The sequence below is a fragment of the Flavihumibacter profundi genome (assembly GCF_020076305.1).
GTDB classification, from domain to species: Bacteria; Bacteroidota; Bacteroidia; order Chitinophagales; family Chitinophagaceae; genus Flavihumibacter; species Flavihumibacter profundi.
The window spans coordinates 690,992-748,662 of the sequence record NZ_JAIQXE010000001.1; the positions used below are offsets into that span (position 1 = coordinate 690,992).

48 protein-coding genes (2 of these 48 running past the window's edge) are annotated in these 57,671 nt (G+C 43.5%); 26 read left to right on the forward strand and 22 right to left on the reverse strand.

Translation table 11 applies throughout. The features are described 5' to 3' along the window. Both LAQ65_RS02890 and LAQ65_RS02895 read left to right on the forward strand, forming a co-directional pair. A protein-coding gene (locus tag LAQ65_RS02890) for a TonB-dependent receptor (RefSeq protein WP_224115430.1) crosses the window boundary here: on the forward strand, positions 1-903 show its 3' portion. The gene continues 1,851 nt to the left of window position 1, outside the view; the window shows 903 of its 2,754 coding nt (coding positions 1,852-2,754); its start codon lies beyond the left edge, outside the window; the stop codon is at positions 901-903. Positions 904-926: 23 nt separating this feature from the next. Next, positions 927-2,036: a fasciclin domain-containing protein gene (locus tag LAQ65_RS02895; RefSeq protein WP_224115431.1), complete on the forward strand. Its 1,110-nt coding sequence runs from the start codon at positions 927-929 to the stop codon at positions 2,034-2,036. A gap of 109 nt (positions 2,037-2,145) precedes the next feature. On the opposite strand, the gene ychF is transcribed toward LAQ65_RS02895, so the two are convergent. Continuing rightward, positions 2,146-3,246, reverse strand: coding sequence for a redox-regulated ATPase YchF (gene ychF, locus LAQ65_RS02900; RefSeq protein ID WP_224115432.1), 1,101 nt, complete (start codon positions 3,244-3,246; stop codon positions 2,146-2,148). A gap of 172 nt (positions 3,247-3,418) precedes the next feature. Between ychF and LAQ65_RS02905 the strand changes: the two genes are divergently transcribed. After that, a complete protein-coding gene (locus LAQ65_RS02905) occupies positions 3,419-4,657 on the forward strand; it encodes a nucleoside recognition domain-containing protein (RefSeq protein ID WP_224115433.1) in 1,239 nt (412 codons plus the stop codon). 10 nt (positions 4,658-4,667) lie between these two features. Here LAQ65_RS02905 and nhaA read toward each other — a convergent pair whose 3' ends face one another. From nhaA to LAQ65_RS02925, 4 genes are read right to left on the reverse strand one after another with little or no spacing between them, the layout of a single operon-like run. Continuing rightward, complete coding sequence (nhaA, locus tag LAQ65_RS02910; protein ID WP_224115434.1) at positions 4,668-5,855, reverse strand: Na+/H+ antiporter NhaA; 1,188 nt, start codon at positions 5,853-5,855, stop codon at positions 4,668-4,670. 6 nt (positions 5,856-5,861) lie between these two features. Next, positions 5,862-7,541: an OstA-like protein gene (locus LAQ65_RS02915; protein ID WP_224115435.1), complete on the reverse strand. Its 1,680-nt coding sequence runs from the start codon at positions 7,539-7,541 to the stop codon at positions 5,862-5,864. Positions 7,542-7,544: 3 nt separating this feature from the next. After that, complete coding sequence (locus LAQ65_RS02920; RefSeq protein WP_224115436.1) at positions 7,545-8,543, reverse strand: MlaD family protein; 999 nt, start codon at positions 8,541-8,543, stop codon at positions 7,545-7,547. A gap of 53 nt (positions 8,544-8,596) precedes the next feature. Continuing rightward, positions 8,597-9,571, reverse strand: coding sequence for an N-acetylmuramoyl-L-alanine amidase family protein (locus LAQ65_RS02925; protein WP_224115437.1), 975 nt, complete (start codon positions 9,569-9,571; stop codon positions 8,597-8,599). A 338-nt stretch (positions 9,572-9,909) separates the two neighbouring features. On the opposite strand from LAQ65_RS02925, the gene LAQ65_RS02930 reads away from it, so the two are divergent. Both LAQ65_RS02930 and LAQ65_RS02935 read left to right on the forward strand, forming a co-directional pair. Then, complete coding sequence (locus LAQ65_RS02930; RefSeq protein WP_224115438.1) at positions 9,910-12,363, forward strand: putative LPS assembly protein LptD; 2,454 nt, start codon at positions 9,910-9,912, stop codon at positions 12,361-12,363. Positions 12,364-12,459: 96 nt separating this feature from the next. Continuing rightward, positions 12,460-12,834 (forward strand): four helix bundle protein, encoded by a 375-nt coding sequence (locus tag LAQ65_RS02935; RefSeq protein ID WP_224115439.1) that lies wholly within the window; start codon positions 12,460-12,462, stop codon positions 12,832-12,834. Positions 12,835-12,873: 39 nt separating this feature from the next. Here LAQ65_RS02935 and LAQ65_RS02940 read toward each other — a convergent pair whose 3' ends face one another. Next, on the reverse strand, positions 12,874-13,620 hold the full coding sequence (locus LAQ65_RS02940) for a lysophospholipid acyltransferase family protein (RefSeq protein WP_224115440.1): 747 nt from the start codon (positions 13,618-13,620) through the stop codon (positions 12,874-12,876). Between the two features lie 14 nt (positions 13,621-13,634). Beyond that, positions 13,635-14,306 (reverse strand): uracil-DNA glycosylase, encoded by a 672-nt coding sequence (gene ung / locus LAQ65_RS02945; RefSeq protein WP_224115441.1) that lies wholly within the window; start codon positions 14,304-14,306, stop codon positions 13,635-13,637. A gap of 134 nt (positions 14,307-14,440) precedes the next feature. Here ung and LAQ65_RS02950 point away from each other — a divergent pair, with 134 nt between their 5' ends. The 3 genes from LAQ65_RS02950 to LAQ65_RS02960 all read left to right on the forward strand — a co-directional run bounded on the left by LAQ65_RS02950 (position 14,441) and on the right by LAQ65_RS02960 (position 17,643). Next, positions 14,441-15,013 (forward strand): hypothetical protein, encoded by a 573-nt coding sequence (locus tag LAQ65_RS02950; protein WP_224115442.1) that lies wholly within the window; start codon positions 14,441-14,443, stop codon positions 15,011-15,013. A gap of 235 nt (positions 15,014-15,248) precedes the next feature. Beyond that, positions 15,249-16,604 (forward strand): Gfo/Idh/MocA family protein, encoded by a 1,356-nt coding sequence (locus LAQ65_RS02955; RefSeq protein ID WP_224115443.1) that lies wholly within the window; start codon positions 15,249-15,251, stop codon positions 16,602-16,604. 10 nt (positions 16,605-16,614) lie between these two features. After that, positions 16,615-17,643 (forward strand): DUF6807 domain-containing protein, encoded by a 1,029-nt coding sequence (locus LAQ65_RS02960; protein ID WP_224115444.1) that lies wholly within the window; start codon positions 16,615-16,617, stop codon positions 17,641-17,643. On the opposite strand, the gene LAQ65_RS02965 is transcribed toward LAQ65_RS02960, so the two are convergent. Continuing rightward, on the reverse strand, positions 17,636-18,676 hold the full coding sequence (locus tag LAQ65_RS02965) for a DUF481 domain-containing protein (protein WP_224115445.1): 1,041 nt from the start codon (positions 18,674-18,676) through the stop codon (positions 17,636-17,638). The two genes, LAQ65_RS02960 and LAQ65_RS02965, sit on opposite strands and share 8 nt — an antisense overlap. Before the next feature lie 91 nt (positions 18,677-18,767). Between LAQ65_RS02965 and LAQ65_RS02970 the strand changes: the two genes are divergently transcribed. The 11 genes from LAQ65_RS02970 (at position 18,768) to LAQ65_RS03020 (ending at position 34,130) form a co-directional block, all read left to right on the forward strand. Next, a complete protein-coding gene (locus tag LAQ65_RS02970; RefSeq protein WP_224115446.1) occupies positions 18,768-21,104 on the forward strand; it encodes a metallophosphoesterase family protein in 2,337 nt (778 codons plus the stop codon). Positions 21,105-21,136: 32 nt separating this feature from the next. Then, complete coding sequence (locus LAQ65_RS02975; RefSeq protein ID WP_224115447.1) at positions 21,137-21,712, forward strand: DUF502 domain-containing protein; 576 nt, start codon at positions 21,137-21,139, stop codon at positions 21,710-21,712. A gap of 171 nt (positions 21,713-21,883) precedes the next feature. After that, positions 21,884-22,486, forward strand: a complete 603-nt coding sequence (locus LAQ65_RS02980; protein ID WP_224115448.1) for a hypothetical protein — start codon at positions 21,884-21,886, stop codon at positions 22,484-22,486. Further along, positions 22,486-25,218, forward strand: a complete 2,733-nt coding sequence (locus LAQ65_RS02985) for a glucosidase family protein (protein WP_224115449.1) — start codon at positions 22,486-22,488, stop codon at positions 25,216-25,218. Before LAQ65_RS02980 ends, LAQ65_RS02985 begins: the two co-directional genes overlap by 1 nt. 39 nt (positions 25,219-25,257) lie before the next feature. Continuing rightward, on the forward strand, positions 25,258-26,742 hold the full coding sequence (locus tag LAQ65_RS02990; RefSeq protein WP_224115450.1) for an alpha-amylase family glycosyl hydrolase: 1,485 nt from the start codon (positions 25,258-25,260) through the stop codon (positions 26,740-26,742). Between the two features lie 27 nt (positions 26,743-26,769). Continuing rightward, the gene (locus tag LAQ65_RS02995; RefSeq protein ID WP_224115451.1) at positions 26,770-27,819 is read left to right on the forward strand and encodes a glucose 1-dehydrogenase; all 1,050 of its coding nucleotides are present in this window, start codon (positions 26,770-26,772) and stop codon (positions 27,817-27,819) included. Continuing rightward, entirely contained in the window at positions 27,816-28,625 is an 810-nt protein-coding gene (locus LAQ65_RS03000; protein WP_224115452.1) for an MIP/aquaporin family protein, read from the forward strand. Before LAQ65_RS02995 ends, LAQ65_RS03000 begins: the two co-directional genes overlap by 4 nt. A gap of 127 nt (positions 28,626-28,752) precedes the next feature. Further along, complete coding sequence (locus tag LAQ65_RS03005) at positions 28,753-29,532, forward strand: OmpA family protein (RefSeq protein ID WP_224115453.1); 780 nt, start codon at positions 28,753-28,755, stop codon at positions 29,530-29,532. Positions 29,533-29,685: 153 nt separating this feature from the next. Continuing rightward, positions 29,686-31,398 (forward strand): FAD-dependent oxidoreductase, encoded by a 1,713-nt coding sequence (locus tag LAQ65_RS03010; protein WP_224115454.1) that lies wholly within the window; start codon positions 29,686-29,688, stop codon positions 31,396-31,398. Positions 31,399-31,606: 208 nt separating this feature from the next. After that, positions 31,607-32,962, forward strand: a complete 1,356-nt coding sequence (locus tag LAQ65_RS03015) for an anaerobic C4-dicarboxylate transporter family protein (RefSeq protein WP_224115455.1) — start codon at positions 31,607-31,609, stop codon at positions 32,960-32,962. A 37-nt stretch (positions 32,963-32,999) separates the two neighbouring features. Then, positions 33,000-34,130, forward strand: coding sequence for an alpha/beta hydrolase (locus LAQ65_RS03020; protein WP_224115456.1), 1,131 nt, complete (start codon positions 33,000-33,002; stop codon positions 34,128-34,130). Positions 34,131-34,197: 67 nt separating this feature from the next. On the opposite strand, the gene LAQ65_RS03025 is transcribed toward LAQ65_RS03020, so the two are convergent. The 5 genes from LAQ65_RS03025 to LAQ65_RS03045 all read right to left on the reverse strand — a co-directional run bounded on the left by LAQ65_RS03025 (position 34,198) and on the right by LAQ65_RS03045 (position 38,013). Next, positions 34,198-34,938, reverse strand: a complete 741-nt coding sequence (locus LAQ65_RS03025; RefSeq protein ID WP_224115457.1) for a hypothetical protein — start codon at positions 34,936-34,938, stop codon at positions 34,198-34,200. 124 nt (positions 34,939-35,062) lie between these two features. Next, a complete protein-coding gene (locus LAQ65_RS03030; RefSeq protein WP_224115458.1) occupies positions 35,063-35,674 on the reverse strand; it encodes a MarC family protein in 612 nt (203 codons plus the stop codon). A gap of 46 nt (positions 35,675-35,720) precedes the next feature. Further along, positions 35,721-36,152 (reverse strand): YidH family protein, encoded by a 432-nt coding sequence (locus tag LAQ65_RS03035; protein WP_224115459.1) that lies wholly within the window; start codon positions 36,150-36,152, stop codon positions 35,721-35,723. A 29-nt stretch (positions 36,153-36,181) separates the two neighbouring features. Next, positions 36,182-36,700 (reverse strand): rhodanese-like domain-containing protein, encoded by a 519-nt coding sequence (locus tag LAQ65_RS03040; RefSeq protein WP_224115460.1) that lies wholly within the window; start codon positions 36,698-36,700, stop codon positions 36,182-36,184. Positions 36,701-36,822: 122 nt separating this feature from the next. Then, the gene (locus LAQ65_RS03045) at positions 36,823-38,013 is read right to left on the reverse strand and encodes an ABC transporter substrate-binding protein (protein WP_224115461.1); all 1,191 of its coding nucleotides are present in this window, start codon (positions 38,011-38,013) and stop codon (positions 36,823-36,825) included. Between the two features lie 234 nt (positions 38,014-38,247). On the opposite strand from LAQ65_RS03045, the gene LAQ65_RS03050 reads away from it, so the two are divergent. The 4 genes from LAQ65_RS03050 (at position 38,248) to LAQ65_RS03065 (ending at position 42,960) form a co-directional block, all read left to right on the forward strand. Continuing rightward, positions 38,248-39,042 carry a bestrophin-like domain gene (locus LAQ65_RS03050; RefSeq protein ID WP_224115462.1) on the forward strand — a complete coding sequence of 265 codons (795 nt, stop codon included), beginning with the start codon at positions 38,248-38,250 and terminating at the stop codon, positions 39,040-39,042. Positions 39,043-39,131: 89 nt separating this feature from the next. Next, entirely contained in the window at positions 39,132-39,746 is a 615-nt protein-coding gene (locus LAQ65_RS03055; protein ID WP_224115463.1) for a hypothetical protein, read from the forward strand. A gap of 158 nt (positions 39,747-39,904) precedes the next feature. Further along, positions 39,905-40,699: a hypothetical protein gene (locus tag LAQ65_RS03060; protein ID WP_224115464.1), complete on the forward strand. Its 795-nt coding sequence runs from the start codon at positions 39,905-39,907 to the stop codon at positions 40,697-40,699. A gap of 23 nt (positions 40,700-40,722) precedes the next feature. Further along, positions 40,723-42,960 (forward strand): multiheme c-type cytochrome, encoded by a 2,238-nt coding sequence (locus tag LAQ65_RS03065; RefSeq protein ID WP_224115465.1) that lies wholly within the window; start codon positions 40,723-40,725, stop codon positions 42,958-42,960. A gap of 30 nt (positions 42,961-42,990) precedes the next feature. Here the strand turns inward: LAQ65_RS03065 and LAQ65_RS03070 are convergent, their stop codons facing one another. Further along, entirely contained in the window at positions 42,991-43,461 is a 471-nt protein-coding gene (locus LAQ65_RS03070; protein ID WP_224115466.1) for a YqhA family protein, read from the reverse strand. 232 nt (positions 43,462-43,693) lie between these two features. Between LAQ65_RS03070 and LAQ65_RS03075 the strand changes: the two genes are divergently transcribed. From LAQ65_RS03075 to LAQ65_RS03085, 3 genes are all read left to right on the forward strand, one after another. After that, complete coding sequence (locus LAQ65_RS03075; RefSeq protein ID WP_224115467.1) at positions 43,694-44,191, forward strand: hypothetical protein; 498 nt, start codon at positions 43,694-43,696, stop codon at positions 44,189-44,191. Positions 44,192-44,261: 70 nt separating this feature from the next. Beyond that, a complete protein-coding gene (locus LAQ65_RS03080; RefSeq protein WP_224115468.1) occupies positions 44,262-45,599 on the forward strand; it encodes a BamA/TamA family outer membrane protein in 1,338 nt (445 codons plus the stop codon). 29 nt (positions 45,600-45,628) lie between these two features. Further along, positions 45,629-46,339, forward strand: a complete 711-nt coding sequence (locus tag LAQ65_RS03085; protein ID WP_224115469.1) for a hypothetical protein — start codon at positions 45,629-45,631, stop codon at positions 46,337-46,339. Between the two features lie 88 nt (positions 46,340-46,427). Here LAQ65_RS03085 and LAQ65_RS03090 read toward each other — a convergent pair whose 3' ends face one another. The 8 genes from LAQ65_RS03090 to LAQ65_RS03125 all read right to left on the reverse strand — a co-directional run. Next, positions 46,428-47,342, reverse strand: a complete 915-nt coding sequence (locus LAQ65_RS03090) for a sterol desaturase family protein (protein WP_224115470.1) — start codon at positions 47,340-47,342, stop codon at positions 46,428-46,430. 10 nt (positions 47,343-47,352) lie between these two features. Beyond that, positions 47,353-47,514, reverse strand: coding sequence for a hypothetical protein (locus LAQ65_RS03095; RefSeq protein WP_224115471.1), 162 nt, complete (start codon positions 47,512-47,514; stop codon positions 47,353-47,355). 140 nt (positions 47,515-47,654) lie between these two features. Further along, positions 47,655-49,490 carry an arylsulfatase gene (locus tag LAQ65_RS03100; protein ID WP_224115472.1) on the reverse strand — a complete coding sequence of 612 codons (1,836 nt, stop codon included), beginning with the start codon at positions 49,488-49,490 and terminating at the stop codon, positions 47,655-47,657. 4 nt (positions 49,491-49,494) lie between these two features. After that, a complete protein-coding gene (locus LAQ65_RS03105; RefSeq protein ID WP_224115473.1) occupies positions 49,495-50,928 on the reverse strand; it encodes an arylsulfatase in 1,434 nt (477 codons plus the stop codon). A 6-nt stretch (positions 50,929-50,934) separates the two neighbouring features. Next, positions 50,935-51,822: a hypothetical protein gene (locus tag LAQ65_RS03110; RefSeq protein WP_224115474.1), complete on the reverse strand. Its 888-nt coding sequence runs from the start codon at positions 51,820-51,822 to the stop codon at positions 50,935-50,937. Positions 51,823-51,844: 22 nt separating this feature from the next. After that, positions 51,845-53,287 (reverse strand): RagB/SusD family nutrient uptake outer membrane protein, encoded by a 1,443-nt coding sequence (locus LAQ65_RS03115; protein WP_224115475.1) that lies wholly within the window; start codon positions 53,285-53,287, stop codon positions 51,845-51,847. Between the two features lie 77 nt (positions 53,288-53,364). Continuing rightward, positions 53,365-56,481, reverse strand: coding sequence for a SusC/RagA family TonB-linked outer membrane protein (locus LAQ65_RS03120; protein ID WP_224115476.1), 3,117 nt, complete (start codon positions 56,479-56,481; stop codon positions 53,365-53,367). Between the two features lie 511 nt (positions 56,482-56,992). Further along, positions 56,993-57,671: the 3' portion of a hypothetical protein gene (locus LAQ65_RS03125; protein WP_224115477.1), read on the reverse strand. It continues 26 nt past the right edge of the window; the window shows 679 of its 705 coding nt (coding positions 27-705); its start codon lies beyond the right edge, outside the window; the stop codon is at positions 56,993-56,995.

Genomic DNA, 57,671 nt, shown 5'->3' on the forward strand with positions numbered 1-57,671 from the left:
TCCGGCCGCTATGATAAGAACCAGAATTTTGAAGGCCGTTTTACGCCAAGGGCAACTGCGGTTGTCAGTGTAGCCAAGAACAGCAATATCCGGTTCTCTTACCAGACAGCCTATCGCTTCCCATCCACACAGCAACAATGGATTGACCTTACGATTGGAGGCGGTGTGCAGCTGATTGGCGGCGATAAGAGCTTCCAGACTTATTATGGTTTTGACAAGAATGCACCATATACCCTCAATGCGGATGGAAGTGCCGGTGCGACATACAAGTTCAACACCTTCAAGCCTGAATCAGTTTCGTCGTATGAACTTGGTTATAAGGGCCTGCATGCAAAAGGCCGGTTGCTGGTAGACGTTTATGGCTATTACGGAACCTATAATGATTTCCTGGCCCGGACAACTGTATTCCAGAAAAGAGGGGCAGAGCCAAATCCGGCTACGGACAAGGCATTTTCAATTCCCCTGAATATATCTGATAAAGTAACGACCTATGGTTATGGCCTCGGGCTGGATTACAGGATATACAAAGCATTTACAATAGGCGCGAACTTTTCTTCTGATATCCTGCAGGATGTTCCTGCCAATTATGTGGCCTTCTTTAACTCGCCGAAATACCGTTTCAATGCCAGTATTTCCAACAATGCACTGGGAAAAAGCAAGCGCTTTGGCGCCAGTGTAAGTTACCGCTGGCAGGATGCTTTCTACTATGAGGGCGACTTTGCAAATGGCAGTGTTAATTCCATAAATACACTTGATGCACAGGTTAGCTACCGGTTACCGAAAATCAAATCGGTGGTTAAAATCGGAGGGAACAATATCCTGAACCAATACTATTTCAATGCTGTTGGTAACAGCTTCGTAGGTGGATTGTATTATGTTTCTTTCGGGTATAATATTTTCTAACAGAAACCATCAAATCAAGTAACATGTTTACAACAATAAAAAAATATTCCCGGGGTGCAGTGCTGGTTATGGCTGTATTCAGCCTGATCACCGCCTGTAATAAGATCCAGGAGGTGGAGGATATCGATACAACACCGCCATCCGGTCCAACCCTTGCGGACCTCATTACCACTGATGCAAATTATTCACTGTTAAAACTGGCTGCATCGAAAGCCGGGTTAATGCCCCTGCTATCCAATCCGACTTCCAAATTAACCTTGTTTGCGCCGGACAACAATGGATTGGCCTATGCCGGGATCAGTGAGGCAGTGATTAATGCCTTGCCTGCGGAACAACTGGCAGCGGTACTGAGTTATCATGTGATTGCCCAGACATTGCCTGCAGCTTCAATTCCTGAAACTTTTCCCAATGTGGAGATGCCAACGCTATTGCAATTGCCAGGTGCGCCGGCCATTGTAAAAATGAATACATTTCCTTCACGCAGGGGGAATTCGTCATATGTTAACAACATACCTGTCAACCTGGTTCTTCCGGGTGTTGCGGCGCCGGATGTTGTAGCCTCTAACGGGGTTCTCCGTCCGGTGTTTACAGTAGTTATGCCGCCAGCCAAGGTTTTATTTGAGGCATTAGCCAGCGATACCAGCCTTTCTTATATGATGGCAGCCATCACCCGTGCCGACCTTGGTATGCCAGATGGATCAAAGTTTTCGCAATTGCTGTCCAACCCGGTCACCAATTTCACGGTATTTGCGCCGGATAATAATGCCTTCCGGAATGCCCTTTTAATGCTTGGGTTTCCTACTTCGGATATTTCCTGGATACAGTATATCCCTATTCCAAAACTGATTGGTATACTGGCCTATCATATACATGTCCTGGATGCGCTTCCGCCTTCAAATATTACGTTTTCAAGGGCATTTTCAGTAAACCTGCCAGCTACACCTACACCCATTAATACTTTCCTGAAACTGGTAAATTATCCTAACCCCACACCGCCGATAGTAGTAGATATTACGCAGGGTGTGAAGGGATATGTTAACCCAACTTTTTCGAAAATTATTTCTGCAGATAATAATGCGGTTAATGGTGTGTACCATAAGATTGACCAGATTATGCTGCCGTTTGTACCGTAGGGGTGAGCAGTGAACCGTAAGCCGTAAGCGGTGAACCGTGATACTCAAATAAAAAAGCTACAGGATTTTCCTGTAGCTTTTTTTTACCGTTTACCGTTTACCGCTCACCCTAAACATTAAACCTAAAATGCATCACATCACCATCCTTCACCACATATTCCTTTCCTTCGATGCGCAACCTGCCGGCATCGCGGCAGGCGGATTCTGAGCCATATTGTACAAAATCGGCGAAGCTGATCACTTCTGCCTTGATGAATCCTTTTTCAAAATCAGTATGGATCACACTGGCTGCCTGTGGGGCTTTCCAACCCTCGTGAATGGTCCAGGCCCGCACTTCCTGCACACCTGCAGTAAAATAGGTTTGCAGTTGCAGAAGTTCGTAAACCGCCCTGATGAGTTTATTCAGTGCAGGTTCTTTCATGTGGTATTCTTCCATGAACAGTGCACGGTCATCCGGGTCTTCCAGTTCTGCAATCTGTTGCTCAATGCTGTTGTTCATAATAATCACTTCCGCATGTTCAGCTTCAGCAGCAACCTTAAGTGCATCAGAGAATTTATTCCCGGTATGCATCGATGGCTCATCAACATTGGCTACATATAAAACAGGTTTCTCAGTAAGCAGGAAAAGGTCTGCAATGGCAGTACGGTCTTCCTTGCTAAGGTTCAGTTCCCTGATATTCTTCCCGGCTTCCAGTTGAGCATAGCATTGTTTCAACACTTCATATTCTGCCTTAACTTTTGCATCACCGGTTCGGGCCAGTTTTTCGGTACGCTGTAATTTCTTCTCAACACTATCAAGGTCTTTGAGTTGCAGTTCGGTATCAATGATCCCCTTGTCGTTTACGGGGTTAATCGGACCCTCATCACGCAGGATATTCTCGTCTTCAAAACAGCGGATCACATGTACGATTGCATCCACTTCCCGGATATTCGCCAGGAATTTATTACCCAGTCCTTCTCCTTTGCTGGCACCTTTCACCAGTCCGGCTATATCCACAATCTCAATCTGCGTGGGGACAGTGCGGTTGGGTTTAACCAGCTCGGCCAGTTTATCAATACGCGGGTCCGGAACATCCACCAAACCAACATTGGGTTCAATGGTGCAGAACCGGTAATTGCTGGCCTGCGCCTTTGCGCTGATGCTTACTGCATTAAAAAGGGTCGATTTGCCCACATTCGGTAATCCAACTATCCCTGCTTGTAATCCCATGAATATAAATTATTAATAATGTCTAATTCCTGTTTCGGGCCGCAAAGATAGGGAAATGTGGGGTAAACGGTAAGCGGTAAGCGGTAAGCGGGGAATGGGGAAAAGAAGTATCTTCCGGTCTTATCTATTCACTATTTACCATTCACTATTCACCATTCACTAAAATTCTCCCATGGCCCTGAATATCGTCTGGATCGCATTTTTTGTTATTGCTTTCATTGTTGCCCTTATCAAGCTGGTTTTTTTCGGGGATATTGAAATTTTCAGGCGCCTGGCGGATGGCATTTTTGATTCAGCGAAATCGTCTGTCCTTGATGTTGCATTTCCACTTACCGGAACCATGGTTTTTTTCCTGGGCTTGTTGAATATTGCTGAAAAGGCCGGCGCAGTAAGGTTCCTGGCCCGCTTTGTGAATCCATTGATGAAAAGGATATTTCCAGGTGTGCCGGAAGGCCATCCTGCCATGGGCGAAATGGTGATGAATTTTTCGGCAAACCTGCTGGGGCTTGACAATGCTGCAACCCCGTTTGGGTTAAAAGCCATGGAAAGCCTGCAGAGCCTGAACCCTGAAAAGGAAAAAGCCACCAACGCACAAATAATGTTCCTGGTGCTGCATACATCCGGACTTACGATCATTCCCTTAACCATTATTGCTTACCGAATATCTGCAGGCAGCACGCAACCTGCGGCAATTTTTATTCCCTGTGTACTGGGTACACTGGTTACCACGCTGGCCAGTGTTGCCGTAGTAAGTATCTGGCAGAAAATCAAATGGGACACCGTTTTATTTGTATGGGTGATTTCGGCCTTGTCTGCAGTTACCCTGCTATTGTTTTATATCAACCACCTGTCCCCCCAGCAAAAAGAAACCTTCACCACAGTTGTAGGAAACCTTTTGCTGCTGGTAATTGTCCTGAGCTTTATTGTTGGGGGAGCCTGGAAAAGGATCAATGTGTTTGATGCCTTTATAGAAGGCGCAAAAACCGGCTTTGATGTGGTGTTGAAAATCATTCCTTACCTGGTGGGCATGTTGGTGGCCATCAGGGTTTTCCGCGATTCCGGTGCCCTGGAATATGTGATCAGCGGTTTGGCCTGGTGTATACAGGCTTTGGGGTTTGATACTGCCTTCGTTCCTGCATTACCGGTAGCGATCATGAAACCATTCAGCGGAAGTGGCGCAAGGGGAATGATGCTGGATATATTCAAGAATCCATCACTTGGGCCTGATTCCTTTCCCGGGCTGGCTGCAAGTATATTCCAGGGATCGGCCGATACCACATTTTATATCATCGCGCTGTACTTCGGCAGTGTGGGTATACGAAAAGTCAGGTATGCCATCTGGGCAGGCATGATTGCGGATTTTATAGGTGTGATTGCCGCGATTATTATCGCCTATATTTTCTTCACCTGAAATCTTATCATTATTCCACCTTCACCCCGCGGGTGCTGACCTGGAGAAGTAACAGTCCGGCAATAATGGAAATAACAGCGCCAAGCAGGATAGCCAGCTTGGAAATATTTTGTTGTTCGGCATCTGAGAAGGCCAGCATTGTAATGAAGATTGACATGGTGAAACCGATACCTGCCAGGGCACCAATGCCCAGCAACTGGAAGAGTGTTGTTCCCGCAGGTTGTTCACCCCAGCCCATTTTGATAGTTGCCCAGGAAAAGAGAGTTATGCCCAATGGTTTTCCGATGACCAGGCCGGCCAGCACTCCCCAGCTTAATGTTGAGGTCAGGGACTCCAGCAGGTTGCCTGGTATGATAATGGCCGTGTTGGCCAGGGCAAAAAGTGGCAGGATAATAAAGTTTACGGGATCATGAAATTTATGTTCATAATTGCTCAGCCGGTCAAGGGGCACCAGGAAAGCGGTAACTACACCTGCAATGGTAGCATGGATACCAGAATTATAAATACAATACCAAAGAACTAATCCACCTATCATTGTAACCCACCACCGGTTCAGGTTGAATTTATTCAGGGCGGCAAGTATGGCAACAATAATCGCCCCTGCTAACAGGTAAAACCAGCTTACTGAACCACCATAAAATAAAGCAATAACTAAAATGGCTCCCAGGTCATCGATTATAGCCAATGCCATCAGGAATATCTTTAAGGATACCGGGATCCTTGACCCGAGCAAGGATGCAACACCTAATGAAAACGCTATATCGGTGGCCATGGGAATTCCCCATCCGGAATGAAAGGGAGTCCCCTTATTAAAAGCGGTAAAAATCAGAGCAGGGACAATCATCCCGCCCAATGCAGCAGCAACCGGCAAACTGGCTTTTTTAATAGAAGACAATTCGCCAATCACCAGTTCCCTTTTTATTTCCATACCAACCAGGAAAAAGAAGAATGCCATTAATCCATCATTGATCCAGTGCAGGAGGGTATGCGGAAGATGTAATAATCCATCCCCAATATGAATTTCGCGTTCTACCAGTTGGAGATATGCTTCCGACCAATGGGTATTAGTAAGTATAATAGAAAGCAGGGTACAGGCCAGTAATATAATCCCTACCGCGCGGCTGTCTTTGATGAATTCCTGGATCGGACTAAGGAATTGGTTCCGGAGGATGTGCCTGATTCGCGGTATTGCTGCCATATTGCGCTATTCGGTTTGGGAGGGTTCTTCGAATAATTCAAACTTAGTCTTAGGTCGCCGGATTTCTAACCATTGAAATGCCCTGACCCTCATTTCCTGGTGGTTCACCTGCCGGAAGGGATACAGGGTACCGTTCACATCGCTCCTGAATACCACACGGCTTAACTCCTTATTGCGGAAGTAAATATCAATAATATCTGCCGTTGAACGATTTACGCCAGAATAGGCACTGTCTTCATCCTGTATATAATAAATACTTTCAGCTGATCCTTTTGCACGCATGTAATCAATATTACCATCAATAAAATACCCGTTGATGGTATTGCCCTTTAACTGGTTGAAATAGCTTTCGGCAGTTTTATTAATCACCATGCCATTTTCAAAAACACGGATGCGCTGTGGTTTTTTATTCATGGTAAACAGGTACATCGTATCGCCGGTAACCTGGGTGCCATTGGCCCAGGTAACAGGGTTCTGGAAAAGCCGGAACACAGAATCCACCCCGGAATAAAACATGCTATCACAAACTGCCTGAAGTGAATCAGTGAAAATGCGCACCCTGTGGAAGGCCTGGATATAACGGTTACGGTTGCTCGTATCCTTTGCATTAAGGACGACGGGTTTGTAAAGGCTGTCACGTTGCAGGCTATCACGTTGCAGGCTATCATTAGTAATGCCCTCAGGAGTTAAGAATGTTTTTTCAAATCCTGCCATATCTGTCAGTCGCCCTGAATAAAGGGTATCCGCAGTCATGTAAATAGAGTCTTTGTCCTGCTGGATGATCATCAGCGGATGCTGCGTGGCCATCAGGGTGTTGTTCTTTTTATTTGACTTCAGGTCATTGGCCAGTAAAGAAAAGCCCTGGGCGGTGTCCCGGAAAACAGCATTCCCCCTTGCGTAACTTTCACCCGTTACATCATCAAAGCCCACTTCTTCGCCGGTAACCAGTGTACTGCCGTCTTTAATAACAGGTCTTTGCCCGAATTTCGCATTCTTCTTTTTCAGGTCATAATACCCTTCAGAAGTTACAACATCCCTTCTTCCGGAGTCTGCCTTGATATGGGTTTTTGTAATGAAAGTGGCGATTTGTGAATCGGTATTGTATAAAAGTGAATCGGTATCCAGATCGTATTGCGGATCGCGCATCTTCACATTCTTTTTGAAGTACACGTCTTTCATATCGCCGTAATAAGTGGCTTCCTGGCTGGTCAGCACAGTCTTTTCGCTGACTACTTTACCCCCGTTGGTGTAGATGCCGATCTTGGTATCTGTGTCGTATTCAAGGTCGTTTGTTGTTAAAACAGATTTGCCGTCGGTAAGCTTTACATTTTTTTTCAGGAAGGCTTTCCGTGTGTCTGAATAATAAATAAGGTAATTTGAATAGGTATGGATGCTGTCTGCGTCATTAATGTGCACTTTCCCAAAAGCCTCAACCACGCCGGTGTTCCTGTTTATCACTGCGCTGTCGCAATAAAATTTGGTGCTTCCCTGCTCTAGATAAACATTACCCGAAAGCATTTGCAGTTCTGTAGCGGAATCTTTTTTCTCATATCGCAGCCTGTCGGCGTGTTTAATCAATACTACCTGTGTGGTATCGCCGGGTGTGGTTGCAGTAACCTGTGCGAACAGGGAATGCTGCGCCAGTATTGCCGCCAAAAAAAATAACACAAAACCGGGGATCCTCATTAATTATTTCTTAGGGGCGTTTAAAGAAGAATCGGGTGGAAGCGGCGCTGAAAGGGGAGTGCTTTTATCTTTCTTTCCAAAGACAGAAACGTTTACATAGCGTTTGGGGTGCACCCTTAAATCATCCAGCAAAATATTAAGGCTACGGGATGTGCTTTCGAGGTTATTGTACAATTGTTTGTCGTTCAGTAAAAGCCCGATTGAACCATCCTTGCTGTTGGCTTTGGCCAGAACACCGTTTAGTCCGGTTACTGCACTGTTCAGTGAATTAAGCGTTTCGTCCAGTTTCAGGCTGGCAAAATGGTCGGTGGTTTTCTCCAGGTTAGACAGGGTATTGGTGATGGTTCCGTTATTGCTGTCGAGATTGCCTGTAATACTGTTAACGTGTGCCAGGGTCTTGTTCAGGTTGCTGTTCTGGGAAGTGATCAGCGTATTGAGTGAAGCCGAGGCAGCACTTAGGTTGGCAAAAATTTTATGAAAGTTGTTTTTCGTGTTAGGATCAAAATAGGTACCAGCCACCTGTATGAGAGAATCAAGTGATAGCAGTGTGCCGTCGAGGGAACGCAGCGCCGGGTTGATACTGCCACTAACATCATCCAGTAAACCCATTTTAATACGGCTGGCCAGGGTATCTCCGTTTTGCAGGAATTCAGCAGCGTTACCCGGTTCAATAATGATAGAGGCACCGCCCAGCAGTTCTGTATTAATTACGGCTACAGAGTTTTTGGGGATATTGATATCGCGGGCCAGGTTAATAGTCACCAATATGCCATCGGAGAGGTTTTTGCTGCGTTCTTCTATTTTATACACCATTCCAACCTGCAATCCATTAATCAGTACCGGGTTTGAACCTTCGAGTCCGGGCACTTTCTGAAAAATAGCATAGATCTTATCATTTTTCTCGAAAAGGTTTTTGCCTTTAAGGAAATTGAAGCCAAGAATCAGGATGGCAATTGCGACAACAGCCAGGACACCGATTTTGGTTTCATTAGAAATTTTCATCCGTATGAGTTTAATGGTTGATAAGGCCAGCGGACCTGCCCAAATGTATTAAATTATTTGCCGGCAGCGGCATGGGTGTTATGCTTTGACGCTTCCAGTTCCTGCTTGTAGCGCCTGAATGCCCCGGAAATATTTTCAACAATTTCCTGCTGTCCTTTTTCACTGTTCAGGTATTCCTCTTCTTCCTTATTGGTAATGAAACCGGTTTCTACCAGTATACTTGGCATTCCTGTTGCCTGAAGGACCCAGATCCCTTTATTATTCCTTTGTTTTACGCCGAAGCTTGAACGGCCCGATTTTGAAAATTCATCTTCCACCATGGAAGCCAGCAGTGCTGAATTACGGAAGAAATACTTTGTATACAATTGCGCCCTGATTTTAGCCTCCGGTGAATTAAGGTCAAGTATATTATTGGGGTCATCAACCGGTTCGTCTTCACCACCTTCTTCGCCGCCCAATACTACATTTTCACTTTTCTCGTCACTCCGGTCTGCGGCCCAGATATAGGTTTCTGTGCCAACGCGGGTGTTTTTTACATAATATGATTCATATATGGGTTCCTGGATATGTTTCTTCCTCCTGCGCTTACCCGAGCCTGTGTATACCACTTTAGGCTTGTAACCCACAATTTTTTTTGCATACCATCCGCCTGCTTTCTGGCCGGTGGCGTTCAGGTGTATGGCTATAAATAGATCACCTTTAAGGTCATTAGCCATATTGGCCCGGTTAACAAGTCCCTGCCTTACATTGGTAGCGCCGCCGGGCAGTACATCGGTAGTGCGCGTATAAACGAACTTAATATTGGGGAACTCTTTTTCGAGGGCCGCACCCAATTTCAGGCTGATGGAAAGCGCAACTTCTGCTTCAGTAGAAAACAAGCCCCTTGCACCCGGATCGATACCGCCATGACCCGGATCAATTATTACAGTACGGATAACATTCTTCTGTGCCAGAACGGATTGTGATAACATTAGCAAACACCCGGCAGCAAAAGATATAGCTAAACAGGTCTTGATCTTTTTCATCATAAGATATCCTTTGATTAATGGGTTTTAAGTTTCTTCATAGCGGATTAAAGTCTGAATCACTATTTTTGCCCCCATTCAATAATATGAATAACGGCGGCAAATTTAGTTTAAAATATACTTCAATTGGGCTTTTTACGCTGCTACTTTGCACTTTAACGCTCTTATCTTCAGCGAATTATTACGTTTCGCCAATATTTTACATCCAATTAACACAAGCAGGTAACGATACAGTGCCAGTGAGGCCCCAAACTGTGCCTGCAAGGCCCGATACAGTGCCAGTTAAGCAGGGAGATACCGGAATACAGACCTTTCAAAAGGTAGACACTCTAAATGTTAAATTGTCAAAAGATTCACTTGACGGTCCTGTTACTTACACTGCCACCGATTCCATGGTACTGGATGTGCCGACAAAAAAGATATCACTTTACTCAAACGCAACCACCAAATACAAAGACCTTGACCTTTCTGCAGCCAAAATAGAACTGGATCAGCCAACCCAGATAGTGTTGGCTACATTTACCAGGGATTCGGCAGGCAAAATGGTGGGTAAACCACATTTTGTGCAAGGAGAAAGTAATATGGACGCCGATTCGATTACCTATAATTTCAAATCACAGAAGGGATTAACCAAGACCACTTTTACCCAGCAGGGAGAAATGTATGTGTGGGGTGAACGCATCAAAAAAATTAACCTCACTGATTTCTACGCAATTTCAGGCCGATTTACTACCTGTAACCTCGACACGCCGCACTTTGCCTTTCGCACCAAGAAATTGAAACTGGTGAACAAGAAGCTTGCAATAAGTGGCCCGATCCATCCGGAATTTGAAGGCGTACCGATACCTATTTATATACCTTTTGGTTTCTTCCCGCTTTCCCAGGGAAGGCATTCCGGGATACTACCACCACAGTTTACGACCAATGCCCAATACGGAGTCGGACTGGAAGGACTGGGTTACTATAAAGTGCTGAATGATATGTTTGATGCCATGTTCAGGGGAGACCTTTATTCCTATGGGGGGTGGCGGGCAACACTAACACCATCCTACCGGGTAAGGTACCGCTACCAGGGGCGGTTAAACCTTGCGATCCAGCATACCCGGATATTAAGTAATGATCCCAAAAAAGAGTATGATGTTAACCAGAGTTTCAATATCCAGTGGAGCCATTCTGCTGATTCCAAAGCCCGGCCGGGTACCAGTTTCTCGGCCAGTGTGAATGCTGGTTCAACGCAATACAATAAACTTGTCGGCAGTAACCCATCCATAAATTTCCAGAACCAGTTATACTCATCCATCACTTATACCAAAAACTGGAACAACAAGTTTAACCTGTCGCTTAGTGCCGGTCATGACCAGAACAGCAATACCCGGCAGGTAAATATCCGCCTGCCAGACGGATCCTTTACAGTGAACAATTTTTATCCGTTCCAGAAAAAAGAATTCGTAGGGGAAGCCAAATGGTATGAAAAGCTGGGTATCGGATTAAACTCGCAGTTCAGGAACCAGGCTTCCTTTTATGACAGCCTTTTTACATTTGGGACATTCATAGATACTATGCAATGGGGTGCGCAGCATAGTATACCCATTACCCTGGCACTGCCATCCCTTGGTCCATTGCAGGTATCGCCTGGATTTTCATATACCGAAAGATGGTATGCCCAGCAGTTTTTCCGCACCTGGAATCCTACCACTAATAAGGTTGATTCTTCCATCAGTAAAGGATTCTACACTGCAAGGGATATTTCGTTCAGTGTTGGTTTGAACACCGCCATATTTGGTATGTTCAATAATTTCGGAAAGAATAGCCGGGTAAGGGCCATAAGGCACGTGGTACGTCCATCCGTCAGTGCCAGTTACCATCCCGACCTTAACGGGAAGGATTATTATTATGTGCAGACGGATACTACAGGGCGACTGCTTCATGCCAGTAAATATGCCGGTAGTTTGTATGGTCCGTTTAGTGCGGGTGAATTTGGGGGGTTAAGCTTTAACCTCGATAATAACCTTGAAATGAAAGTAAAGTCGAAAACGGATACTACGGAAGAAGGTATTAAAAAAGTGAAACTGCTTGACGGGTTCGGGTTATCTACCAATTACAATTTCCTGGCAGATTCTTTCAGGTTAGCGCCTATCAGTTTTTATGTAAGGAGTACCCTGTTTGAAAAAATCAATATAACGGCATCGGCCAGTATGGACCCTTATAAAGCTGACAGTAAAGGATACCGGATCAACCAGTATGCCTGGGATGGCGGTGGGTTTTCCTTAGGGCGGATAACATCAGGGAATATTGCCATTTCAACCAGCTTTAAAAGCAAGCAGGGGGATGATAAGAATAAATTGACTGAAGGACAACAGGAAAAAAACGGGTTATTGCCAATGACCATGGAAGAACAGCAGGCCCAATTGAATTATGTGCGTAATAACCCCGCGGAATTCGCAGATTTTAAAATACCCTGGTCTGTTAATATTTCCTATTCACTTAGTTTTATCACCGCCCCTAAAAAGGACTATTCCGGTTTCCAGACACAGCTATCTTCCAGTCTCAACTTAAGTGGCGACTTCAACCTTTCCCCCAAATGGAAGGTAGGGGCAAATACTTTTTATGATTTCCGCGGTTCTTCCCTCCAGCAGCTAACGATGTTCCTTAGCCGCGAATTGCATTGCTGGCAGATGGGCATAAATATTACGCCGGTAGGCCTTTACCGTTCCTTCAATATCACCATCAACCCGAAATCGGGCCTGTTGCGTGACCTGAAGATCAACAGGTCGAAATATTTTTATACGCAGTAGGTGGTGAATGGTGAATGGTGAATGGTGAATAGTGAATGGGAAATACCGTTTATTCACGCTACCGAATTTTAGTTTGGCAGTGTATTTTGTCCAGAAATGAAACCTCATCAACGACTGGATGTTTGGAAATTGAGTATGGAATTTGTCAAAGAAATTTATCAACTAACTGCTTTGTTTCCGTCAAATGAAAAATTTGGAATTACTTCACAATTGCAAAGGGCCGCAATTTCGGTTTGTGCAAATATTGCTGAAGGCGCAGGAAGGCAGTCCAGAAGGGAGTTCATTTATTTTTTAAATATTGCTTCAGGGTCATTGAGTGAGTTAGATACACTAATTTTATTAGCTCAATCAATTGGCTACTTAAATATTACAATAGCAGATCAATTAATACTAAAATTAAATACAATAGCTAAATTGTTAGGTGGACTTATAAGAAAAATCAGGTTTGAATTAGCAGCATCTGAAAAATAATAATTTGCATCCCATTCACCATTCACTATTCACTATTCACTATTCACCGTTCACCTCAACATAGTGCCGCGCCATCACCTCAAAAGCCTTCGCTTTCAAACTCTCTACTGTATCAGTTTCTGTGACGGCTATTGGTGGTAAAAAATCGATGCGCAAACGGTGGGGTATGAGGTAGAAGATTTTGTCAGCTGGGTTTACAATGCGGGTATTAAAAATTACCCCTGGAATAATAGCTTTACCACTGTCTAATGCAAGCCTGAATGCCCCGTCGTGAAAGGGTTTCAGGGGCTCATTGGTTTTGTTCCGGGTGCCCTCGGGGTAGATGCACATATGCAATCCCATGTCCAGCACCCGCTTCATTTTAGCAAAGCTTTCCTTCCTGCTCTTATCACTCTTCCGGTCAACCAGGACACTACCCATTTTATAGATGAGCCCAAATATGGGGAATTTTGCCATTTCGGATTTCGCGATCGTCTTATTTCCGCCAGGAATAGCAGGTGAGGAAACAGGCACATCCATTAGTGCATTATGGTTGCATATCACAATATAATTTTGTCCGGGGGCAAAATTCTCTTTTCCATTTACAGTTAAAGGGCATCCGATCATCCGCAGGAAAAATGCCATCCATATGCGGGAAAAATGAATAAACCTGTGGGTTCGTTTCGGCTCTGTCAATGGCGTACAAAACAGAATTACCGGTAAAAGGAATACCAGCATTGTAGCAATAAACGCTATCAAAGTCCAGGCCGCCCATACCCGTCCAAAAATATTTTTAAGCCAATTCATGCAGCGAATGTAAATCACAAAGACCAATCAATGGGATCAATACCCTGGCTAACCAGGTATTCATTGGTCCGGGAAAAATGCCGGCAGCCAAAAAAACCTTTGTCTGCACTGAAAGGGGATGGGTGGGCAGCTTTCAATACCAGGTGTTTGGTTTCGTCTATAAGGGCCTGTTTTTCCTGCGCAAATTTTCCCCATAATAAAAAAACCACATGCTCTTTCTGGTCGCTGATATGCTTTATCACGGCATCGGTAAAATCCATCCAGCCAATTTTCGAGTGACTGGCTGGTTCGTTGGCGCGCACAGTCAGCACGGCATTAAGCAATAAAACGCCCCGTTCCGCCCATTTTTCCAGGTTACCCTGCCTGGGCATATTAACACCAATATCAGACGCAATTTCTTTGTAAATATTAATCAATGAGGGAGGTGGGTTTACGCCTTCCGGAACAGAAAAACTGAGTCCATGCGCCTGTCCGGGGTTGTGGTAAGGATCCTGTCCTAGGATGACCACCTTGATTTTGTCAAAAGGGGTTTTATTGAATGCGTTAAAAATCAGGGAACCCGGCGGGTAAATGATTTTTCCCGACATTTTCTCCGTTTTTATATGGGTAACCACCTGCTGAAAAGAATCCCTGGTGAACTCATTTTTCAAAATGGCCTTCCATCCCGGTTCAATTTTTACGTCCATCTTGTTATGTATTAATGGGAAACAGAGGTTTTTTTTCGCTGTGCACAAATTAAAGAGAAGTTGCGGGATTAACTTAACCATAATCTATATATTGAGAAAACAATTCATACATTTCATGTCCAAAAACTTAAGCCATGCTTGAAAAAATATTGCAACTGATAAAGGAAAATGCGGGAGAATCTGTGATAAATAACGCTGATATCCCCAGTGAGCATAAAGAGGCTGTTCTGCAGGAAACCGGGACTTCAATTGTGAGCGGATTGCAGGGAATGCTGGCACAGGGAAAAATAAAAGATGTTCTGGGCCTTTTTAGTAACCCTTCCAATGTGAACAATAGTAATGCCGTCGTGCAGCAATTGTCTGGAGGCGTTCTGCAATCCCTTATTGACAAGTTTGGCCTGAATAGCGGCCAGGCAGGGAATATTGTATCCACCCTGATTCCAACAGTGCTCAGTAAACTGGTTGGGAAGACCCAAAACCCGGCTGACAGTAGTTTTAATATACAGGACATTTTCAATTCACTGAGTGGCGGAAACACTGCAGGAATTGATGTACAGGGATTATTGGGAAAGCTGGCCCAGGGTACTGGCCTGGACAGGGATGGCGATGGTGACGTTGACCTGCAAGACCTTGCAGCAGCATTTACCGGTGGTGGAAAAACCGGCGGGAACCCGCTTGATGCGTTAAAAGGCCTTTTCGGAAATTAATATATAAATTCAATTCAATACAAAGACCCGGATTTCATATTCGGGTCTTTTTTATTATGTTAACAGGTGAAACTAATTTTCGTATATGGGTTTACGATAGTTTAAAAATTATCCCCGATAAATTTGGGGTTAAAATGAGGTAAATGACTAAATTGGTGAAAGAAATTTAATATGCACACTTTAGTGTGCCATCAATAATTTGTTGACCAATACTTAAACGATAAAAATATTTGCCATGAGTTCACGCAGGAAATTCATTCGCCAATCGCTGAAAGCCGGTGCTGGCGTTTATTTGGGTACTATGGGAATCAGTGCTTCCAGTTACGCCCGTATACTGGGATCCAATGACAGGGTCAGGGTTGGGGTAGTTGGTTTTTCTGACCGGTTCAGGGGATCGCTCCTGCCTAGTTTTATGAATCACCACAAGGAAATGAATTTTGATATCGTTGCTGTTTCTGATATCTGGAAAATGCGCAGGGAGGCGGGCGCTGATTTCCTGAAGACTAAATTCGAACATGATATAACGGCCTGCAAAAACAACGATGAACTGCATGCGCGGAAGGATATTGATGCAGTTATCATCAGTACTGCAGATTTCCAGCATGCCTTACATACGATTGAAGCTGTTAAAGCCGGGCGGGATACTTATACCGAGAAACCATTTGCGGAAACAATGGATGATAACAATGCAGCGCTTGACGCGGTAAAAGCATCCGGTCGCATTGTACAACTTGGCTCACAGCGACGCAGTGGCGGTAATTATAAAGCAGCCGCAGATTTTATCCAGCAAGGCAAGTTTGGAGCCATTACCAAAGTTGAATTAACCTGGAATGTTAACCAGCCAGGCCGCTGGCGCAGAGAGGAACTGGTAGGTAAAATCAGGGAAGAAGATACAGACTGGACCCGCTTCCAGCTCAATCGTCCGAAAGCTCCCTGGGATCCCCGGAAATATCTTGAGTTCCGCCTGTTCTGGCCGTATTCTTCCGGATTGTCGGGTCAGTGGATGAGCCACCAGATCGATACAGTACATTGGTTCAGTGGTCTTGGCCACCCGAGAAGCGTTGTTGCTAACGGGGGCATCTATATGTGGAAGGACGGCCGGGCCAACTGGGATACCATAACAGCAGTATTTGATTATGGTCCTGTAGATGATCCTGCAACAGGTTTCCAGGTGGTTTTTTCTTCCCGCATGCATAATGGTGAAGATGATCCAACCGAGTTATATTTTTCAAATGGGGGTGTTATGAACCTCGATACGAATACGATTTCCCCTAAGGGCGGCTTAACGAAAAAGGCAGCCGAAGCCATGCACATGAAAGAAAACCTGTTGCCGGCAATGGAGCTGGTACCTGAAAAAAGCGAGGTAGTTGCATCAGCTGATACCGGCGGTGATAAACTAACAAGTGCGCATATGCGCAATTGGATGGAATGTGTACGGAGCCGGAAACAACCAAATGCACCTGTTGAAGCTGGCTACAATCATTCAATTGCTACTATTATGACCAATGCTGCAGCCAGGTCCGGTGGCAGGGCCACATTTGATGAGAAAACAAGGCAGGTACTGGTAAACGGGAAACCATTTAAATATTAAAAACCGCAGAATGAGAATATTCCTGATTTGTGGCAGCCTGTTGCTGGCCACAATTGTGAATGCGCAAAAAAAGGCCGGATTTAAATTCGTTGAAAAGCTTTCTGAAAAACGCATTGAGGTACTGTATAATGGGCGCTTACTCACGGCCTTTCGATTTGATGATTCGATAGCCAAACAGGTACTTTATCCGGTTAACACAGTTGATGGCATTACCGTTACCCGCGGCTACCCATTAGAGCCGAGGCCCGGGGACAGGACCGACCATCCCCACCATATCGGGATCTGGATGAATTATGAATCAGTAAACGGGTTGGATTTCTGGAATAATTCAACGGCTATCCCACCAGATAAAAGGGATCATTACGGCAGGATATTATTTACGGGTGTTGACAAGGAAGAGGAAAAGGGTTCTTCTGCAAAACTTTCAGTAACCGCTAAATGGGTTCGCCCTGGCGGGGAACTTGTTTTGAATGAAAAAACTACCTATACTTTTTCTGTGGTGAACAATGATTTTTTCATTGATCGCGCCACCACTTTAACTGCTGACAAGGATACCGCTTTCTTCAAGGATGTGAAAGATGGTTTTTTTGCCATCAGGGTAGCCAGGGAGCTGGAACAGCCTTCAAATGAGACCACTGAATATATAGACGCCCAGGGTAATAAGACTTCAGTGCCTGGAACAGGGAATGCCTCCAGTACCGGCCTTTATACCAGTAGTAACGGTTTGAAAGGTGATGCAGTCTGGAGTACCCAGGGTGAATGGGTGATGCTGCAGGGTGTAAAAGATGCGAAGAAGATAACTATTGGAATGTTAGATCATCCGGGGAACGTTGGCTACCCGGCATACTGGCATGCCAGGGGCTATGGCTTGTTTGCAGTAAACCCATTAGGCCGTGCTGTTTTCAGTAAGGGTAAGGATAACTTAAACCTGGTCTTAGCACCTGGTCAATCAGCCAATTTCCGGTATACAGTAATTGTGTCTTCGGGTAGGGATATCACTTCACAGGACATGAATAACTGGTCTAAACTATTTAATTGAAGATATAACTGATAGCTAAATCATAGCCATAGTCAAATGTCCTGCCTCCCGCAGTAGGCGGTTTGCTGTCGTAGTTATTATAAAAACTGAGATTGATTTTCAGGTTAGTGATTATTTCATAGCCGAGTGTGGTTTGTCCGTCGTTCCTTATCCTGCCAGCCTGGTCTAATCCGAAATAAACTGTTTCGCTGATTCCAAGATCAATTTTTGGTTTGATGAAACTAAACACATTGAATTGCAATTGCACCGGTATGTCAATGAGGATTTTTGCGCCTCCCCCTTCAGAATTGGTTTCCTGGTTAATGACCAGCCCGGTCATTCCCCAGGCCCGGGTACGGTTTCTCAATAAGAATTTATTTCCTATTCCTCCACCTTCCTGGAAGCGGCTCAGGATACCTAATTCAAGGTTCCTTTGGTAAGCGACCAGGGATGAGGCAAACCAGGTAGGATTTTTTTTAAAATAAAAATTGGGTTGTATGGAAACAAGCTCACGGTCACGGCTATATAAGGAATCTTCAAGGGTACCAACGGTTGATATAGTTAAAACAGTTTCCGTCAATTTTGTGTTATAACGGATCGTAGCATCAAGGTTCAACCGGCCAAGATTACTCGAGCGGGTATAATTAAACCCCGCGGAAACGCTACCGGTCATTTTTTTAAAGAAACTATTTCCCATTGGGGCAAGCGTTACGATATCCTGGATCCATACTGTTGGGGTATCCACAGGCCCAATTAATTTAACATACCCGGCTTTTTCGCTGTGCGTTAAACGCGCATAATAAATTTCTTTATTAATCATTTCCAGGCGATAGTAACGGAAGCCTGTAGCAATGGATTTTAATTTATGGAATTGTACGGAAATATCATTGGCATCATCCGGGTCGAATGTGATGATCCCAAGGCTGATTTTTTTCATTTTGCCTATGACAATAGAGCCATTGTTAAAAAACAAAGTGTCTTTCTGTACCTGTCCCTGGAGTAAAGGAAGAAAGCCAAAAAGGCAAATAAGAAGGAAAAACAGGAAAAGCCGCATGAATTTGTTTGCCGGTTTTGGATAAATAGTAGTAAAGATATTTATATTGTATAAGTTAATAACCAGCCTTTTCCAATAAATTCAAAAGATCATGCCGCAACTCCCCCAAAAACAACGGGTAAACCGCATTCTTGCGGGTATCGTTTTTTTACTTGGAGTGGTTGCTTTTACAACGGCATTTGGTAAAGACAGGGAAGTGGAAGAACAGTTGGGTGGACTGGTTATCTGGGCAGCATTGGTTGAGATATTCCATGGATTTCGCAGGGCATTGCCCGACCAGCGCAACATGGCCTGGAAGAGTGCAGCTGTCAGCATAATTATGGGCGTGTTCCTCATCAATTCACCCTTATTGTTAAGCAGTGCTTTAGCTATATTGGTAGCCGTTAGTTTCGCTGCCGATGCAATAAATTATTTGCGCCATGCACTTTCTGAAAACGACGTCGCAAAAAGAAGGAAAGACTGGCTGGCAGTTGCCGGCAATCTTGCAGTTTTACTGCTCATCCTGGTATTGAGGAAACAAGGGGTTTATATTGCCCTTTCAATAGCAGTTGGGCTCCGGATTTTTGGAATTGGTTATAATATCCTTACTGCAACGACCGGGAAAATGGAAAACGTTAGTGAAGACCTCATGGTTAGCATGCACACTGAAGACAATCCTGAAATTTCCGCCATTGCAGAAAAAATTGAGCAGGCAGAAGCGGTGAGGGCGCCTTTTGACAGATACTGGATAACTATGTTTATTGTTATCCTTTTTTTTATACACTTAGGCCGGATGGGATTTGACCGGAGTTTCCTTGGGGTTTTATCGCCGCTGGTAGCAGTGGTTGGTGATATGGTCATAGCCATGGTAATTACCTATGGGATACTTGGTCCGCTATTATTCGCCTTCCGCTGGATCAGTAAACCAATAGAACGTTTTTTCTGGAGTTGGGTGCAAAAGGTGACACCAGGCGAAAGGAAAAAAATCAGCTGGAGAAGTTTCTTGCAGTATATCCTGGAAGGCCGGTTAACAGTGCTTATACGATTGCGTAAGGCAGGTTATTCCTTTCAGGTGGCCATCCGTACCGGTTTAAAAACGGGGTTACCATGGGCTGCATTACTGGCTGCCGTAATGCCCGTTTTAGGCATGAGCTGGTATTTTGATACCGAGAACTGGGCTTCAGGGGTATGGGATACCTGGGCAGCGAAAAGAACGGACACCTGGCGCACGAATATGGTGGAAGCAACGGGAATAAGACCATCTGCCAATTCATTTCGGTTATCACCGGAAGGAATACAGGACAATGGGGATTTTTCTTTTGTGGTTATCGGCGACCCGGGTGAAGGCGATGCATCCCAACTCGTCCTGAAAGATAGGGTACTGGCTGTAACCCAACAGCCTGAGGTAAAATTTGTAGTGATTTCTTCTGATGTTATATATCCCTCAGGATCGATAAATGATTATGAAAAGAAATTTTACCTGCCATTGAAAGGCGTCACCAAACCGGTGTATGCCATCCCCGGCAACCACGACTGGTATGATGCTCTTGAAGGGTTCGCGGCAAATTTCTACGAGCCCGGTATCGCCAGGAAAGCTATGCAGGCAAGGGTGGACAAGGACCTTAATATTTCGACTTCCACCGACCGGAATATTGATGAAATGATCAGCAGGGCCGGTTTCCTGCGAAAGGAATATGGCGTTCCTACTGGTTTTCAGAAGGCTCCGTATTTCCAGGTAGGGACTGATGATTTCGTATTGATTTGTATCGACACGGGCGTTAAGCGGCAACTGGATTCCCTGGAAATGACCTGGGTGAAATCCGTACTTGAAAATAGTAAGGGGAAATTTGTGATGGCTTTGCTTGGTCATCCATTTTATGCGATCGGGGAATACCAGGGCGACCTGAACCCCGAATTTAAAAAATTGCACCAGTTACTCCGGGATTATAAAGTGCCGGTAGTGATGGCAGGTGACACGCACGATTTTGAATATTACCGGGAAGAGCCAAAAAATAATGACGATCAGGTAATGCATCATTTTGTGAATGGCGGGGGTGGAGCCTACCTGAGCATAGGAACAGCAATGGCTGATACGGCTGAAATGCCAACCAGGGACTATGCATTTTACCCCAGCTATAACCCATTGGTAAAAAAGATAGACGACAATACTTCCTGGTATAAATATCCCGCCTGGTGGTATACCAAAAAATTTAATGGGTGGCCTTTTAGTGCCGAATGGCTATCGGCCGCTTTTGATTACAATGTGGCGCCATTCTTCCAGAGCTTTATGGAGATTAAAGTGCAAAAATCAAATAACCGTATATGTTATATCCCATACTCCCAGGACGGCCGACTAAAGTGGAAGGACATTACGAGTACGCCAGGCGCGAGAGGGGGAAATACTGACCCGGAATCCCTGGTGGAATGGTCAATACCACTGCATCAATGATAAAAATTCAAACACAATAAAATTTAGAAGTAATGAAAAAGATACTTGGTTTTCTTAGAACAACGATAGCAGGCGGGGTACTTTTTTTGCTGCCCCTGGTGCTGTTAATAATAATCCTGGGTAAAGGCAACCAGTTAATATTGAAAATTTCAGCGCCCCTCGCAAAATTCCTGCCAGACCGGATATTGGGGTTTGATGGCAGCAAGGTATTAGCTATTTTATTGCTGCTTCTTATTTGCTTTGTAAGCGGGCTCATTTTTACTTCAGGGCGGGTAAGGAAAATGGTAGGCAGCCTGGAAGATAATGTGCTTTCAAATGTACCCGGATACAGTTTAATGAAATCTATTGTTGCGGGTGTATTGGGTGAAAAACTGGAACAGAATATGGTGCCGGTTTTGGTGCGGGATGGTGATTCCTTGAGCATTGGGTTTTTAGTGGAAGAAGACAAGGAATATAGTGTTGTTTTTTTCCCGGAGGCCCCCAAGCATGATTCTGGAGAAGTGAAACTGGTACTTTCTTCTGCCGTTAAAAAAATAGATATTTCCAGCAATATTGTCGCCAAAAGCCTGAAAACCTTTGGACGGGGAGCGCTTCAATGGACGAAATAGCTAAGTAACCAAAGGGGTATTCTGACCTTATTTGTAAAAAATCATATATCAACCTGATATTTCTCAGTTATTTACGCATAACAACAGGCCTACCTTTAAAAAAATATTTTTAAACTGCATTGCCTATATTCCAGGGGATGGAAAGGGCAAAAACCATTAAATTAAAAAAATATGAAAAAGTTGTTAGCTGTAATTCTCATTGGTACTTTATTTTCCTGTTCGCCTTCCACACAAATTGAAAAATCATGGCGTGAACCTGGTAGTACCTATACCAAAAGTCCAAATAATAAGGTACTGGTAATTGCCATGGTTAAAGATGAAGCAGCCCGCAGGACAATAGAAGATAATATCGTCAAAAGAATCGGTACAGCAGTAGCATCATATTCAGCAATTACGGCTGAAATGATAAAGTCCGCTAAGGAAGATGACCTGACTAATTTTTTAAAACAAGGTAACTATACCCATATTTTACTGATGCGCCTGGCTGATGTTGAAAAGGAAACTTCCTATGTTCCAGGATCTACAGGAGGATATTATGGCGGTTATGGAAGGTATTATGGGTATGGCGCTGGTTATTATTCATCTCCGGGTTATTATACTACTGACAAGAATTATTTTGTTGAAACCACTATATATTCTGTAAATCCGGATAAGTTATTATGGACCTGTACCACAAAAACAGTGAATCCATCAAAAGTTGAAAAGACGATTGATGAGATAGCTACTGCAATTACTGATAAAATGAAAAAAGACGGATTTATACCGAGTAAGTAATGGAATATAAACGATTGCAGGAAGCCCGCCTAAATAAGGTCCCCTGGAAAAAATGGGGGCCTTATTTAAGTGAACGCCAGTGGGGAACCGTTCGCGAGGATTATAGTGAGAATGGCGATGCCTGGAATTATTTTCCTCATGATCATGCCCGTTCCAGGGCATATCATTGGGGTGAAGATGGTTTGGCCGGAATTTCAGACGATAAACAGTTGCTTTGCTTTGCAGTAACACTTTGGAATGGGAAAGACCCGATCCTTAAAGAGCGGCTATTCGGTTTAAGCAATTCGGAGGGTAACCATGGTGAAGATGTGAAAGAATACTATTTCTATCTCGACTCAACACCAACGCACTCGTACATGAAGTACCTGTACAAGTACCCGCACAATGCCTATCCTTATAATGATATCGTAACGGTGAACCGTAATCGTAGCCGGAGTGAACCTGAGTACGAGTTACTGGATACCGGTATATTCAATGGTCATCGCTATTTTGATGTGTTCGTAGAATATGCAAAAGCTTCCGCTGAAGACATACTTATCAGGATCACAATTGAAAACCGCGGACCTGAAGATTCACCTGTACATGTATTACCTACAATATGGTTTCGCAATACTTGGCATGACCAACCCGGAGAAAACCGACCGGAGTTAAAGCAATTGAGCCTTGACACAACATCGGGTGTGATTGCAGTTTCTCATCAGCAAATAGGAGAATTTGTATTCAGCGCAGAGGGAACGGGGGAGTTACTATTTACAAATAATGAAACAAATACTGAGCGGCTTGCCGGCCTGCCTAACCAGACACCTTATGTGAAGGACGGTATCAATAACTATATCGTACAGGGGCAAACGAATAGTGTTAATCCAGTGATGTCCGGAACTAAAGCCGCTGCTCATTATAATATAATCGTTGAAGCAGGGAAATCAAGGACTCTGCGTTTGCGCCTAACACAAACGTCCGCTGCATATGAACCTTCCCGGAAGCAGGTGTTGAAAGAAATATCCTGGGACGATTTTGACAACCTGTTTAACTCACGCCTGAAGGAAGCTGATGAATTCTATTTAAAAATTATTCCCGTAAAACTTGGACCAGACGATGCTAACATAATGCGACAGGCCCTGGGTGGGATGTTATGGTCAAAACAATTTTTTTATTATGATGTACGCAAATGGTTAATGGAGCATGGCATTTCCCCTAACAAACCCAGGCAGCGTTCCATTCGTAACAAGCAATGGAGCCACATGGAAAATGAGGACATAATTTCTATGCCGGACAAGTGGGAATATCCATGGTATGCAGCATGGGACCTGGCCTTTCATGTTTTACCCTTGATGCTGGTAGACGAGGAATTCGGGAAGGGACAACTGGAGATAATGCTAAGTACGAAATACCAGCATCCCAATGGCCAGATACCTGCATATGAATGGAATTTCAGTGATGTCAATCCCCCCGTGCATGCCTGGTCAACGATATTCAGTTTTTTCCTGGATAAGGCAAAGAATGGTACAGGGGATATCCAATGGCTGGAACGATGTTTTCATAAACTGCTCCTCAATTTCAACTGGTGGGTGAACAGGAAGGACAGGGAGGGAAGTAATGTATTTGAAGGAGGGTTCCTTGGTTTGGATAATATCGGCGTATTCGACCGGAGTTCGCCATTGCCCACCGGTGGGTACCTTGAGCAGGCCGACGGCACAGCCTGGATGGTACTTTTCAGTCAGAATATGATCGAAATAGGTGCACAGCTCGCTATGGAAAATCCTGCCTATATTGAAATCACCAAGAAATTCTTTGAACATTTTTTGTATATATCCTCGTCTATGATAAGAGCCGATGATGACGGCGGGATGTGGGATGAGAATGACGGTTTCTTTTATGATGTACTTCAGCTTCCTGATGGTAGTAGTCATCGGCTGAAAGTACGTTCAATGGTTGGTTTGCTTCCATTATGCGCTGTCACCGTTTTTGAACGGGAGATGGCGAAAAAATATCCGGATTTTGCGGACTTCATTTCAGAATTCCTGTCTACCAGGCCGGAGTTAACAGCTTTTATTCATGATCCCGCACAGGAAGGGCATAGTGGCAGGCGTATGGCTTCGGTGCTTAATGAGCGGAACTTTCGAAGGGTGTTGGGTATCATGCTTGACGAAAAAGAATTTTTGAGTACCTACGGCATCAGGGCACTTTCCAGGATTCATGGTGAGCACCCTTTCATCCTGCATGTGGAAGGCCAGGAATATAAAGTGTCTTATTTGCCCGGGGAATCCGACAATAATATGTTCGGCGGCAATTCCAATTGGAGAGGTCCAATATGGATGCCTGTTAATATGATTATCATACGTGCATTGTTGAATGCCTATATGTATTATGGAAATGAGTTCAAGGTCGAATGTCCCACAGGGTCAGGGAAAATGATGAACCTGTACCAGGTAGCTGAGGATATCACCCACAGGCTATCCGCCATTTTCCTGCGCGACAGTGCCGGACACAGGCCGGTATATGGAAACAATCAAATATTCCAGGAGGACCCTTACTGGAAGGATTTAATATTATTCCATGAATATTTCAATGGTGAAACCGGGGTGGGTGTTGGCGCAAGTCACCAGACCGGATGGACCGGGGTGATCGCCAGGGTTATGCACTTCTTTATGGAAACTTCGCAAGAAGATGCCTTAAAATATAGTAAGGAAAAGATCTTCGAGGTGCCCGGGGGATTTGCTAATGACAAGTAAAATTAAAAGGAGCTACAACCGGAAATTGTAGTAAATAATATGCAACAACCGAAATATCCATCACTTTACCAGATCAATACAAGGGTAAGGTTAACAGAACTGTCAAAAGAACTTGGTCGGAAGGCTACGCTGGATGATATACCAGATGGTGAACTGGATGACCTGGCAGAAATGGGTTTTGACTGGATATGGTACCTGAGTGTATGGACTACGGGTGAGCTTGCACGTATGGTTTCACTGGAGAACCCCGACTTCCGGCGCGACTTCGAAGCCACAATTCCCGACCTGAAAGAAGACGATATAGGCGGCTCCGGATTCGCTATTGCAGGATATAAAGTCCATCCTGATCTTGGTGGCGATGATGCCCTTAAACGGCTTCGTGAAAGGCTAAGCAGACGGGGACTTAAACTCATGCTTGACTTTGTCCCGAACCATATGGGACCCGACCATCCCTGGGTTGAAGACCACCCGGAGTATTTTGTTGCCGGAACCGAAGATGACCTTGAGAAATATCCACAGAATTACAAAAGGGTAAAACGCAGGCAGGGTGATATGATTCTCGCCTATGGCCGTGATCCATATTTTGCTGGCTGGCCCGATACGGTGCAGTTGGATTATAGCAATCCTGCAACTGTCCAGGCAATGCTCAATGAATTATTGCGCATTTCAAGTCAATGCGACGGCCTGCGATGCGATATGTCGATGCTTATCCTGCCCGATGTTTTTGAAAAAACCTGGGGTCGCAAAGCACAAATATTCTGGCCTGTTGCCACAAAAGCAGTACGTGATAAAACCCCTGGTTTTTGCTTCATGGCTGAAGTATACTGGGATATGGAGTGGGAACTTCAGCAGCAAGGATTTGATTATACTTACGACAAGCGGTTGTACGACCGTTTAACAGAAGGCCATGCGAGGGCTGTGCGGGAGCATTTTTATGCCGGGCTGGATTACCAGGATAAACTAGCCAGGTTCCTGGAAAATCATGATGAACCACGCGCTGCTGCAACCTTTGAACAGAAAAATCATGAAGCTGCAGCTGTAATCACATTTTTATCGCCAGGCCTGCGATTTTTCCACCAGGGACAATTTGAAGGAAAGAAAAAACGCATTTCACCGCATTTAATCCGCGGGCCGCAGGAGCCACTTAATGCAGCGCTGCAAAATTTTTACAATGGACTCCTCATTGTAATCGGGAAGCCACTTTTTCGCAACGGGCAATGGCGACTGCTGGAATGCTTGCCGACATGGGATGGCAATGGCAGCTGGGATGCTTTCATTGCATTTGCCTGGGAGGGAAATGATGGGGCAAAGTCGCTTGTTGCAGTTAACTACTCACCCAACGCAAGCCAGTGTTTTGTTCACCTGCCATTTGGCGCACTAAATGATAAATCTGTCCGCTTCAGTGACCTGTTAAGCCCTGCAACGTATGACAGGGATGGCAATGAGTTATTGGCAAAAGGAATTTTTTTAGATATGCCTGCATGGGGATACCACATTTTTGAAGTAACAGTAATGAATAAGTGACAATTAAAATTATTGAGGAAATTTTTTATGAAAGCAATTACAGTTATACCAAAGAAACCCGGCACAGCTCAACTGATGGACATTCCTGAGCCGGGTTTGCATGAAGGATCGATTCTTGTAGAAGCAGTTGCTGTAGGCGTATGCGGTACTGATGTTGAAATCGTTGAAGGAAAATATGGCTGGGCTCCTTCTGGCCAACCGCATCTGGTATTGGGACATGAATCCCTGGGCCGTGTAATAGACCCGGGTCCGACAGGCGGATTTAAAAAAGGGGACCTGGTTGTTGGCATCGTTCGCCGGCCCGATCCTGTGCCTTGTCCGAACTGTGCAGTAGGTGAATGGGACATGTGCAGTAATGGCCAGTACACCGAGCGCGGGATCAAAGAAATCCATGGATACATGTCGGAACGCTGGAGGATCGAGCCTGAATATGCCATTAAAGTGGATCCTTCCCTGGGTATCCTTGGCGTTTTGCTTGAGCCTGCAACAGTGGTGGCAAAAGCATTGGAACAAACTATTTTTATCGGCCGGAGGTCTTTCTGGGAGCCCAAAACAATTTTAGTGACCGGAGCCGGACCGATTGGCCTTCTGGCAGCACTTTTTGCAAAAATGAATGGAATGGATGTGCATGTCCTTGACAGGATTGAATCAGGGCCCAAACCGGACCTTGTGCGATCTCTCGGAGCGACGTATCACTCGGGCAGTGTATTGAATATTGGCTTCGAACCGGATATAATCCTTGAATGCACCGGTGTTGGCCAGGTCATAGCCGATTGCATCGAGCAGATCGGGGCGAACGGGATTTTATGTCTGGCCGGTATCGGACATGGAGGCCACGTCAGATCCTTGTCCCTGGCCAATTTAGCCGCATCTGCGGTTTTAAGGAATAACGTGATTTTCGGTAGTGTCAATGCCAATAAACGGCACTGGTATAAGGCAGGACAATGGCTGGCCCGTGCAGACCGCTCCTGGTTGTCAAAGTTGATAACCAGGGTTGAACGCCCAGAGAATTTCATGAATGCACTCCAAAGAACACCAGATGACATCAAGGTGGTGATACAATTCTCTGAAATATGAATAAGGAAGAATTTCCCTGGCGCCTTTTCTGGGCCGAGTTCCTGGGTGTGGCATTACTATTGCTGGCGGGGCTCTCACTTGTGATTTTTATGTTTGGCGAGGGCAGCTCCATGGCCATTCTTATACCCAATGTGGTCTTACGCAGGGTGATAACCGGTTTTATCTTTGGCGGCTTTGGTTCCCTGATCTCTATCACGCGCCTGGGAAGGGAAAGTGGGGCACATATCAACCCGGCAGTAACCATGGTGTTCAGGTTGTTTTTGAAGATCGATACACGCACATCCCTCATTTATATTGTCGCGCAATTCATGGGTGCGGTTGTCGGTTGCCTGCCGCTTCTCGCCTGGGGCGAGATGGGCCGCAGCATTTCCTTCGGGGCCACCATACCTGGCGAAGGCTATCCTACCATGGTAGTTCTGCTTGGTGAGGTCCTGACTACTTTTGCCCTGGTCTCGCTGCTTTCCATTTTTATCGGCTTCAGGAAGCTCCGTCCGTACACCCCTGCAATTTCCCCTATACTCTATGCAATTATGGTACCCCTGGAAGCCGGGATTTCCGGCACCAGCACGAACCCCGCGCGAAGTTTTGGTCCCGCCGTTATTTCCGGCGTATGGCAGGACTGGTGGATCTACCTTGTTGGTCCATGCTGCGGTGCTTTTCTGGCATCGATAGTCTTTAGTTTCCTGGCAAAGAAAATCACCGTGGCGAAATTGTATCATTTCGATAGCGATCGCGATGGAATATTCCGGAAAATGGCGGAGGATAATTATAGTAACCAGTCGCCAAAGGAAAAAATTAAATTTTGATATCTATCAGTAATTGAAATGAGTAAAGTCATAATTATAAAATGATAATGCCTTTTAATTTTAAATATATTTTCTCTGAGCAAGGACTCAAAACGAAAAAATAATTCAACAAATAAAAACAACAATTATGAAATCAAAGTTCACGGCCAGTATTCTTATCGTATTGGCAATTGCGTTTACATCATGTGTTTCCAGTAAGAAATACAAAAGCGCAGAGGCACAGTCGCAAAAACTCCAGACTGAATTAACATCCTGCGACAATAATTTAAAAGGCGCCAATGACAAGATCGCTGAACTTAATAAGCAGGTTTCCGATTTAACAAGCCAGAATGCTACATTAAGTGTGGATGCGGCAAAATACCAGCATATTAAGGCAAATGCGGAAATGAGGGAAGCAAGATTAAATGCAGCCCTTGCAGAACAAGGTACATCCATGGAAGAAATCCGGGATAAACTAGTTTCAGGACTTAGCGCCCTTATAGATTCTGGCATGGAAGTAAGCTATAAAGAAGGTTTATTGCATATTAACCTGCCTGAAAAAATGTTATTTACACCGGGATCTGCAACGCTTAGTAAATCATCCAAAAATGCATTGTCTGCTTTGGCTTCAATCATGAACGATTATCCCAAAGTACAGATATATGTTGTCGGACATACAGATACTCAAAAAATTCACACAGCCCGTTTTGAGGACAACTGGTCATTGAGTACTGAAAGGGCAAACAGCATTGTTCGTGTATTCAGGGACAAGTATTCAGTTGATCCAACGAGGTTATTGTCTGCAGGTAGAGGCAAATACATGCCTGTTGCCACCAACGATACCAAGGAAGGAAGAACTTTAAACCGTCGTATCGAAATAATACTGAATCCTAATCTTATTAAGCTTTGGGAATTGATGAATCAATAAGGGGAATACTTTGATTATATGAAAAAACCGTCACCCTTATTTTGGAGACGGTTTTTTTTATATTCAGGTCATTTTTTCCTGGCATATTTAAGCTTCAATTCCAGTTAATAACTATTTAACCGGGCTGAATTTGTAAATCTTCAAATAAAAAATATGAAAGTTATCATCGTTGGCGGAGTTGCCGGAGGTGCCTCATGTGCAGCACGATTGCGCAGGCTTGATGAAAAAGCTGAAATCCTGATGTTGGAGCGGGGGCCCTATGTTTCCTACGCGAATTGCGGGCTGCCTTATCATGTAGGAGGTGTAATTGAAAAAGAATCCAGCCTGCTGGTTGCCAATGAACAGACGTTTCGCGGGCAGTTTAATATTGATGTACGGACCAATACCGAAATGACTGGTATTTCAGCGGGAGAAAAAAAGGTGCAAATACGCAATCTGGCTACCGGTGAAGAATACACGGAAACATATGATAAACTGGTGCTTTCGCCAGGTGCAGTATCTGTGCGCCCTCCATTGCCGGGCATAGACCTTCCGGGAATTTTTCACGTCCGCACGGTGCCAGACGCAAGAGCAATAGTTGAGTGGATAGAAAAAGGCAATCCATTTCTCGCAGGTATATACCGGTATTCCGGCTTCCAGACCCTGAGGCCAAAACCACGGGCTGTGGTAATCGGTGGTGGATTCATCGGGCTGGAGATGGTGGAAAACCTTGTTCATAAAGACTTTGATGTAACACTGGTTGAGATGATCGACCAGATATTGCCACCGATTGATAAAGAACATTCCAGTGTGGTGGAATTCTACCTGAAAAAACATGGTGTCCACCTTGCTTTAGGAGATGGTGTGGCTGGTTTTAAGCAGGCTGATAAGGGTACAATAAATGTAGAGACCAAATCCGGAAAAACCTATCCGGCAGATGTAGTGATCCTCGCCCTTGGCGTGCGGCCGGATACAAAACTGGCAAAACTGGCAGGACTGGAAATTGGGGAAAGAGGTGGAATCAGGGTGAACGAACAGATGATTACCAGTGATCCGGATATCCTCGCTGTTGGTGATGCCGTTGAAGTGAAGGATTTTGTTACCGGGGAGTGGAGCCTCGTGGCGCTTGCCGGGCCTGCAAACCGACAGGGCCGTATTGCCGCTGATGTGATTGCCGGACGCAACTCCCGTTTCAGGGGAACCCAGGGAACCTCCGTTATCGGTTTGTTTGGGGCAACTGCTGCATGGACAGGTGTGAGCGAAAAAACGCTGATCCGTAGGGGGGATGCTGATTATGAAAAAATCTATCTCTATCCAAATTCACACGCAGGGTATTACCCGGGAGCCAAACCCATTGCCCTAAAAGTTATTTTCCGGAAATCGGATGGTCGGTTGCTTGGTGCCCAGGGACTTGGATTGGATGGTGTAGAAAAACGGATAGACGTTTTTGCTGCCATACTCCAGATGGGTGGAACTGTTTACGATTTGGAAGAAGCCGAACTTTGCTATGCACCTCCTTTTGGTAGTGCGAAAGATCCCATGAACTTTGCGGGAATGGTTGCGGCCGATATCCTTAGGGGTGATATGAAAATCAGCCACTGGAAAGAGGCGAAATCCGGGTTCATGCTGGATGTGCGGCATCCCATCGAACTTGCTGTGGAAAATGTCGCGGGCGCCATCAATATCCCTTTGGATGATTTACGGGCGCGAATCAACGAACTTCCCAAAGATCGCGAAATACATGTCATTTGCCGTTCCGGCCAGCGCGCATATATTGCTGCCAGGATTCTGACACAACATGGATATGATGCAAAAATTATATCAGGCGGAATGCTTTCGCTGGCGCATAATTATTTGTTTGGCAGGAGCGAAACCGGAGAATCCTGATAACATTTCCAATTTGTTAAACTGAATTATGAGTGTTCATTACAGTATTTCATTTTCTATCTATGACCTGACTGACAAAGGTCATAGATCATTAATATATTCTGATTCAACTTTATACATTACGGAATACTTTCAGAAAGTATCAAACTTATTGTACCTTATGGATGGTCGATTGTTTTGATATAATTAAATATTAAACAACTTTCCAATGATATTCATTCAACTTGCCATAGTTCTGGTTTGCATTTTCATAGGTTCGCGCATGTCGGGTATAGGTTTGGGAGTTATGGGTATGATCGGCCTGCTTCTTTTGATCTTCATTTTTAAAATGCAACCTTCAGACCCTCCGCTTGAAGTGATGCTGATTATCTTAAGTGTTGTAACGGCAGCAGCGTCTCTACAGGCAGCAGGTGGCATGGAATATCTTGTTAGCATTGCAGGCAAGTTGCTTCGCAGCAGGCCGCAGCAAATCACTATCCTTGGGCCATTGGTAACGTATTTTTTTACACTTTTTGCCGGAACTGCACATATATCCTATTCCATCATGCCGATTATCGCTGAAGTGGCCATCAAAAAACGGATCCGGCCGGAACGTGCACTGAGCATGAGTGTTATGGCGGCCCACCTTGCCATTACGGCCAGCCCGGTATCAGCCGCGACCGCAGCCTTACTAACCGTATTGACAGCAAGTGGAGTTAAACTGACAGACATTCTGATGGTATGTATTCCTTCAACGCTGATTGGTGTGATTGTTGGAATTTTATTTGTATTAAAAAGAGGAAAGGAATTAAGTGAAGACCCGGAATTCCGGGAGCGCATGAAAGATCCGGCATTTGTAAAAAACCTGGATCCGGAAGTAGATCAGAATGCACAAGCTACCTTTAAACCAGGTGCAATTAAGTCGGTCATCATTTTTGCATTGGGTGTGTTAGCAGTTGTTTTGTTAGGTTCCTTTCCTTCATTACTTCCACAATTCTCAGGCAAGGAAGGTTTTGTACCGGGCTTTGCTGTTAATGCTGCCGGGAAATTACAAATGCCTTCCATGATTATGATGGTCATGCTTGCAGCGGCCGGGTTGATTATACTCCTTGCAAATACCACTGCCGCACAGGTAACCAAAGCCAGCCTTTTTATGTCTGCAGGCCAGGCTACGATCGCGGTATTCGGCGTGGTGTGGATGAGCAGTACATTTATGGACAATAATTACGAGGTAATCAAAAATACCCTGGGTGATTTGGTTACTGCTTATCCCTGGGCTTTTGCGATAGCCTTGTTTGCGCTGAGTATTTTGCTATTCAGCCAGGCTGCAACAACAAAAGCACTGATGCCACTAGGCCTGTCACTAGGGATGTCGCCTGCCTACCTGATTGGTATTTTTCCGGCAACAAATGGTATCTTTTTTGTGCCAGGATATCCCACCTTGTTAACAGCTATTCAATTTGACCGGACAGGAACAACACGTATTGGAAAGTATGTCGTGAACCATAGTTTCATGCTGCCTGGCATTGTTAGTACAACAGCGGCAGTAATTGCTGGCCTGATATTGAAATCAGTTTTATTATAACGTTGTGCTGACCACTTTGCCACAATAACATTAGGATATGCCAAAGGACAAAAAAGAAAAAAAAGACAAAAAGGGGAAAAAGCAGAAAAAGGAAAAAACGGAAGGTATATATTCAACTTCCGGCCTCCTGAAAAGAACCCTGCGAGTCGCCTATCCGGCAGGCAAGGGGCGAATGGTGCTGCGTACAGAACAAGACTGGGATGAAGACATTGAGCCGGTGTACATAAGTGAAGATGGTAACACTTCCACTTTTGAAATAGCCGCCAGCCTGCCATTCCTTTACTTCAAAGCCTGCCTGGTTGATGATAGTACACTTCACTGGTCTGTGGGCAATAATAACCTGCTTTTAATGGAAGAAAAAGACCAGCGCATTTTGTACCCTTTCTTTTTCGGTGAAGACAATGGGGAATTCTCGCAGTTGGTAGAATTTCCATCGCAAATACTTAACCGAACCCACTACCTCCGGATATACCTTCCACCAGGTTACCATGAAAATACCCTGGCCACCTACCCGGTGGCGTTTATGCAGGATGGCCAGAACCTCTTTTTTCCTGAGGAAGCATTCCAGGGCCAGGATTGGAAAGTTGAAAGAACCAGCCATACATTGCGGGCAATGAGTGCAGTTGAGGACTTCATCATTATTGGCATCCGCTCCGGCGACCGGATGCAGGAATTTACTGCCCCGGGTTATGCAGCCTATGGCCAGTCGCTTGCCGAAGAGATCGTACCAGAAGTGCAACGCCTGCTTCGCATAGGTAACCACCGCCGGTTTCGTACCGTTTGGGGGTCTTCCCTTGGTGGGGTTGTTTCCTTTTATACAGTTTGGCAATACCCTGAAATCTTTGGAACGGCTGTATGTATGTCGAGTACCTTTTCTTTCCAGGACGACCTCATAGAGCGTGTATTGAATGAGCCTCAGCGGGATGTGGCATTTTACCTTGACAGCGGATGGCCAGGTGATAACTATGAAGTGACAATGGCTATGGCAATGGCCCTGGTTTCACGGGGGTGGAAATATGGCCGGAACTTATTACACCTGAGCTTTCCGGATGCCGGCCATAATGAAACAGCCTGGGGTATGCGATTACACCTGCCGATGCAGTTCCTGAATGGCGCAGTTGCCCGGGCCGCAAGGGCCGGTGCACAGGTACTGGGAGACAAGCCCTGAGACATACAAGTACAAAATGGAATCAACGCGAAACAAGTATTTGGAAAACCTTTCCACCAAATTAATCTCACTTATTATTTTTGGAATGTTTTGTTTCAAAGAATACGTGCACTATAATATTTAAGGCATAAAGGTTTTCTGTATTGTAATGAGAATCGTACTGATAGGTTATATTTCCCTCATAGGCAAAGCGCGATCCCCATGCAGCGGTGGCACCACCAATTAACCGGATCCGATTGATTGTAGAGTAGCGGGAATCCCAATATGGTTCGGCATTCACGTAAGGGACGATTGACCTGCGCCCGGTTAAATATTCTTTCTCAATCATAACCCGGTAACGAAACCTGTAGGAGAATACCGGATCCTGTCCAACCCAGCGAAGGTCTGTGCGAAAACGATTAGATAGCAAAATCCCATTGTTTAGCGGGGTCCTCCTGTGAATTTCCCCAAAAACCATATCCTCAGTATATTCACCGGCACTTTCACCGAGGCTCCATCCCTCCATAATTCCGCCACGTGCCAGCCATCCTTTCATCTGCTGAGCCTTGATATCGTCCACAAGCCTCCTGAGGATTAAATGTTTTGTTTTTCCCCAGGCATAATCTGCCTGCAAATAAATATTTAAATCCAGGTTCTTACTCTCATTGTATTTTGTAACGGGAATGAATGCTGAAAGCCGCCAGGATTGGTTAAGCCTGTACCATATATCGGTTTCGGGCCAGAACTCCACTGATGAATTTTGTGCAATGCAGGTATTGCCTGTACAAAGGCTGATAATGAGGCCTAAACAAATCAGTCGGAGTTTCATTTCCAAAACATAGTTTTTCTGTCGGCATAATAGCTGTGGTTATCCAACAAACCTGTATATACGAAGGTACTTGACTTTAATTAGATGGAAGAACAAGAAAAGCTGTAAAGCCCTTTATAAACCATCAGGCTTTCAATAGCTCCTTTAATTGATTGTAGATGATCAGCAGTCCCAACGCTACCTGGACAACACCGAGAATTGCCCCCAATAAGGCAAGAAAGACCAAAAGCAATTTGCCTATATGGCGGGTTAGGAGCATGATTACCAGGTTAAGCGCCATTATACACAATACTATAACACCAATAATTATTTTATTCTTGAGATCAGGGGTAAGTGCGAGAAACACGATGACTGCTGCGATCCCATAGGGTGTAACTATGGTCGGGAAGGCAAGGGGATTCAACGCTACACTCATGTCCGGAATGGATGCAGCATGCTCCTGCTGTAATTCATGTGGCGTAAACTGCTGGATGATATTTAAAAGCGCCACCAGGAAAAGTATGATTCCTGCAGATATTGCTAAAATAGGTACAGGAATACCAAAATTGGACAGGATATTCTCGCCCATAACGGCCGCTAACAGTAGGGCAATGGTGGATAATAGTATTGCACGGAATGCGATCTTTCGGGTGAGGGCCGGTGTTGCATTCTGGGTGATCTTTGCAAAGGGCCCGATGATTTTAAAGGGGCCCAGCATCAGAAAGAGAAATGTGAATACCTGTATTTTCAGTTCCATGTTTATATAGTTTTTGCAAAGTATTTAAATGTGTTTACAAAGGTTATTACCTAATACCTTTAACCTGGAACACTATACCCAGGAAAATAACGATTCCGAAAATTGTGAGGATGGCTGCCATAAACAATGAATACCTCGTACGAGTGAACTCATACCGACCACGCAAACGCATAATGGTTTCCACATTTTCAATAGTCCCCATAATTAAAGATAGGACGCCCATGCCAACCATAAAAAGTCCAACCACTTCCGGTCCTGAAATGTCAACTGGAATCTTACTAACGGCTAAGAGTTGCTTGTTTGAATTTTCGAGGAACTTGTAGATGGTGAAACCAAAACTGATCAGGGAAAGGCCGGTACGAACCCAGGCCATCAGGGACCTGTCTGCGGCCATCACTGTACGATCTACAGCCATGGCGGTACTGTCAATTGCCGATTGTAGCTTTTCACCAGGTAAATTATTTTTTTCGTTTGCCATATCAGGTTCCTTTTGAATTATTTCCAGCATTAATGAACTGTAGGTAGCAACATTTGCTCGGGAGAAAGCTTATAAGACCAGGGGCATCCTGAGTTCTTCCAGCCGTTCTTCAGCCGCTGGCCATTGAATACACTGGCCGGGTCATTAACCGTATCTCCTTCCATGCCATCAACGATGTTGTAAGCTTTTGTAAAACCTGCTTTGGCGAGCATGTTAACAGCTATTGCACTTCTGCCACCTGAACGGCACATAACCATGACCGTGTCGCCGGGTTTTGCAACCTGTTGAACACGTGATACAAAATCGGGGAGGAGTTTCATGGGAAACTGTCCCTTTATGGTATCCCATTCGTAAGATTGGGTGGCAACAGGTATTTTCCAGGCCATGGTAGGAAATCCCACAAAAAGATACTCTTCAGGGGTGCGGACATCAATGACCTTTACCATTCCGGGTTCAGCTTTCCAACGTTCATAGGCTTCCTTAGCTGTCACATATAGCCCCGGTGCCGTTTGTTTTTCTAAGGGAATGTTAAGTTCTGCCATGTTCATAACCTCCGCTTATTTTCTTTAATAATATTTGGTATTATTTATTGGAACCCATAATAATCGATGGGTTCCAATAAATGATTTTAAAAGGGCAATAATTCAACTTCCTTTAAACTTACACCCGACTACCCCAATCTGGTTCCTGACGCCAGCGGTGCTGCTGTTTCAGGAAGTTTTGATGTAGTTCTTTTCTTCCATTCATCTTCCAGTAGTTCCCTGGCTGCCTGCTCAAGGAATTCAGGTGCAGCCCATTTTTGCACATCGAAGTCGTTCTTGATGTAGCCATGGCTCAGCATAAAGTCCTTGCCGATCTCAACGGAGGCCAGGTTCTGTGGTGACAGGTTAGGTACCATGTCGATATGCCTGATCCCCTCATAAGTATCCTCTACGTCAAGATAAAATGTCTGCTTGTCAAGGATAGCTGCTGCTGCATGCTTATGTTCGTTGGCCCAGCGCCCCACTTTGATCATGCCTTTCAGGTAAGTAATGACCAACTCAGGATGTTGTTCCGCCATCACATCGGTGCAGGTAATAGCTGCGGGAATGTTTGCCACCTGCAGGGTCCAGTCCGGATACCTTGACAGATCCTCGATTGCCTTCATCTTACCAGTCGCTTCCTGAAGATGCTGGAAGGGTTTGCTTTGGGTGTAAATCGCATCAACTACCCCATTCAACAGCGCTGTTTCAAGGGGGCGGAAAGCCAGGTCATATTTATGGTTACGCTTGAGCCACAATTCTGAAGGGTTTTCCATTGGGTCAAGCATAGCCGGATTGTTATACCAGTCATCGGCATAGGGGAATTCCACGATCTCAACATCAGCGCGGGTCATACCGTTCATCCTTAGCATAAGTTCAATTCCCTGCTCCTCCTGGATGCGCCACCAGTCGTTCTTGATCTGGTTTAAACTCTTGGAAAGACCAATTTTCTTGCCTTTCAGGTCCTTCATCAGGTATATATTATCCCTGGAACGCACCATCATGCAACCTCCTTCGTGTGGTGCATGTGTTACCCCAAGAAGTCTCGTCCTGCGGATATCAGCCTGGACATGGACAGGCGGGAATAAGCCACCGAAACGGATGAGGTTATCAAGGTTGTGGATGTAGTGTGGATACCAGTCGTTTTCGCGAACAGAACGTAAGAAACCATATTTCACACCGATTTTCTTATACTCCTCCCTCGTCCAGCCCAGTTCCTGGTCAACGTTGCTGGCTGAAACCAAAGGACAATTGGTGTAGTATACCTCTTTCCAGTTCAATGGAATGGTATTTAATTTTGTGTTTTCGAAAGTTGTACTTTTCAATGCTTCGTTTCCCATAAAAGCTTTTTTTTTCATAACCCGGCCGGTGGTAATGACTTGGTATTATTAAATAAGGCCCGGTCACCTGGAAAGGGTTTAAAATCCTGAACTAATTTGAATCTAAATACTGAACAGGGTTATGATCTATTTCACTAAATAATATGATTAAAATCAATAATGGATAACTTCCAGCGCTCAATCTTTACCTTTGATTTTAACGACCGCAAATTTTAAAGGTAAATTGATTTATAAATGATATTCCAGGACATGCCGTTATGGCTAATTGTAGCAGCAACAATTTTCGCTGTGCTGCTTTCCATTGAACTTGGGTATAGGTTAGGAAATAACCTCAACAAACGCATTGAGGTAGAAAAGGAATCACCGGTTTCTGTCATTTCAGGGGCTATATTAGGCTTGCTTGCATTTATGCTGGCATTCGTTTTCGGGATCCTGTATAACCGTTTTGAAGCCCGTAAAGGCCTGGTACGTGAAGAATCCCTTGCCATCAGCAAAGTATGGTTGAGGTCAGATTTCATGTCGGAACCAGACAGGGGAAAGTCGGTTAAGCTTTTGAAAGAATATCTTGACACTCGTATATCTTCTTTTCAATCGGGTGATAAAGCCAGGATTATAATAGCATTAAAAGAGTCTGACCGGATTCAGGCCGAGTTATGGGATATGGCTGTTGTGAATGCCCGTAAGGATATGAACTCAGATGTTGCTGCATTATATATTGAAGCACTGAATGAAATGATGGACATTCATGATATGCGGGTTGTCAGGGGGCTCCAGGCAAAAACACCTTTAGGTTTATGGCTTGGGCTTTATGCAATTCTTTTTTTGGGTATGTTTTCAATTGGCTACCAGACGGCAATTGTGCAATCCCGACGATCACTGGCATCGCTGTTACTGGCTTTATCCTTTACTACTATGTTTATTTTAATTACTACACTCGATCGACCGCTCGAAGGATTTTTTAAGGTACCCCAGCAACCACTCCTAAACTTACAGGCTAAAATGGCCGGTAAGGAAATTCCAGTAGAATAGCTATTCAATAGATACTGATGAATTATAGGTTTTGTGTTTCACTTCAACTAAAGTTGGATTAATGTTATATTGCCCAAAAATGTAATTACATGAATAGATTATTTGCTGTTATTTTAATAAGTGCTTTAGCTGCCTGCCAACCCACAACACAAATTGAAAAGTCGTGGTTTGAAATTGGCACACATTATACCCCAAGTCCCAGCAATAAGGTCCTGGTAGTGGCCCTGGTTAAAGATGAATATTCCCGCACCGTGATTGAGGATAACCTCGTGAAGAAATTTAAGAACCCGGCAGTTGAATCTTATAAGTTATTAACTAAGGAAATGATAAAGGAAGCAAAGCCGGAAGCATTAGAGAAATATATTGCTGAAGGAGGCTTTACCCATATATTATTGATGCGCCTTGCAGGCGTGGAAGAGCAGGCTTATTATGTTCCCGGTGCATCAGTAAGTGTAGGCGTTGGCATGTATGGAGGTTACGGAACGTATTTTGGTTATGCAGCTCCTGTTTATTCCGCACCAGGTTCTTATAGTACAGATAAGAAATACCATATAGAAACTGCATTTTATTCAGTAAAGCCGAATAAGTTATTATGGACTGGTACAACAAAAACCGAAAATCCCAAAAAACTGGATAAGGCGGTTAATATGATTGCCGATGTTGTGGTTGATAAAATGACAAAGCAGGGTTTCCTTGTGAGGTAAGGCAAATACTTCATTAACCCAAAAAGTATGATTGAGGAGGATACTCAATTATACAGTAGCATTAATCCTTGTTGCAACTATTAGTAAAGAATAAACTTCAGACCCTTAGCTGGATAACCTCCCAAAAGTTTAATTGACTGATATTTAAACAAGAATCAATGAAATATGATATGCTCATAATCAGGACAGTGGCGCTTGCCATACTATTGGCAATAGCTAATACCTCGGTTGTATCAGCGCAGGGTAGCAAGCAGGACGAACAGCCAAAAAGCAAATGGTCGTTCCTGGTTGAACCATACCTAATGCTTCCGAATATGAGCGGGAATGTGGGTCTGGGTGACCTGCCGGATGTTAGCATAGATGCCAGCTCTGGCGACATCTTCAGTAAACTGAAAATGGGTGCGATGCTGAACCTGGAAGCATCCAATGATAAATGGACTATAGCGACAGATTTTATATACATGGACCTTAAGCAGGAGGTAAAAACCGGCACTTTAATCAATAGCGGCGATGTTACCGCCAAACAGTTTGCCTGGGAGATCGCAGGCCTGAAAAGGCTCACCCCCTGGCTTGAATTGGGAATAGGGGGAATCCTTAATTCGGTTAATTCCGGCGTGAATATTAATTTAAATGCTATCGTTGGGGGTACCAATAACAAGGCCAAAGAACTAACCCAAACCTGGTTTGATCCTATGTTAGTTGCCAGAATAAAAAATAAACCCGGCCAAAAATTTATTTACCAGTTGAGGGGTGAAATCGGTGGCTTTGGTATTGGGTCTGACCTTGCCTGGCAAATACAGGCATATGCCGGATACCGGTTTTCTAAACTGTTCCAGGTTGCTGGCGGATACCGGGTAATAAGCCTTGATTATACTACCGTAAGCGGTGAAAGCAGGTTCATGTATAATATAGATACATTTGGGCCTGTTGTCCGTTTCGGGTTCAATTTCTAAGTTTACATAAACAGCAATATACCATGAAGATATTTTCGGTTATTTTTTTTGTACTGCTCATTGGTGTATTGTTTTATTGCTGCGTTGAAACTACAAAACCAGAAGAGGTTTCACCGAAAACCTATGTAGGTTCAGCAAAATGCCAATCTTGTCACGCTAAGGAATTCACGAATTATACTGGTTCCGACCATTTTCATGCCATGGATTCTGCCTTACCCCGTTCGGTAAAAGGCAATTTCAATAATAGTTATTTTATCTATTTTGGCGATACCAGTTTCTTTTACCAGAAAGAGGGCGGATACTTTGTACGTACAAAAGATTCCCTGGGACATAAAAGGGAATTCAAAGTGGATTTTACTTTCGGCTGGAAACCATTACAACAATACCTGGTTAAGTTTGACGATGGCCGGATTCAAACCCTGCCTTTTTGCTGGGATACCAGGCCAAAAGAAAAAGGCGGTCAACGATGGTTCCATATTTATGGCAAGGATAAAATACTACCAGGCGATGAATTGTTCTGGATGGATATCAATCAAAACTGGAACAACATGTGTGCTGATTGCCATACGACCAATTACGTAAAGAAATACGAAATCGGCAATCACAGTTTTAAAAGCACCTGGGGCGAATCTGATGTTTCCTGTGAATCCTGCCATGGGCCTGCCTCAGGTCATTTGGGCTGGGCTGAACAAAAAACAGGAAAGGATTCGTTGAAAGGCTTTTCTGTAAGCCTTAGGTCCAGTAATGTACAGTGGAAATTTAATCCCGGGAAAGGAATAGCCTACCCCGATAAAATTGTGTCTAATAATACACAAATTGAAACCTGTGCCCGCTGCCATGCCCGTGCATCGCGGTTGAGTGATGATTATTACCACGGACAATCATTCCTGCAGACCCATATCCCATCTACAATAAATGCTACCAATTATTATATTGATGGACAGATCAAAGAGGAAGATTATGAATATGGCTCCTTCCTGCAAAGTAAAATGTATGCGCAGGGAGTAACCTGTGTTAACTGTCATGATGCGCACTCCATGCAACTGAAGGCACCTGGAAATGCAACCTGTTTTTCCTGCCATGCCCCAGAAAAGTTTAACGTTGAAGGGCATACGCACCATGCGGAAAATTCTGTTGGAGCCAGCTGTGCCAATTGCCATATGCCCGTTTCGACCTATATGGGGGTTGATGACAGGCGGGACCACAGTATCCGGATACCCCGGCCGGATTTATCTGAGCAAACAGGCACTCCAAATGCCTGCAATAAATGCCATACAAATGAACCGGTAAGCTGGACGAAAAAATATTTCCTGCAATGGTATGGAGACAAATTGCCTAAGAACCAGACCTATGGTGAGTTGATGTATCTTATGTCTAAGAATGCAGAGGGCGGCGAAAAGGCATGGCATGAATTAATTTCCTCGGAAACTTATCCTGCAATTATTAAAGCAACGGTGCTTGATCAATACAGGCAGTACCTGTCTCCAAGGAATATTGATGAAGTAAAGAATAAACTGCAAAGTGATAACCCTGATTTGCGGTTAAATGCCATTCATGCGATTTCCGGTTTGCCTCCTGAAGAGGTGATGCCATTGCTATTACCAATGTTAAACGACAAGGTGCTTTCCGTCAGGACAGAAGCAATGAACGCCATGTCTTCATTTTACAACCTGGTTGACCAGAACAGCAGGACCAGGTTTAACCAGGTATTGGAAGAGTACCTGACCATTCAAAGAAAGATGGGTGACCGGCCTGAAGGATACCTGAACCAGGGAATTGTTTTAGCAGCAACAGGAAGGATGGTTGAATCAGAACAGATATACCTGCTGGGTATACAACGTTTCCCAAAATTCACCGCCTTGTATGCAAACCTGGCTGACCTGTACAGGGAGATGGGCAATGATGCAAAATCAAAAGAGTATTTGGATAGCGGATTATCTGTTGACCCCCGGAATGGGACATTATATTACTCCCTTGGATTGTGGTACTTCCGGAACCATGATGAAAAAAATGGGTTCACCGCCTTGCAGAAGTCCCTTAAATTGAATCCTGCTGATCCTTCCTTTACCTATACCTATGCCATTGCCCAACATTCCAAAGGCGAGTCAGGACAGGCTGTTAAAACACTTGAAACTTACCTGGAGAAAAATGGCAATGACCCGCAAATACTGAACGCTTTAATTTCACTTTACCAGGATTTAAACCAAAGGGAAAAAGTGAACTATTATCTCCAAAAAAGGAAATCAATTTTCGGGTATTAGGCTGCCAAATAATGCACAGTGGGTTCCTTATCATTCTTCCTTTTTACCTTTCACCAGGTAAAAGCTTACCGTCAATACCAAAATAATTGCCGGTAAAACCAACAGATCCCATTTAATTGACTCCTTAGAACTTCTTATCAGTGTAAGGCAGAAAACCACCATGGTTAGTAATATGGTTTCCCACAAAAGGATTTTAAGTTCTTTGAAACTTTTAATTTTCAGCCATTCCGGCAAATTATCATCTGGAATTTGGTCGTGCGTGAAAATTTTCATGATCCCTAAGGCGAAAATCATAAAAACAATACCTACAAGAAAAAAATCTAATCCTTTCAGGAAGTATATACCGATACTTTTTTCCTCCTCAAAACCATACTGGTAAAAAATCATATACCCCTTTATGGATTCTAATGCACCACCAATAATAAATAGCAGTGCATTAATTAAGGTAAAGGCCACACCAAGTAAAATAAAGAATCTTATGTTCAGGATCTTTTTAAACACTGCTATTTATTTTGATTTAGTTAAACGGGATGATGTAAGTTACATTCAATATAAATATAATTCTTAATGCAGGACAGCCTAACTATTTTCATATTAAAATGAATTTACCCTGGAAAAATTGACATTAATCATATTTTATATTGAATAAGATCATAATCCATATATGGATCAAATTTCAACTTCGCCTTATTAGGCAATTATTACATACTGATTTATTATTAAAACAACAATTATGAGAAATTTCCTTTTGTTTTCTGCTTTTTTGCTGATTTCCGCTGTTTCTTTTGGTCAATCCAATAAAGAGGATGTTGATATGATCCAGGCCATGTTTGGAAAAGAAAAGAAAGACCTGGTACAGGCCTATATGACTATTCCTGAAGCCCAAAAAACCGCTTTCTGGAATTTATATGACCAATATGAAGGTGAGCGTAAAGCACTGGGTAGGGAGAGGATTGCCCTGATCGAAAGCTATGCAAATGATTATAACAAGTTGGATGACGCTAAGTCCAGCAGCCTGATGAACAGGAAACTGAAATGGCTTGGTGATTATACCAAACTGCAGAAAAAATATTTTGATAGTATGTCTAAGGTTATTGGTGGAAAACAGGCTTCTAAGTTATTCCAGCTGGAAGATTACCTTGAAAACAATATCCGCCTGACTATCCAGGAATCCATTCCGTTTATTGAGGAACTTGACAAAACAAAGGCTAAAGACGCTACAAAACAGTAATTTGTAATCATACCAGATGGATTGGGCGCGAAAAACCCATATTCCATTTTTTCATCTTCACTTTGGAATAATGGTTTATTCTAAAGTGAAGATGATTTGTAAAGGTGAAATCCAGTTTATTTCAGTTAATAGCAATCAATTGAATAAAATACTTCCTTTTTGCCTTGTTTTTATTTGTAGTCTTCATCCCATACTGGGGATGGCTCAGGATACTTCACGGCTAACAGTTTGTCCACCAAAGGATCTTCCTGATGTAATAAATTCCTGGCGAAAACATCCTAAAGAGAGAAAAGATAAAACAGGTTCACTGTTTCTGGTGCCAGTGATCAGTTCAAATCCTGCTACCGGTTTTGCATTTGGTGTAGCCGGGCAATATGCTTTTAGAGGGAAAAAACCGGAGAGCCTTTATTCTATTATTTCCGGAAATGCAACCCTAACAACCAAGGACCAGGTTATGTTCCAGGTAAAGAATAATATTTACCTGAAAGATGACAAGCTATTCCTGACCGGGGACTGGCGGTATTTTTTATTTTCCCAGGCTACATACGGGTTAGGAACCAATACTCCGGAAGGGGGGGCATTGAATTACCAGTATGGAATTAATGGATGGGAAGCAAGTGATGATTCCCTTGTGCAACCCATGAAATATGATCATATCCGGTTTCACCAAACTATTTCCTGGCGGCTGCGCAAATCCTTGTACCTGGGATTTGGGTACCACCTCGATTGGTTCAGAAATATTTATGATGAGAAACTGGATACTTTACGACCACTTTATACCAGTCATTACCTGTATAGCAAGAAGTATGGATTTGATACAGAAGAATACCTGGTTTCCGGTCTGAGTATAAATATGACTTACGACACCAGGGATAACCTGGTAAATGCTTATAAAGGAGTTTTTGCAAATTTTAATTATAGGATAAGCCCGGAATTCCTGGGTAGTAAAAAGACGGTAAACCTGCTGAGCCTGGAGTGGCGGAGTTTCCATAGTTTGTCTTCCCTGAATCCCCGCCACCTGATTAGTTTCTGGTTTATGGGTAATTTCACAGATGCAGGTCAAATGCCCTATTTAAACTTGCCTGCATTAGGTTATGACCAACGGGGCAGAAGTGGAAGGGGATATACCCAGGGAAGGTTCAGGGGAACCAATATGGTTTATGGAGAAACTGAATACAGGTTCCCGATTTCGCCCTGTGGCGGAATATTCGGGGGTGTGCTCTTCCTCAATGCAACTACAGCATCCAAACCCGAAGGGGAAGAAAAATTATTTGATTATCTCGCCCCGGGATATGGGTTTGGACTCAGGATGATGGTAGATAAAAAATCAAGGACTAACCTGCAGATCGATTTTGGGTTTGGTAACAAATCGGCAGGTGTTTACTTTGGCGCTTCTGAAACTTTTTAGCGGTATTTTTCATCATTTAGATCAGCAATATGAAAAAGTTCATTGCATTAATTTTGGTTGCATTATTATTTATTGGTAATGCTTCTGCCCAGAAGGATATATATACTACAACTGGTGGTGAATTGATATTTTCTTTTGCCAATATTGAGCAAAATGGAAATAATGGCAATTCAATTATGCGCTTCGCCCCGGTGTTCAATATACAAACCTGGATGCATGCTGATATCAGCAATAAATTCGGTTTCTTTACCGGTTTGGCCTTTCGAAATGTCGGCTATATTTATGGTGATTATAAGACCAATACTCAAGAGGTTTTAACATATAAGAAAAAATTCAGGTCATACAATCTTGGGGTACCCCTTGGTATCAAGATTGGAAATATGGATGGGACTTTTTTTTATGCAGGCTATGAAGTCGAGTTGCCTGTTTTCTACAAGGAAAAAACTTTCGATGGCGGAGATAAGATTGATAAAATAACCGGCTTCTTCAGCAACCGGGAAAATTTATTCCAGCATGGATTCCTGGTTGGCGTCCAGGGACCCTATGGCGTGAATTTAAAATTCAAATATTACCTGAGTGAATTCCATAACCAGGATTTTGTGGATGCGGCTGGTATCAAGCCATATGCCGGACTAAAATCCAATATATTTTACTTCTCACTGAGTACATTCTTTTTCAGGGATTTCAAAACAAGTAGCAGCTCTACTGAAATGAAATCATTTAAAATGCAACAACTATAAAAAAGGCAAAATAAAATTGCACTGCATATGTTCGGTGCCGTAAATATGCAGTGCAATCAATACAAGGATGTAAGTATATTCTGCCTGTTCAGGATGCTACCCGTGTAATGTTATAATTAAGCGCTGGTTCTTCCACCGGATCCTGGGCTACCATTGGTCCGTCAGCAGACAATTCACTCCCTTCTTTTTTCGATTTAAAAATTGGCCATAGGAACTGTGCATACCATTCTTCTTTTTTATAGTTTTTGGTTCCGTAGCCTGAAGGATATTGGCGGGTGATGATGCCTGTCTTAAAAATCACGTCCCAGATAAAAAACATGTTGCCAAAATTCCCTTTATAATAGCCAACACCATCATCAGTAGTATCGGCATGGTGGGCATGGTGTGTTGCAGGAGTTGAGATTAGTCTTTCCATTACCCATGCAACTGGATGCAACCATTTTTTAGTATAGAATGGTTTGTCCCATTTGATACTTGAATGTGCTCCTGTTGTTATCAGGGATTTCAAGCCAGTTACAAAAATCGCTGCATAGCCCAGACCCAGGTAGGTAAGTGCGGCGGTCAGGTAAATTTGCGAGAAGAAAATTGTGTACAATAAATTCTGCCGGCTGGCCATTGCCATTCCCATGTATGGAGCGGAATGGTGGGTGCGGTGGAAACGCCATAGCCAGGGAACCTGGTGGTGCAGGCGGTGGTACCAATACTGCGTAAGGTCATCTGCCACTGCAATGATCAGGAAGCCCCAGAAAAAAGGTACCCAGGAAAAAATTCCTTTCAATCCCGGTAATAAAGCAGGCAGTGCCAATAATGTGAAATATACAATAGCTGGCCTGATCACGATTTTTGGCACTACAAAACAAACGATATCCAGTATGCGTTCGTTTTTATCCCACTTGTTTTCATAGAGTCCGAGTGCAAATTCAACGATTCCGGTAATGATCATCAGGACCGGTAGTCCCCATACACTGAGGTTTCTAAATATCAGTTCGATATAATGTAGCATGTTTTGGGTTTTAGTGATTGTTAAGAATTGTTGCGGTAGTTTTTTCCTTCCAGGGTCTTTGGCCGTTTACATAAAAGGTCAATAACATCAATACAACAGGCAGTGCATAAATGAACAGGCTGATGATGATATCCCTGGTTAATTTTCGGGCTGTGTCTTTTTCAAGTTTCATGTGTAAAAATTTATGGTAAACTATTTTGTACAAGGAAGAGTCCGGCGAGAAATATCAATAAGGGAACTAAAAACACGAGGATACCAACGATGATTTTCTTCGTGATTAATTTGATGTCCTGGAAATTCATGACAGTATATTTAGAAGGTTTTAGTATTTGAAGTTTTGTGGATCCTGCGTTTGAACACATCATCCCAATCAATGAAGGGATAGATATTATTCGTTTTCGCTTCACTATCGAAAAGTGCTTTCAGCTCTTTTAATTTTTCAGGATATTTAGAAGCCAGGTTTACCCTTTCATTAAAATCTTCATTCAGGTTATACAATTCCCAAACATCATTTTCATAACTATTATTCAGGGAATCTTTTCCAGGTGCAGTCACATCTATGTAATCCGGATGATGGGTTGCCGCAGCTTTCCAGCCATCTTTGTAAATGGAGCGGTTACCGAAAATATAGTAGTACTGTTTTGTGTGGTGAGAAGCAGCTGTGGCATCTTTCAGGGAATAAAACAATGAAGTGCCCTGCAGGGTATCCTGTTTAATGCCCTTGATCTGTTCTGGTAGTTTTATCCCGGTAACATCCAGTGTAGTTGGTAACAAATCGATTACATGCCCGTATTGTTTCCTGATACCGCCTTTCTCCAATCCGCCTTTTGGATAAAAAATGATTAATGGATTCCGGGTGCCGCCTTCTGACTGTGCATCCTGCTTCCATAATTTGAATGGTGTGTTGGTGGCCTGGGCCCATCCCAAAGGGTAATTGGTTTGTTTGCCCTGAGGTGTGCCAATAGCGTCAATTTCAGCCAGGTTTACTTTGATTGCTTCCTCATCAGGAAGCCTTTTGCCCATAACGCCCTTGTTGATAGCCCCGGTATATGTGCCTTCCTTACTGGCACCGTTGTCGCCGATGACCAGGAAAATGATGGTGTTATCCAGCTGGTTAATTTCTTTCAGGTAATTAACAACACGGCCAACTTCATGGTCGGTATAGGTTAGGAAACCAGCAAATACTTCCATGAATTTCGCATACAGTTTCTTTTCATTGGCGGGTAAACTATTCCAGGCTTTCAAATTTGCATTACGGGGGGGGAGTTGTGCATTTGCCGGAATGATGCCCAGTTTTTTCTGGTTGGCGAGCACTTTTTCGCGGTAAACATCCCAGCCTTCATCAAATTTCCCGGCATAGGCATCGCTCCATTGTTTGGTTACCTGGTGCGGCGCATGGACTGCTGCGGGTGCATAGTATAAAAAGAAGGGTTTGTCTGGTGCGGCTTTTTTTTGCCGGGCGATATAACTTATGGCTTTATCGGTGATCTGTTCATTGAGGTGGCGGCCATCCGGTTTTACATGGGCGTTGTCTTCAACAAGGTCGGGCTCATACTGGTCGGTTTGGGAACCCAGGAAGCCAAAGAAGTGGTCGAAGCCTTTTCCGCTTGGCCATCGATCAAATGGACCAGCATCAGTGGCTTCTTCATCGGGAGTAACACCGTATTTTCCAACAGCAAAAGTATTGTAGCCATTTTCGCGGAGAATTTCAGCAATAGTGCCTTTGTCTGCAGGAATCCTGCCATCATAACCTGGAAATCCAGCGGATAAAATGGTATGGGAAAATCCGCCGACATGCACATAGTGGTGATTCCTTCCGGTTAACAATCCGGCACGCGTAGGCGCGCAAATTGCGGCTGTATGAAAATTTGTATACCGTAATCCCTGGCTGGCCAGGCTATCAAAAACAGGTGTATTGATGAGGCCGCCAAATGCGCTTGATGCACCATAACCGACATCATCCAGCAAGATCCAAACCACATTAGGGGCGCCAGCCGGTGCTTTTACCGGGGGTGCCCACCATTCTTTTGATTCGGCTAATGTTTTACCAACAACCCCCTGGTAGGGCTGCGTATTTTGTGCTATGGCTGGTAATTGTTTAATGCTCATCCCTGTTACAAGAGCTAATATTAGGGTTGTTTTTTTCATGCTATTATTGTTTCTTTTCGTATTTAAATGGAAATAAAAGGGAAGGCCTATGTGCCTTGTCCATAAGCTGGTTTAATTCGGTGACTTTCTCGGGGAATTTTGCCGCCAGGTTATTCACTTCACCCGGATCATTTGCCAGGTCATAAAGTTCTACAGGGCCGTTGGGTAATGAATCAACATTCAGTTTTACAGCTTTCCAATTTTGTTGTCGCAGGGCCTGTTTACCATCTTGTTCATGAAACTCCCAATACAGGAAATCGTGTTTTTGTTGTTTACCTGAACCAGTTAAAACAGGTAATAATGAAACGCCGTCTGTTGGTCCGGAAAATTTTGACTTAGCCAAAGCAACTGATGTAGGTAAGATATCCCAGAAAGCACCAACAAAATCAGTGCTGCCACCTTGCTTTATTACGCCTGGCCAGCTTGCAATAAATGGAACATGTATCCCACCTTCATATAGGTCGCGTTTGGTTCCACTGTAGATGCCATTACTGTTGAAAAAATCGGGGTCCGCACCACCTTCAATATGCGGCCCATTATCACTGGTAAAAATAATAAGGGTATTCTTATCAAGTCCTCTTGCTTTTAAAGCAGCAACCACCTGGCCTACATAAAGATCAAGCCTGCTGACCATTGCAGCGAAACTGGCATGTGGGTAAGGTTGGGAGCTGTAACCATCATCGATTGCATTTGCTCCATAATCTTTTCCAGTAAAAGGTTTTTCCGGAAAACGGCCTTTATATGTATGGAAGATAGAATCATCCGGAACCAATAATTCTGCATGTGGCAGGATATAGGGTAAAAATAAAAAGAAGGGTTGCCGGTTAGATTGTTTAGCAATAAAAGACAGGGCTTTTTCCTGGATCAGATCTGGTGCGTAAGTAATTGTTTTTTTAAAACCTTCATTTTCCTGCAACTCAATTTTTTGTTGGTTGTCCCAAAGGTGATCAGGATAATACCGGTGTGCAAGTCCCTGTGAATTATAGCCAAAGAAATGGTCAATCCCCTGCTTATTGGGATCCCCTTCAGTACCAACCGGACCTAAACCCCATTTCCCAAATGCACCAGTAATATATCCGGCTTTTTTCAGAATTTCCGGTAAAGTAATAATGTCTCCTGCCAGTGGTTCTTCACCTTCCGGAAAGGCTGCTTTATTTCCCCGGATATAGGTATGCCCGGTATGCAGGCCAGTCAATAATGCCGAACGGGAAGGAGCACATACCGTAGCACCGGAATAAAATTGCGTGAAATTAAGACCGTTAAATGCCAGCCTGTCGATATTTGGTGTAAGGAATTTTTGCTGTCCATTTACTGAAATATCTCCATAGCCTAAATCATCAGCTAATATGAATACAATATTAGGTTTTGAATTAGGCAGTTGAGCAAATCCTGGTTGCAACCAAAATCCTCCAAATATTATAAATAGTAACTTATTCACCGGTGGCTATTTTTTTGGTTCACTGATATTTAAGGTCAGGAATCCATATTCATGGTTATAGGCCTGTCCCTTGGTAAGTATCCATTGTATAAATGCTTCCAGGCTTTTGTTTGGTTTATCTTTTTTATACAATACATAAACAAACTCTACCGGGATTTTGGGATGGTTATTTTTTTCCTGGAATGCAAGTACATCATCTATTGTGTTGTAGATGTTTTCAGACGCATCTATTTCCCCGTTTTCATCAAGATCAATAGGAATTATGGCAATGCTGTCAGTAACTTTCCGGCTTTGTAAATTGTAAATAAAGCCAAGATTATTATAAGAAACGCCATTAGCATCAGTTTTGACGGCATTCAATAAATCACGATCGTCTCCCGCAACACCAATTCCTGATATGTCTTTTTGCTCATGACCGTAATGATGGGCAAATGAAATTGATGCGCAGGCAGGCTTGCTTCTTGTATACACATTAAAAGGGTTTTCTTGTGTATTTTGTTTATCGGTGGCATTTAAAGTGAAATAAATATTGCTGATTGATTTTTCTGAAAACCCCCGTGATAACAGTTCCGCCAAGTCCTTCCTTTTACTATTTACGATCGGCAGTTGTATGTATCTTGCCAAGGCAACATATGATTTTCCACCTGCCAGGTCAGTTTGATCAAGGCTATGCGAAACTATTTGCAATGCAATGCTATCTGCCGGCAACTTAGCTCCGATTTGAAACCTTATTTCCGGATGTTGGAGATGGAATTCATCCGCCCACCTCTGCATGATCGGATATACCAACCGCGTACCGGTTATGGTGATGATACCATTACCGGCCTTTAGCTGGGACTGACCATTTATTGATAAGACAAAAAAAACAATCAGTAAAAAAAATATTCTCTTCATCTGTGTATTGGTATTAAGGAAATTACCAGCCTGGATTTTGTTTTAAGAGCGGATTCAGGTCAATTTCAACTTGTGGAATGGGATACAAATAATTTTTATCACTTACATTGGGTTCTTTGGCCGGAATTTTTTTCAAGGCCTCTACCAATGTTCCACTTCTCACCAGGTCAAACCACCTGTTAGCTTCCTGCACGAACTCTTTTCTCCTTTCCAGGAAAACTGCATCCCTGAATTCAGCTTGTGAAAGTTCTGGAGCGAGATCATGCGCTACACCCCCGTAAGCCCGGGTCCTGACTTTATTTATTGCCGCATAAGCGTCGGCAGTGGGTCCGCTGATTTCATTCAATGTTTCTGCGTATAGTAATAGAATATCTGCATATCGTAATACGGGGAAATTCACACCGCTTTGACCCTGGTTGGTCAATGGATTAAGCGTAAAATCTATGAATTTCCCAAAATGTGTAACTGCACCAAAATCAACAATTGTATTGTTTGCAGGATTGAATAATTTATTGAAGAAGGAAACTGCCCTGCGCGTATCGGTGGTATCGAAAATAGCTACCAGCCTTTCGTCGGGAAGGTCACCGGCATAAACCGCGGGGTTGTAAGAATTGAAATCACCGGAACTTAAAAAGTTAGCACTGTTTTTTGCTCCCAGGTTGGTTTCATACTGCACTGAAAAGATATGTTCCTTACCATTTTTTGTCGGCTTCTGGAAAGCATCCCTATAATTCGCGAAAAGGTCATACCCGTAAGAGCCTGTAGCATTCGGAAAAGTTCCGGTTGTTAATACAGATTCCAATTCAAGCTTTGCATTTGTCCAATCCTTTCTGGTTACGTATACCTTTGCGAGCAAGGCATGTGCTGCACCAGATGTTACCCTGCCTTTGTCGGCTCCGGTGTATGACTTTGGCAAATTAGTTGCATCAGTGAGATCTGCGATAATTTGACTGTACACTTCATTAAGCGGGGTCCTTGCCACTTTGAGGCTATTGACATCAACAGTGGTTGGGTCATGCAGGATCAAAGGTACATCACCATGCAGTCGCACCAGGTTAAAATATAATAGTGCCCTGATGAATTTTGCCTCATTAACCAGGCGGTTACGTAAGGTTTCATCAAAGTGAATATTGGGAATATTGTCAATGGCAATATTTGCCTTACTTATCCCGTAATAATGCTGTTGCCAGTTTTTTCTGACCCTGTCATTGCTCGCAACATAGGTAGTGGTACCTAAGGCACGCACATCGGGATTAGTATTCGATGGACTGTAGACCTGGTCGTCACTACCATTCCCAATGAGGAGGTTAAGGTTTCGGCCATAAAGCGGGAAATCACCTGCAGGGTCGCTGTTTAATGTACTGTAAACAGCCGACACAGCAGCAACTGCATCTGATTGCGTTTTGTAAAATTGATCCGAAACAATAATTGAACTTGGCTCCTCTGTCAGTTTATTGCACGACATTAAAGTGCTTGAAGAAAAAATTGTTAAGATAATAAAATGAATATGGTAATTTTTCATTGAAGTAAATTTTGAAATACTTAAAAAGTGATATTAATACCAGCAAGGAATGTTTTTGAAGAAGGATAAATGCCATAGTCAATACCTTGTTTAGTATTGTCACTGTCATAGAAATTAACTTCCGGATCCAGGCCGGTATACTTTGTCCAGGTCGCCAGGTTCTGTGCTGAGACATATATCCTGAGCTGCTTTGCGCGAATTTTTGAAGTAAGGCCATTGGAAAAATTATACCCCAGTGAAATGTTTTTAAGTTTCACATAGGAGCCATCTTCGACCAATTTGTCAATTACCTGGGGAACGGGGGAGTTGGTTGCCCTTGGTTCAGTTCCATTTGGATTTGATGTACTCCAGCGGTTCAGTAAGGAAGCCGATGAGTTTAAAGACAGCGTTGGGATTTCCAGTTTCTGGCGCAACAAATTGAATATTTTATTGCCATATGATCCCTGGAAAAATATTGAAAGGTCAAAACCTTTATAGTTGAAATTGTTAGTAAATCCGAATGTGAATTTTGGTTGCGAGTTTCCAAGGTCAACTTTGTCAGCAGTAGTTACTGCACTATTGCCATTTACATCAATGTATTTACGGTCACCTTCTTTTTGTGGTACACCGGCTAATATTGGGGTACCTTTCGAGATATCCTCAGCTGTCAGTAGTCCATCGGTTTTATATCCCCAGAAAGTACCAACGGGCAATCCGACTTTTACGATCACAGGAGACACCTGGCCTGTTGGTGCTATTGGGAAATAAGAATTAACCCCTTCACTTAAGCTTAGGATTTTGTTTTTGTTCACTGCAAAAACAAGTGCAGTTTTCCATCCCAGTACTTTTGATCGAAGGTTGTCTGTATTCAATCCTAATTCAAACCCTTTATTTTCTACACTGCCCGAATTTTTCAATACGCTTGTATAACCTGAATACAATGGGAACGGTACGTACAATAAGAGGTCGGATGTTTTTTTGTAGTATACATCAAAAGTCAGGTTGACCCGGTTTTTATACAGGCCTAAGTCAATACCTCCATTATATTGTGTAGTGGTTTCCCATTTAAGGTCGGGATTAGCCAATTGTGCGGGTGAAATTCCGGTTACCAGTGTGCTGTTGAAATAGTAGTTAGTTGGTGTTAATACTGCCAGGGAACTATATGGCGGTACTTCTGAATTACCAGTTTGTCCTGCTGTTAACCTCAATTTCAGATTGCTGACCTGGTCAATTCTATTGATAAAGTCTTCAGCCCCGGCATTCCAGGAAAAACCAACAGAAGGGAAAAATCCCCATTTGTTATTTTTACCCAATCTTGATGAGCCATCTGCTCTTCCTGAAAGTGTAAGGCTGTATTTGTGCTGGTAAGAGTAATTCACCCTTGCCAGGTAAGAATTCACTGCAGACTCATGGGCATCTGACTGTGAGAGTACTGGTGTTCCTGCAAACGACATGTTATTGAATTTTGTCAGGTCATTCGGGAATTTTTGAGCGCTTGCTACTGATGATTCATCAGTTGAATGCTGCATGGTATAACCACCAAGAACATTTAGAAAATGATTATCATTGAAGGTGTGGTCCCAGGTCAATGTATTTTCATTCAGCCATGAAGTAGCTGAAACTGCTCCGACCGAGGCATATCCAATAGCTGCATATCCAGTTGACGCCCCCGCAGGTGAACCTGTATAGGACGGGGCATAATAGTTTTGCTTGGTATTGAATATGTCTGCACCAGCTGTAACTTTTAATACCAGGTCTTTCAGGATTTTATATTCCAGGGCAACATTACCTAAATACCTTGTCAGGTAAGACTGGTTTGTAGTAGTAGCAATATCCTGTAATGGGTTTGTAGGGGTGGTGGAATAGGGACTTGAAATATTGTAGGTACCGTCATCATTCCAGATTTTCACTGCAGGTGATGATTGAATAAGGATCGGGAAAGCAGCCGAGCCAAAATTGATACTGCCATAAGTATTTCCAAACAACTTGGTATCATCAGATCTGCTGGCAAATATATTGGCACTAATTTTCAATTTGTCGGAAACATTCCTTTCAAGGTTCACACGGGCCGAATACCGTTTAAAACCAGTATTTGTAACAGTGCCATCCTGGGAAAAATAATTACCTGCAATCAGGTATCTAGATTTTTCATCCCCGCCTGTAAAAGAAAGCTCATGATTTTGAACATTTGCATCGCGCAATGCGGAATTTTGCCAGTCTGAACCAATGCCAATTGCTGCAATAGCAGAATCACTGAAGGTTTTAGGTACATTGTCACTTACATTGATATCATTCACCAGTGATGCCCACTGGGAACCATTCAGCAAAGCCAGTTTTTTAGTTATTTGCTGGCGCCCAACATATGCACTGTAATTGACATCATTTTTACCTTTTTTACCACGACGTGTAGTAATGATGACAACACCATTTGCACCTCTTGAACCATAAATAGCTGTTGCAGATGCATCTTTTAAAACATCAATTGATTCAATATCACTAGGATTAATACTGGATAAAGCATTGATAGCTGGTCCATTGGAAGCTCCTGAATTGCTTAATGCATTGTTATTGTAAACAATAAATCCGTCTATTACATACAATGGATCATTACCGAAATTTATGGAGTTGCCACCACGTATCCTGATGGTAGCAGTACTTCCCGGTTGCCCTGAACTTTGCGTCACTGCAACGCCTGAAACTGAACCCTGGAGCAGGTTATCAAATGATACAGCTGGTTGTTGCAAATTTGATTTGGGAACTGAAGCTACAGAACCGGTAATGTCTGTTCTTTTTTGTGTGCCATAACCAACTACAGTTACTTCGTTCAACTGGTTCTGTAATTCCTGAATTCTGATTTCGATTACGGATTTGTCTACATAGATTTCTTTGGATTGATAGCCTACAAAACTGACTAACAGGGTATATGGAAATCTTTGGCCTGTTTTAAAAGAGAATTTTCCATGGTTGTCGGTAGCCACTTTGTGGGTTGTTCCTTTAATCTGGACGGTTGCGCCTTCCAGTGGGCCTTCCGTTTTAGTATCAATTACCCGACCGTCTAAGACAGTATTGATAATCGGGTCTGTGGATGGTTGTGCCGAAGCATTCAATGATGATATAAAAACAAGGCAAATGGTCAATGGCCCTAATAATTTTTTCATTATTTATTAATTGAAGAGGTAGGAAAGTTGATGAATACCCCGGTGCAGCAGCCGACAGCCCATAAGAAGCCAACCACCGGCCCGACTGGGTTCCAGAGGCTGCTGCCCGGGATATAATAATAGTTTTAGCTAAGCCACTGATGAATTACATGGCTCAGGTATGCAAGCAAAAAAAAGGTTGTGCTTAAACTAACAACAACAGAAAAAGTTGGAAGAGGAGTGTATGTGATAAATTACCACCACAGCCTTAATTGGCATTCTTTTTTTTGTAGGTTTCATTTCATTTTATTTTGAAATAGAAGACAAACACTTGCAGCTGGTGGTTAGCTGGACAGGTGCAGTTTTTTAAGACTCATTAATTATTAGTCTACTAAAACTATAGACAAAGTAAAAGTAAATAATCTGGAAATCCAAATGAATTGATGGTATTTTTTTAAAATTTTCTGCAAACGGGATAATTACAGAATGGAAATAAGCCACGATATAAGTATCGTGGCTTATGAATTTTTATTTATCCTACAAAGCAATATGCACAGCCATGTTCCTGTGCACGGCCAACTGCCCAAACACCGGATGGTACAATTTGTATACCTGGCAATAAACCATCAACCATTTCTTTATAAACCTCTTCTGCTTTAGTGCCATTATTCTGGGCAATGACATTACTATACACTGTCATGGCCATATTACAAACGCAAAACATTACCCCATCTTTCTGGAGGTCATTAATGCCGATGGCAACCGGACCAATCCCCGGTACTTTAAAATCATCGGCTTTGGGTTGCCAGAAGGCATTTCTTGTGGCTGGAGCCTTTGTTGCAGGGTCGTTAATTTTAAACATTTCGCCGAATTTATATTTCTCCCACAAACTATTTTGCATAGTAAAAGGGATGGCATTATGCCTTAATACGACTACAACATTACTCTCATTCATTGGCGTACCGGTTTTTTCATTCGTTGATAAGAATACCCGTGGCCAGGCGAATGGGAACATTTCATGCGGGTTGGGCACATCATAGACGATACGATGCTTGCCTTTTATTTTGTTAAACCAGGTATCTGCATCAGAAATTCCTTCTTCAGGCAGCCATTTTTCTGAAGCCTTAACTGGCAGCGGGGAAACCAGGGAGCTTAGTCCGAGGAATGCAGCTCCCGAAAGAAACGTACCTAAAAATGCCCTGCGCTGGTTT

Coding starts and splice junctions, on each gene's coding strand:
- LAQ65_RS02895 (WP_224115431.1), top strand. CDS start 927: ATGTTTACAACAATAAAAAAATATTCCCGGGGTGCAGTGCTGGTTATG.
- ychF (WP_224115432.1), bottom strand. CDS start 3,246: ATGGGATTACAAGCAGGGATAGTTGGATTACCGAATGTGGGCAAATCG.
- LAQ65_RS02905 (WP_224115433.1), top strand. CDS start 3,419: ATGGCCCTGAATATCGTCTGGATCGCATTTTTTGTTATTGCTTTCATT.
- nhaA (WP_224115434.1), bottom strand. CDS start 5,855: ATGGCAGCAATACCGCGAATCAGGCACATCCTCCGGAACCAATTCCTT.
- LAQ65_RS02915 (WP_224115435.1), bottom strand. CDS start 7,541: ATGAGGATCCCCGGTTTTGTGTTATTTTTTTTGGCGGCAATACTGGCG.
- LAQ65_RS02920 (WP_224115436.1), bottom strand. CDS start 8,543: ATGAAAATTTCTAATGAAACCAAAATCGGTGTCCTGGCTGTTGTCGCA.
- LAQ65_RS02925 (WP_224115437.1), bottom strand. CDS start 9,571: ATGATGAAAAAGATCAAGACCTGTTTAGCTATATCTTTTGCTGCCGGG.
- LAQ65_RS02935 (WP_224115439.1), top strand. CDS start 12,460: ATGAAACCTCATCAACGACTGGATGTTTGGAAATTGAGTATGGAATTT.
- LAQ65_RS02940 (WP_224115440.1), bottom strand. CDS start 13,620: ATGAATTGGCTTAAAAATATTTTTGGACGGGTATGGGCGGCCTGGACT.
- ung (WP_224115441.1), bottom strand. CDS start 14,306: ATGGACGTAAAAATTGAACCGGGATGGAAGGCCATTTTGAAAAATGAG.
- LAQ65_RS02950 (WP_224115442.1), top strand. CDS start 14,441: ATGCTTGAAAAAATATTGCAACTGATAAAGGAAAATGCGGGAGAATCT.
- LAQ65_RS02955 (WP_224115443.1), top strand. CDS start 15,249: ATGAGTTCACGCAGGAAATTCATTCGCCAATCGCTGAAAGCCGGTGCT.
- LAQ65_RS02960 (WP_224115444.1), top strand. CDS start 16,615: ATGAGAATATTCCTGATTTGTGGCAGCCTGTTGCTGGCCACAATTGTG.
- LAQ65_RS02965 (WP_224115445.1), bottom strand. CDS start 18,676: ATGCGGCTTTTCCTGTTTTTCCTTCTTATTTGCCTTTTTGGCTTTCTT.
- LAQ65_RS02970 (WP_224115446.1), top strand. CDS start 18,768: ATGCCGCAACTCCCCCAAAAACAACGGGTAAACCGCATTCTTGCGGGT.
- LAQ65_RS02975 (WP_224115447.1), top strand. CDS start 21,137: ATGAAAAAGATACTTGGTTTTCTTAGAACAACGATAGCAGGCGGGGTA.
- LAQ65_RS02980 (WP_224115448.1), top strand. CDS start 21,884: ATGAAAAAGTTGTTAGCTGTAATTCTCATTGGTACTTTATTTTCCTGT.
- LAQ65_RS02985 (WP_224115449.1), top strand. CDS start 22,486: ATGGAATATAAACGATTGCAGGAAGCCCGCCTAAATAAGGTCCCCTGG.
- LAQ65_RS02990 (WP_224115450.1), top strand. CDS start 25,258: ATGCAACAACCGAAATATCCATCACTTTACCAGATCAATACAAGGGTA.
- LAQ65_RS02995 (WP_224115451.1), top strand. CDS start 26,770: ATGAAAGCAATTACAGTTATACCAAAGAAACCCGGCACAGCTCAACTG.
- LAQ65_RS03000 (WP_224115452.1), top strand. CDS start 27,816: ATGAATAAGGAAGAATTTCCCTGGCGCCTTTTCTGGGCCGAGTTCCTG.
- LAQ65_RS03005 (WP_224115453.1), top strand. CDS start 28,753: ATGAAATCAAAGTTCACGGCCAGTATTCTTATCGTATTGGCAATTGCG.
- LAQ65_RS03010 (WP_224115454.1), top strand. CDS start 29,686: ATGAAAGTTATCATCGTTGGCGGAGTTGCCGGAGGTGCCTCATGTGCA.
- LAQ65_RS03015 (WP_224115455.1), top strand. CDS start 31,607: ATGATATTCATTCAACTTGCCATAGTTCTGGTTTGCATTTTCATAGGT.
- LAQ65_RS03020 (WP_224115456.1), top strand. CDS start 33,000: ATGCCAAAGGACAAAAAAGAAAAAAAAGACAAAAAGGGGAAAAAGCAG.
- LAQ65_RS03025 (WP_224115457.1), bottom strand. CDS start 34,938: ATGAAACTCCGACTGATTTGTTTAGGCCTCATTATCAGCCTTTGTACA.
- LAQ65_RS03030 (WP_224115458.1), bottom strand. CDS start 35,674: ATGGAACTGAAAATACAGGTATTCACATTTCTCTTTCTGATGCTGGGC.
- LAQ65_RS03035 (WP_224115459.1), bottom strand. CDS start 36,152: ATGGCAAACGAAAAAAATAATTTACCTGGTGAAAAGCTACAATCGGCA.
- LAQ65_RS03040 (WP_224115460.1), bottom strand. CDS start 36,700: ATGAACATGGCAGAACTTAACATTCCCTTAGAAAAACAAACGGCACCG.
- LAQ65_RS03045 (WP_224115461.1), bottom strand. CDS start 38,013: ATGGGAAACGAAGCATTGAAAAGTACAACTTTCGAAAACACAAAATTA.
- LAQ65_RS03050 (WP_224115462.1), top strand. CDS start 38,248: ATGATATTCCAGGACATGCCGTTATGGCTAATTGTAGCAGCAACAATT.
- LAQ65_RS03055 (WP_224115463.1), top strand. CDS start 39,132: ATGAATAGATTATTTGCTGTTATTTTAATAAGTGCTTTAGCTGCCTGC.
- LAQ65_RS03060 (WP_224115464.1), top strand. CDS start 39,905: ATGAAATATGATATGCTCATAATCAGGACAGTGGCGCTTGCCATACTA.
- LAQ65_RS03065 (WP_224115465.1), top strand. CDS start 40,723: ATGAAGATATTTTCGGTTATTTTTTTTGTACTGCTCATTGGTGTATTG.
- LAQ65_RS03075 (WP_224115467.1), top strand. CDS start 43,694: ATGAGAAATTTCCTTTTGTTTTCTGCTTTTTTGCTGATTTCCGCTGTT.
- LAQ65_RS03080 (WP_224115468.1), top strand. CDS start 44,262: ATGGTTTATTCTAAAGTGAAGATGATTTGTAAAGGTGAAATCCAGTTT.
- LAQ65_RS03085 (WP_224115469.1), top strand. CDS start 45,629: ATGAAAAAGTTCATTGCATTAATTTTGGTTGCATTATTATTTATTGGT.
- LAQ65_RS03090 (WP_224115470.1), bottom strand. CDS start 47,342: ATGCTACATTATATCGAACTGATATTTAGAAACCTCAGTGTATGGGGA.
- LAQ65_RS03095 (WP_224115471.1), bottom strand. CDS start 47,514: ATGAAACTTGAAAAAGACACAGCCCGAAAATTAACCAGGGATATCATC.
- LAQ65_RS03100 (WP_224115472.1), bottom strand. CDS start 49,490: ATGAAAAAAACAACCCTAATATTAGCTCTTGTAACAGGGATGAGCATT.
- LAQ65_RS03110 (WP_224115474.1), bottom strand. CDS start 51,822: ATGAAGAGAATATTTTTTTTACTGATTGTTTTTTTTGTCTTATCAATA.
- LAQ65_RS03115 (WP_224115475.1), bottom strand. CDS start 53,287: ATGTCGTGCAATAAACTGACAGAGGAGCCAAGTTCAATTATTGTTTCG.
- LAQ65_RS03120 (WP_224115476.1), bottom strand. CDS start 56,481: ATGAAAAAATTATTAGGGCCATTGACCATTTGCCTTGTTTTTATATCA.